The 45973-nt window shown below is 69.7% G+C and carries 39 protein-coding genes and 2 pseudogenes (1 of these 41 cut by a window edge); 21 read left to right on the forward strand and 20 right to left on the reverse strand.

Features of this window, described 5'->3' with window-relative positions; genetic code table 11:
• A protein-coding gene (locus ABWI04_RS02770; RefSeq protein ID WP_353831285.1) for an amino acid adenylation domain-containing protein crosses the window boundary here: on the reverse strand, positions 1-2430 show its 5' portion. Its footprint begins 267 nt before the window's first position; only the first 2430 of its 2697 coding nucleotides appear in the window; it begins with the start codon at positions 2428-2430; its stop codon lies off the left edge, out of view.
• Between the two features lie 840 nt (positions 2431-3270).
• Here ABWI04_RS02770 and ABWI04_RS02775 point away from each other — a divergent pair.
• Both ABWI04_RS02775 and ABWI04_RS02780 read left to right on the forward strand, forming a co-directional pair.
• Positions 3271-3813, forward strand: a complete 543-nt coding sequence (locus tag ABWI04_RS02775) for an SRPBCC family protein (RefSeq protein WP_353831286.1) — start codon at positions 3271-3273, stop codon at positions 3811-3813.
• Positions 3810-4985, forward strand: a complete 1176-nt coding sequence (locus ABWI04_RS02780; RefSeq protein ID WP_353831287.1) for a zinc-dependent alcohol dehydrogenase — start codon at positions 3810-3812, stop codon at positions 4983-4985. Before ABWI04_RS02775 ends, ABWI04_RS02780 begins: the two co-directional genes overlap by 4 nt.
• Positions 4986-5102: 117 nt before the next feature.
• Here ABWI04_RS02780 and ABWI04_RS02785 read toward each other — a convergent pair whose 3' ends face one another.
• The 8 genes from ABWI04_RS02785 to dnaK form a co-directional block, all read right to left on the reverse strand.
• Positions 5103-6212, reverse strand: coding sequence for a hypothetical protein (locus tag ABWI04_RS02785; RefSeq protein ID WP_353831288.1), 1110 nt, complete (start codon positions 6210-6212; stop codon positions 5103-5105).
• A 193-nt stretch (positions 6213-6405) separates the two neighbouring features.
• A complete protein-coding gene (locus ABWI04_RS02790) occupies positions 6406-6954 on the reverse strand; it encodes a type 1 glutamine amidotransferase domain-containing protein (protein WP_353831289.1) in 549 nt (182 codons plus the stop codon).
• A 1-nt stretch (position 6955) separates the two neighbouring features.
• Positions 6956-8116 (reverse strand): glutathione-independent formaldehyde dehydrogenase, encoded by a 1161-nt coding sequence (locus ABWI04_RS02795; protein WP_353831290.1) that lies wholly within the window; start codon positions 8114-8116, stop codon positions 6956-6958.
• Between the two features lie 40 nt (positions 8117-8156).
• A complete protein-coding gene (gene clpB / locus ABWI04_RS02800; protein ID WP_353831291.1) occupies positions 8157-10772 on the reverse strand; it encodes an ATP-dependent chaperone ClpB in 2616 nt (871 codons plus the stop codon).
• On the reverse strand, positions 10754-11098 hold the full coding sequence (locus tag ABWI04_RS02805; RefSeq protein ID WP_345172316.1) for a chaperone modulator CbpM: 345 nt from the start codon (positions 11096-11098) through the stop codon (positions 10754-10756). The genes clpB and ABWI04_RS02805 overlap by 19 nt, the downstream gene beginning before the upstream one ends.
• Positions 11098-12057 (reverse strand): DnaJ C-terminal domain-containing protein, encoded by a 960-nt coding sequence (locus ABWI04_RS02810; RefSeq protein ID WP_345172318.1) that lies wholly within the window; start codon positions 12055-12057, stop codon positions 11098-11100. The genes ABWI04_RS02805 and ABWI04_RS02810 overlap by 1 nt, the downstream gene beginning before the upstream one ends.
• 3 nt (positions 12058-12060) lie before the next feature.
• A complete protein-coding gene (locus tag ABWI04_RS02815) occupies positions 12061-12654 on the reverse strand; it encodes a nucleotide exchange factor GrpE (RefSeq protein WP_353831292.1) in 594 nt (197 codons plus the stop codon).
• Complete coding sequence (gene dnaK, locus ABWI04_RS02820; protein WP_345172322.1) at positions 12617-14494, reverse strand: molecular chaperone DnaK; 1878 nt, start codon at positions 14492-14494, stop codon at positions 12617-12619. Before dnaK ends, ABWI04_RS02815 begins: the two co-directional genes overlap by 38 nt.
• Before the next feature lie 351 nt (positions 14495-14845).
• Between dnaK and ABWI04_RS02825 the strand changes: the two genes are divergently transcribed.
• The 7 genes and pseudogenes from ABWI04_RS02825 to ABWI04_RS02855 all read left to right on the forward strand — a co-directional run.
• Positions 14846-15295: a DUF1931 family protein gene (locus ABWI04_RS02825; protein WP_353831293.1), complete on the forward strand. Its 450-nt coding sequence runs from the start codon at positions 14846-14848 to the stop codon at positions 15293-15295.
• A gap of 146 nt (positions 15296-15441) precedes the next feature.
• Positions 15442-18261 (forward strand): ATP-binding protein, encoded by a 2820-nt coding sequence (locus tag ABWI04_RS02830; protein ID WP_353831294.1) that lies wholly within the window; start codon positions 15442-15444, stop codon positions 18259-18261.
• Positions 18262-18431: 170 nt separating this feature from the next.
• Positions 18432-20006: a Na+/H+ antiporter gene (locus ABWI04_RS02835; protein WP_353831295.1), complete on the forward strand. Its 1575-nt coding sequence runs from the start codon at positions 18432-18434 to the stop codon at positions 20004-20006.
• Between the two features lie 34 nt (positions 20007-20040).
• On the forward strand, positions 20041-20772 hold the full coding sequence (gene trxA / locus ABWI04_RS02840) for a thioredoxin (RefSeq protein WP_353831296.1): 732 nt from the start codon (positions 20041-20043) through the stop codon (positions 20770-20772).
• Positions 20756-22348, forward strand: a complete 1593-nt coding sequence (locus ABWI04_RS02845) for an FAD-dependent oxidoreductase (RefSeq protein WP_353831297.1) — start codon at positions 20756-20758, stop codon at positions 22346-22348. The genes trxA and ABWI04_RS02845 overlap by 17 nt, the downstream gene beginning before the upstream one ends.
• A gap of 18 nt (positions 22349-22366) precedes the next feature.
• Entirely contained in the window at positions 22367-23593 is a 1227-nt protein-coding gene (locus ABWI04_RS02850) for an FUSC family protein (RefSeq protein WP_353831298.1), read from the forward strand.
• Positions 23594-24058: 465 nt separating this feature from the next.
• Positions 24059-24232, forward strand: a pseudogene (locus tag ABWI04_RS02855) (IS630 family transposase); the annotation flags it as partial.
• A gap of 72 nt (positions 24233-24304) precedes the next feature.
• Here ABWI04_RS02855 and ABWI04_RS02860 read toward each other — a convergent pair.
• Entirely contained in the window at positions 24305-24682 is a 378-nt protein-coding gene (locus ABWI04_RS02860; protein WP_353831299.1) for a nuclear transport factor 2 family protein, read from the reverse strand.
• Between the two features lie 262 nt (positions 24683-24944).
• Entirely contained in the window at positions 24945-25118 is a 174-nt protein-coding gene (locus tag ABWI04_RS02865; RefSeq protein WP_353831300.1) for a hypothetical protein, read from the reverse strand.
• A 53-nt stretch (positions 25119-25171) separates the two neighbouring features.
• Here ABWI04_RS02865 and ABWI04_RS02870 point away from each other — a divergent pair, with 53 nt between their 5' ends.
• On the forward strand, positions 25172-25735 hold the full coding sequence (locus tag ABWI04_RS02870) for an SEC-C metal-binding domain-containing protein (protein ID WP_353831301.1): 564 nt from the start codon (positions 25172-25174) through the stop codon (positions 25733-25735).
• Between the two features lie 445 nt (positions 25736-26180).
• Here ABWI04_RS02870 and ABWI04_RS02875 read toward each other — a convergent pair whose 3' ends face one another.
• The 3 genes from ABWI04_RS02875 to ABWI04_RS02885 form a co-directional block, all read right to left on the reverse strand.
• Positions 26181-26960: a polysaccharide deacetylase family protein gene (locus ABWI04_RS02875; protein WP_353831302.1), complete on the reverse strand. Its 780-nt coding sequence runs from the start codon at positions 26958-26960 to the stop codon at positions 26181-26183.
• Positions 26957-28111 carry an MGDG synthase family glycosyltransferase gene (locus tag ABWI04_RS02880; RefSeq protein ID WP_353831303.1) on the reverse strand — a complete coding sequence of 385 codons (1155 nt, stop codon included), beginning with the start codon at positions 28109-28111 and terminating at the stop codon, positions 26957-26959. Before ABWI04_RS02880 ends, ABWI04_RS02875 begins: the two co-directional genes overlap by 4 nt.
• Positions 28112-28219: 108 nt before the next feature.
• Positions 28220-28633: a hypothetical protein gene (locus ABWI04_RS02885; RefSeq protein WP_345172346.1), complete on the reverse strand. Its 414-nt coding sequence runs from the start codon at positions 28631-28633 to the stop codon at positions 28220-28222.
• A gap of 152 nt (positions 28634-28785) precedes the next feature.
• Here ABWI04_RS02885 and ABWI04_RS02890 point away from each other — a divergent pair, with 152 nt between their 5' ends.
• Positions 28786-28929, forward strand: coding sequence for a hypothetical protein (locus tag ABWI04_RS02890; protein WP_353831304.1), 144 nt, complete (start codon positions 28786-28788; stop codon positions 28927-28929).
• A gap of 297 nt (positions 28930-29226) precedes the next feature.
• On the opposite strand, the gene ABWI04_RS02895 is transcribed toward ABWI04_RS02890, so the two are convergent.
• Positions 29227-30543, reverse strand: coding sequence for an MFS transporter (locus ABWI04_RS02895; protein WP_353831305.1), 1317 nt, complete (start codon positions 30541-30543; stop codon positions 29227-29229).
• A gap of 220 nt (positions 30544-30763) precedes the next feature.
• Here ABWI04_RS02895 and ABWI04_RS02900 point away from each other — a divergent pair.
• Positions 30764-31156, forward strand: a pseudogene (locus tag ABWI04_RS02900) (DUF6461 domain-containing protein); the annotation flags it as partial.
• A gap of 388 nt (positions 31157-31544) precedes the next feature.
• On the opposite strand, the gene ABWI04_RS02905 reads toward ABWI04_RS02900, so the two are convergent.
• The 5 genes from ABWI04_RS02905 to ABWI04_RS02925 all read right to left on the reverse strand — a co-directional run bounded on the left by ABWI04_RS02905 (position 31545) and on the right by ABWI04_RS02925 (position 38219).
• Entirely contained in the window at positions 31545-33092 is a 1548-nt protein-coding gene (locus ABWI04_RS02905; RefSeq protein WP_353831306.1) for a M4 family metallopeptidase, read from the reverse strand.
• A 427-nt stretch (positions 33093-33519) separates the two neighbouring features.
• Positions 33520-34500, reverse strand: coding sequence for an AraC-like ligand-binding domain-containing protein (locus tag ABWI04_RS02910; RefSeq protein ID WP_353831307.1), 981 nt, complete (start codon positions 34498-34500; stop codon positions 33520-33522).
• 275 nt (positions 34501-34775) lie between these two features.
• A complete protein-coding gene (locus ABWI04_RS02915; RefSeq protein WP_345172356.1) occupies positions 34776-34901 on the reverse strand; it encodes a zinc-ribbon domain-containing protein in 126 nt (41 codons plus the stop codon).
• Positions 34902-35860: 959 nt separating this feature from the next.
• Positions 35861-37462 (reverse strand): class I adenylate-forming enzyme family protein, encoded by a 1602-nt coding sequence (locus tag ABWI04_RS02920; protein WP_353831308.1) that lies wholly within the window; start codon positions 37460-37462, stop codon positions 35861-35863.
• Positions 37463-37568: 106 nt separating this feature from the next.
• Positions 37569-38219 (reverse strand): TetR/AcrR family transcriptional regulator, encoded by a 651-nt coding sequence (locus ABWI04_RS02925; protein ID WP_345172359.1) that lies wholly within the window; start codon positions 38217-38219, stop codon positions 37569-37571.
• 118 nt (positions 38220-38337) lie between these two features.
• Between ABWI04_RS02925 and ABWI04_RS02930 the strand changes: the two genes are divergently transcribed.
• The 9 genes from ABWI04_RS02930 to ABWI04_RS02970 are packed head-to-tail and all read left to right on the forward strand — an operon-like array spanning position 38338 to position 45449.
• The gene (locus tag ABWI04_RS02930) at positions 38338-39177 is read left to right on the forward strand and encodes an alpha/beta fold hydrolase (protein ID WP_353831309.1); all 840 of its coding nucleotides are present in this window, start codon (positions 38338-38340) and stop codon (positions 39175-39177) included.
• Positions 39174-39485 (forward strand): hypothetical protein, encoded by a 312-nt coding sequence (locus ABWI04_RS02935; RefSeq protein WP_345172363.1) that lies wholly within the window; start codon positions 39174-39176, stop codon positions 39483-39485. The genes ABWI04_RS02930 and ABWI04_RS02935 overlap by 4 nt, the downstream gene beginning before the upstream one ends.
• Positions 39486-39487: 2 nt before the next feature.
• Positions 39488-40330 carry a DODA-type extradiol aromatic ring-opening family dioxygenase gene (locus ABWI04_RS02940; RefSeq protein ID WP_353831310.1) on the forward strand — a complete coding sequence of 281 codons (843 nt, stop codon included), beginning with the start codon at positions 39488-39490 and terminating at the stop codon, positions 40328-40330.
• A complete protein-coding gene (locus ABWI04_RS02945; RefSeq protein WP_345172367.1) occupies positions 40320-40667 on the forward strand; it encodes a non-heme iron oxygenase ferredoxin subunit in 348 nt (115 codons plus the stop codon). The genes ABWI04_RS02940 and ABWI04_RS02945 overlap by 11 nt, the downstream gene beginning before the upstream one ends.
• Positions 40664-41962, forward strand: coding sequence for an aromatic ring-hydroxylating oxygenase subunit alpha (locus ABWI04_RS02950; RefSeq protein ID WP_353831311.1), 1299 nt, complete (start codon positions 40664-40666; stop codon positions 41960-41962). Before ABWI04_RS02945 ends, ABWI04_RS02950 begins: the two co-directional genes overlap by 4 nt.
• Complete coding sequence (locus ABWI04_RS02955) at positions 41959-42465, forward strand: 3-phenylpropionate/cinnamic acid dioxygenase subunit beta (protein WP_353831312.1); 507 nt, start codon at positions 41959-41961, stop codon at positions 42463-42465. Before ABWI04_RS02950 ends, ABWI04_RS02955 begins: the two co-directional genes overlap by 4 nt.
• A gap of 13 nt (positions 42466-42478) precedes the next feature.
• Positions 42479-43297 (forward strand): 3-(cis-5,6-dihydroxycyclohexa-1,3-dien-1-yl)propanoate dehydrogenase, encoded by an 819-nt coding sequence (gene hcaB / locus ABWI04_RS02960; protein WP_353831313.1) that lies wholly within the window; start codon positions 42479-42481, stop codon positions 43295-43297.
• On the forward strand, positions 43294-44265 hold the full coding sequence (locus ABWI04_RS02965) for an LLM class F420-dependent oxidoreductase (RefSeq protein WP_353831314.1): 972 nt from the start codon (positions 43294-43296) through the stop codon (positions 44263-44265). Before hcaB ends, ABWI04_RS02965 begins: the two co-directional genes overlap by 4 nt.
• A complete protein-coding gene (locus ABWI04_RS02970; RefSeq protein ID WP_353831315.1) occupies positions 44262-45449 on the forward strand; it encodes an NAD(P)/FAD-dependent oxidoreductase in 1188 nt (395 codons plus the stop codon). Before ABWI04_RS02965 ends, ABWI04_RS02970 begins: the two co-directional genes overlap by 4 nt.
• Positions 45450-45973: the final 524 nt, after the last annotated feature.

Genomic DNA, 45973 nt, shown 5'->3' on the forward strand with positions numbered 1-45973 from the left:
CTCCACCGAGACCGAGACCAGCCCCAGCACGTCCAGGGCGCCGCCGATCCGCAGGTAGCCGCTGACCTCCAGCTCGCCGGAGTCCCAGACGAACCGCACCCCGCCGAGGATGTGGGCCTCGCCGCGCGCGACGTAGAACTCGACGGCCACCAGCGCCCCGAACTCCAGCGCCGCCTCCAGCCGCCGCAGCCCGTTCTGGTCCGCGGCGAGCTCCAGGTAGCCGCCACCGCCGAACGCCATCACGGTCAGCACGAACGGGTTCGTCCGGCCGGAGAAACCGAGCACGACCACGGGTGACGCGCCGGTGAAGGACACGTCGACGCCGGCCCGGAACAGCATGTTGCGCATCACGAAGACGCCGCATGTCACGGCGGGCAGCGGCAGCGTGTAATCGACCGCGACCCCGTCGGTGGACGGTGTGATCTTCGGCCCGGCGGCGCCGATCGCGACGTTGTCGCCCAGCTCCTGGAGCAGCTTCAGGCCGCCCAGCAGCTTCGCCCCGAGGCCCTCGACGGTGAGCCCGTTGGGAGGCGCGCCCTGGTCCGGCGGCTCGGGCCCGGTCCGCCGGACGTACGTCATCTTCGCGAACGACAGCTCGAGCAGCGGGTTGGACGTGGGCAGCCGCAGCCCGAAGTCATGCAGTGTGCAGGTCACGCTCGTGCCGGTGTCGGACGCGACCACGTTCAGTTCGAGACGGGTGGTGTCCTTGGCGACGAATCCCGGAAGGTTCTTCCGGAACGTGACGGCGCCCGGCTGCGACCAGCTCATCGTGACGACCGGACCGCGGCCCGGCCGCATCTCCGAGGTGATCATCGGAGGCACGTCGATCCGTTCGACGATCTCGCGCAGCGGGTAGCCGAGCAGGCCGGCCCCGGCGTCGAACAGGCCGGCCGGGGAGGACACCAGGGCGCCCGCGGCGGCCTTGACGGGGCCGTAGTCCCGGGAGATCGCGTTGACCCGGTACGCCAGCGCCGCCAGCCCGCCGGAACGCTCCGCCCGCCCCGCGAAGTCGATCGGTATCGCCTCGCCTGCGGCGAGCTCGAGCATCGCGAACGCCGACTCGCCCTGCTCGGCGAAGGCGTCGGTGTACCGGAACGGGTGGTAGGCGTCGGCCTGGTCCAGCAGCCGTCCCAGCGCCGGCAGCGTCATCTCCAGCTCCTCGAGGACGGCCCCCGGATCGGCGTGGTCGAACCGGCCGCCGAGCGTGAAGCCGCGGACCAGGTGGACGTCCGCCGGTGCGGCCTCGGGCGCCCGGACGAGGTCGAGCGGGGTTGGCGGGATCGTGACCGTGACCCGGCCGTAGAACCTCCCGAGTTCCTCGGCGAGCCGCGAGGCCGCCGCGGTGTCCAGCGACCGGTCCGCGACGAACACGAGCGGGACTTCGAGCCGGACGGGTCCGTTCGGCGCGTGGCACTCCACCGGGAAGAGGAGGGGCTGCCCGGCCGAGGCCATGGGCCGGAAGTACGTGTCCCTGCGCTGTCCGTCCCCGGAATCGAAGCTCTGCCAGTCGGGGTGCTCGAGCTCGGTGAAGACGGTTCGGGAGACCTCCACCTCGTCGAAGGGGAACCGGCGGCTGATGGCCGGGTCCCGAGACCGGCCGCGTACCGGCTCGACGACCGTGAGCTGGTACGCGTGGCGAAGCACCGCGACCTGCTCGGCCGCATCGAAGGCGCGCACCACCGACTTCTCGTAGACGGCCCGGTGCCCGAACGGGTAGAGGTAGCCGCGGGCGAGGAAGCGGACGGACATGTCCCGGCCGAGTACGGCGCTGTGGTCCCATTCCGTCTCCGGCCAGCGTCCGGAGGCCACGAGGGAGCCCCCGAGCGCGCTCAGCTCGAACAGGCGTGACCGCGCCGGCGCATTGCCCGTCAGCTCGGCAAGGGACTGCCGGGCGAACCGGTCGAGCGCCGGCACGAAGTCCGGAGGGTCGCCGATGCCTGCCGCCGTCCCGTCCACCACCACGAGCTCCACCCCCGAGCCGGGCTCGGAAGCGTGCAACCGGGTACGCCACAGCGGGTTGGTCTCATCCGGGACCGTGCCGACAGGGTGGCCGGCCCGCAGCGGGCGTCCGCCCTGGCCCTGGGGGCGGACCTTCAGCCGCCACGGCAGCTCAACCACGCTACCGGCGTCGACGGCGAGCTCGCCGGCGGCCCGGACCAGGCCTTCCACGGTGAGTTCGACCCTGTTCCCGGCCGGCACGACGAACCGCAGCGCGCTCGACCCGGACAGCCGCGCCCGCCGCCGCCCGGCGGCCCCGGCGGTCTCGGCGATCGTCTCCTCGGCCAGGTGCTGTGGCGGAAACCAGAGCGTGAGAACCCCGCCGCCCGGGCCGGCCACCAGCGCCGCCCCTCCGCCGGTGACGGTCATGCCGGACCACTCCACCCCCAGCAGCAGGTGGTCCGCCGGTCGCGCCACCAACGCCCTGATCATCGCCTCGTCCCCGTCACATCACCCTCATCTCCCAAGGTGACTCCGAGCGCGGCCGCCACCGCCGGGAAGCCACATGCACCCGCTCACAGAGCCGGGCCGATGCGAATCCGGCGGCCCTGCGGGCGGCTCCTCGGGATGCGACACCAGGATTCGTACGGCCAAGACACCGGTCGGCATCGACGTCGGCAAGCGCGCGCAGCATCTCGGTGGACAACTCCATGGGCCACCTCCTGAGGAGCTGGCCACTCAGCCACATGGACGGCGCATCGCGGGCGACATACTGCGCGTGGCGGGAAACCCAACTCGTACAGGCCAGACTCCGGAGTGGCGATCCTGGAGTCAAGACGCGCAAAGCGCGTAATGGCGTTCAGGCCACACATGGCCTCACGCCGGGCGCTCCACGGTCCGGGCGCACGATAAAGGCGTGCGAAGGAAGTCAGCCTTGCTGGTCGTGCTGTGTCATCCCTCGGATGTGTCGGGTTGCGGTGGCGCAGATGGTCTGCGCTCGGGTGGGCTGCGTCAGCTGGGCTGCCCTGTGAATCGACGCCATGGTGCGGCGGCCTGGGTAAACGGTGCGTCACAGACAGTGATCGATAGGTGGGTTGGGGGCATTTCGAGGGGTAGGCAGAGCGTGATCAGCCGCGCCCCGGATCGTGGGTGACGCGGTAAACCTGATCTCGCTCGGCTGGCCAGCGTCCACCGGGCGGCGCATTCGGCGGCGGCTCGTCGGTGCCGCCGTCGTCGGATCAGGGTGGCGGACCTGCTGACCGGCGCGCCGGCCAGGCAGGCGAAGGACATCGCCTGCTGCTGGGGGTGCGGGGCATATGCAGAGGAAGGTCCATGGAACTGACGGCCACGACGACCATTCGCAAACCCGTACCGGAGGTCTACGCGTTCTGGCGCGATCTGGAGAACCTGCCGACGTTCATGGCACATCTCGCGGAGGTGCGCGGCACCGGTGACCGCAGGAGCCATTGGGTCGCCAGCGCCCCGTTCGGCGACGACGTCGAGTGGGACGCGGAGATCACCGACGAGGCTCCCGGCGAAAAGATCGGGTGGCGGTCGACGGGCGACGCCGACGTGCCGAACTCCGGCACGGTCCGGTTCATGCCGGCCCCGGACGGTGCGAGCACCGAGGTGCATGTCGGCTTGGTGTACGACATTCCGGGCGGCACGGTCGGCAAGACGGTCGCCAAGTACTTCGGCGAGGAACCGCACCAGCAGCTCGACGACGACCTGCGCCGGCTCAAGCAGGTGCTGGAGACCGGCGAGGTGGTCCGGTCCGACGGCGCCCCGTGGGGCAAGCGGGCCCGCAAGGAGTTCCCGCAGCGTCCAGCGCAACCGCTCTCGGAATCCGAGCTCGCGAAGGGAGCGGACGAGTGAGAGCGAACACCTGGGCGGGCCGCAACAAGGTCGAGGTCCGCGACGTGCCGGACCCGACGATCCTGAACAGGCGCGATGCCATCGTGCGGATCACCTCTACCGCGATCTGCGGCTCTGACCTGCACCTGGTCGACGGGTATGTGCCGACGATGCAGGACGGCGACGTCATGGGCCACGAGTTCATGGGCGAGGTGGTCGAGGTCGGCGCGGGCGTCGATCCGGACCGGCTGCGCGTCGGAGACCGGATCGTGGTGCCGTTCCCGATCGCCTGCGGCGCGTGCGCCGCCTGCGCCGCCGAGCTGTACTCCTGCTGCGAGAACTCCAACCCCAACGCCGGGGTCGCGGAGAAGATGTTCGGTCACCCGGTCGCCGGAATCTTCGGCTATTCGCATCTGACCGGCGGCTTCGCGGGCGGACAGGCGCAGTACGCGCGGGTGCCGTTCGCCGATGTCGGTCCGCTGAAGATCGAGTCCGACCTGACCGACGAGCAGGTGCTGTTCCTCTCCGACATCCTGCCCACCGGCTACATGGGCGCCGAGATGTGCGACATCCAGCCCAGTGACGTGGTGGCGGTGTGGGGTGCCGGCCCGGTCGGCCAGTTCGCCATGGACAGCGCCCGGGCGCTCGGAGCCGCCAAGGTCATCGCCATCGACAAGGAGCCCTACCGGCTGCGGATGGCCGAACGGGCGGGCCACACGCCGGTGAACTTCGAGGAGGTCGACGTACGGTCCCGGCTGCTCGAACTGACCGGTGGCCGGGGACCGGACAAGTGCATCGACGCGGTCGGCCTGGAGGCCTCCCACGGCAGCGCGCACATCGCCGCCTACGACCGGGTCAAGCAGGCCGTACGGTCGGAGACCGAGCGCCCGCACGCGCTGCGCCAAGCGATCCTGTCGTGCCGCAGCGGCGGCGTGGTCTCGGTGATCGGCGTCTACGGGGGCCTGCTGGACAAGTTTCCCGCCGGCGCGTGGATGAACCGGTCGCTGACCCTGCGTACGGGTCAGTGCCACGTACAGCGCTACATGAAGCCGCTGCTGCGGCGCATCGAGCGCGGAGAGTTCGATCCGACCCGGATCATCACCCACACGCTGCCGCTCGACGAGGCGGAACGCGGCTTCGAGCTCTTCAAGAACAAGCAGGACGACTGCGAGAAGGTCGTCCTCAAACCCTGACGGCCCTCCCCGGCCGGCCGCCGCGACGAGCGCGGTGGCCGGCTGCGGGTCTGTCCGGCGGCGCCGGTTTGCGGTGCCGCCCGGCATTGCGGACGGGTGCTGCTGTGAAGGCGGGAGCTACCCGTCCTTCTCGTCCCGCCAGCCGCCGGGGTCGGGATGGTAGCCGTAGGCGGCGGCCCGGACCGTGTCCTCGTCCTCCAGCCCGGAGCCGATCGCGCCGCCGACGGTGGCCATCGAGCTGATGATCCAGGCCAGCATCAGGTAGTCGGTGGAATCGACCGGCCGCTGCAGGGTCTGCTCCAGCACCGGTGCGTCGATCAGCAGCGCCGCGGCGAGAATCGTTCCGGCGAACAACACCAGATAGGACACCGCGGTGGCCAGGGTGAGGGTGAGGATCGTGCCCACGTTGAACAGCCGGGCCAGCTCGGCCGGTGTCTCCCGGTCCGGTTTCTCCCACAGGTCGTGCGCGATGATCAGCCAGGCCACCAGTGCGGTCAGCCCGAGGATCATGATCGCGGTGAGGCGGAGTGGGCCGAGCGCATCGCCCATCTCCCAGATGGTGCTGGTGGTGAGCGCGAACGCGGCCGTGCCGAAGACACCGACCAGTAGCTTGGACAGGCCCAGCAGGGCGCGCCCCGGGCGGTTCGCCCGGACCATCCCGGTCACCAGCCGCACCCGGCCGATCAACTGTGAGGCGACGTAACCCAGTTCCCCGGCATCGGTCTCGCCGACCACCCGGTGAATGGCGCCGACCTGGCTGGCCAGCTCGCCCGGTGCCTGGCCGGCCGGCGGTACCCGGTCCTGGCGAGCGTCAGTGAGCAGCCGGCCCACGAGCTCCGGAACGGCGGCGCGGACCGCTCGCAGATGGCGCAGCCCCAGCGCGGGCAAGGACACCAGCGCGACTCCGCGCCGGGCGGACGTCCGCGCGACCAGCGGCACCCCGTCGGTGTGCAGCGGCAGGTCGGTCAGGCAGATCGCGACGTCCCACCGGGCGTCGGCGCGCCGGCGGGCGAGATCGTCCAGTAGCGCCTCAACGCCGCCGTCGCGGCGGGGGGCCACCTCACCCCAGCCTTCCCGGACGGTCCACCGCACGTCCGCGTCCACCCGTTCGCCGAGCAGGCCGGCCAGCTCAGCGGTGAGTCGCGCCACCACCTTGGCCGGATAGTCCGGCGGGGTCGCCACGAGCCCGACGACGATCTCCGGCCGTTGCTGATCACTGGCGGCCATGGACGCTCCCCACCGGTAGCCGTATGAAATTCCACGTCTGGCTACCCGCGGTCGCGCGACACATGTGCCGGGGACCGGATCCGCTCTGAGGGGAAGCAATCTGCTGATCGGCTATCCAGAGCCGGAGGCAAACGCTGGGACGGACGCACGTTCGTGGTCGACGAACGTGCGTCCGACGTGCAGTGGCGGTGGCCTACGGGGCTTTGGCGAACTCCTGCACGATGCGCTCGCAGAAGTCCGGCAAGTCGTCGGGCGACCGGCTCGTGGTGATGTTGCCGTCGGTGACGACCGGCTCGTCGACCACCTCGGCCCCGGCGTTGCGCAGGTCGGTGCGCACGCTCGGCCACGAGGTCAGCCGACGATCCCGCGCGACGTCGGCCTCGACGAAGTTCCACGGGCCGTGGCAGATCGAAGCGACCGGCTTGCCCGACTGGACGAAGTCCCGGACGAACCGCACCGCGGCGGGTTCCATCCGCAGTTTGTCCGGGTTCACCGTTCCGCCCGGCAGGAGCAGCGCCTCGTAGTCGTCGACCGACACATCGCCGACCAGCTGGTCTACCGGGAAGGTTCCGGCGTTTTCGAGGTCGTGGTCGCGCGCCTGGATCTCGCCGCTGGTGATGGAGACCACGACGGTGCGGGCGCCGGCGTCGTCCAGCGCTTGCCGCGGCCGCTCCAGCTCGACTCGCTCCACCCCGTCGGCCGCGAGGATGGCGATCCGGCGCCCGTTCAGCTCTCCAGTCATGTCAGGCACCCGCCCCCGCCATCTCCGGGTGCAGGACGACCTTCGTCCAGCCGTCGTCTCGCTTGTCGAAGTGCTCGTAGGCCTCCGGCGCGCGGTCGAGGGGCAGCTCGTGGCTGACGATGAAGGACGGTTCGGCCTTGCCCGCGGCGATCAGGTCGCGCAGTTGCCGGTTGTACCTCTTGACCGGGGCCTGGCCGGTGCCGATGTGCTGGCCCTTGAACCAGAACATGCCGTAGTCGAAGGCGAGTTTGCCCTGTCTGGCCAGCTCGTCGGCGGCCCCGGGGTCCTGGGGCACGAAGACGCCGACATTGCCGATGTTCCCGGTGAAGCGCACCGAGGCGACCAGCCGGTTCATCGTCAGGTTGGCCTGCTCCTGCCCGTCGGGCTCGTGCGCCTGGTAGCCGACGCACTCGCAGCCGTTGTCCGCGCCCAGGCCCATCGTCTCGTCCAGAACGGCCTGCACCGGGTCGACCTTCGAGTCGTCGATGGCGATCGCGCCGATCGACTCGGCCAGTCGCAGCCGGTCGGGATGCCGGTCGACGACCATCACCTTGCTCGCCCCTCGGATGGTCGCCGAGAGGGCGGCCATCAGCCCGACCGGACCCGCGCCGTAGACGACCGTCTGGTCGCCGGGCCGCACGCCGGCCATCTCGGTGGCGTGGTAGCCGGTGGGGAAGATGTCGGCGAGCATCACGTAGTCGGTCTGGCGCTGCTCGGCGTCCTCGCCCAGCCGCAGGCAGTTGAAGTCACCCCAGGGCACGCGCAACAGCTCGGCCTGTCCGCCGCTGTAGGGGCCCATGTCGGCGAAGCCGTACGCGGCGCCGGCCATTTTCGGCTCAGGCTGAGCGGTCAGGCAGTAGTTCGTGAGCTGACGCTCGCAGTTCTTGCAATGTCCGCACGCGATGTTGAAAGGCAGGACGACCCAGTCGTCCACCCGGACCTTGTCGACCCCGTCACCTACCTCCACCACCCGGCCCAGGTTCTCGTGTCCGAACGAGCGGCCGGTTTCGAAGTCCGTCCGGCCCTCGTACATGTGCAGGTCCGAGCCGCAGATGTTCGCCGACGTGATCCGCACCAGTACGTCGGTGGGCCGCTCGATCCGCGCGTCCGGCACGTTCTTGACGCTGACCTGCCGCGGTCCCTCGTACACCACTGCCTTCATGATTACCCCCTTGTCGCAGTTACCTCACTCACCCGGTCCGTCACACCGGATTCTCGTAGCGGACGTTCAGTTCGCCGTTCGCGACGGTGATGTGGATGGTCGCGCCGTCCCGGACATCCCCCGCGATGAGCGCGCGGCCGAGCCGGGTCTCGACCTCGCGGGCGATGAAGCGGCGGAGCGGGCGGGCGCCGTACACCGGGTCGAAGCCCTGCTCGGCGATCAGCCGCCGGGCGTCCTCGTCGATCGCCAGGCGCATCTGCCGGTCGGCCAGCCGGGCGCGGAGGTCGTTGAACATCAGGTCGACGACCTGCTCGATCTGCGGCAGCGTGAGCGGCTTGAACAGGACGATGTCGTCGACCCGGTTGAGGAACTCCGGACGGAAGTGGCGGCGCAACTCGCCCATCACCCGGTCGCGGGCGCCCGGCTCGATGTCACCCTCTGAGGTGACGCCCTGCAGCAGATGCTCCGACCCGATGTTGGACGTCATGATGATGACGGTGTTGCGGAAGTCGACGGTGCGGCCCTGCGCGTCGGTGAGGCGGCCGTCGTCGAGCACCTGGAGCAGCGTGTTGAAGACGTCGCCGTGCGCCTTCTCGATCTCGTCGAACAGCACGACGGAGTAGGGCTTGCGCCGGACGGCCTCGGTGAGCTGGCCGCCCTCCTCGAATCCCACGTAGCCGGGAGGTGCGCCGACCAGCCGGCTGACGGTGTGGCGCTCCTGGTATTCGCTCATGTCGATGCGGACCATGTTCTCCTCGGTGTCGAACAGGGCCGCGGCGAGGGTGCGGGCCAGTTCGGTCTTGCCGACGCCGGTGGGGCCGAGGAAGACGAACGAGCCGATGGGGCGGCGCGGGTCCTTGATGCCGGAGCGGGCGCGGATGATGGCGTCGGACACCAGCTGGACGGCCTCTTCCTGTCCGACCACGCGCTCGTGCAGAACCTTGTCGAGCTTGAGCAGCTTGTCCCGCTCGCCCTCCTGCAGGCGGCTCACCGGGATGCCCGTCCAGCGCGACACGATCGCCGCGATCTCCTCCTCGGTCACGACCTCGCGCAGCAGCCGTCCGCCGCCCTGCTTGCCGGCCAATCGCTCTTCCTCAGCGCGCAGCCGCCGCTCCAGGTCGGGCAGCTTGCCGTGCCGCAGCTCGGCTGCACGGTTCAGGTCGTAGTCGCGCTCGGCGCGAGCGGCCTCCTGCCGAAGCTGTTCGATCTCCTGGCGCAGCGCCTGCACCTTGCGGAGCGCCTGGCGCTCGGCCTCCCACTGGGCACGCATGGAGTCGGCCTCGGCGCGCAGCCCGGTCAGTTCCTTCCGTAGTTTCTCCAGGCGGTCCTTGCTCGCCGCGTCCTCCTCCTTGGACAGTGCGGCCTCTTCGATCTCCAGCCGCATGACGCGGCGGGTGAGTTCGTCCAGCGGCGCCGGCAGGGAGTCGATCTCGGTGCGCAGCATGGCGCATGCCTCGTCGACCAGGTCGATGGCCTTGTCCGGCAGGAACCGGTCGGAGATGTAGCGGTGGCTGAGCGTCACGGCGGCGACGAGGGCGGCGTCCTGGATCTTCACACCGTGGAAGACCTCAAGGCGTTCGCGCAGGCCGCGCAGGATGGAGACGGTGTCCTCCACGGTGGGCTCGTCGACCAGCACGGGCTGGAAGCGCCGCTCCAGGGCCGCGTCCTTCTCGATGTGCTTGCGGTACTCCTCCACGGTCGTGGCGCCGATCATGTGAAGTTCGCCGCGGGCGAGCATGGGCTTGAGCATGTTGCCGGCGTCCATGGCCCCTTCGGTGGCGCCCGCGCCGACGACGTTGTGCAGCTCGTCGACGAACAGCAGGATCTGGCCCTCGGCGGCCTTGACCTCGTTGAGCACGGCGGTGAGGCGTTCCTCGAACTCGCCCCGGTACTTGGCGCCGGCGACGAGCGAGCCCATGTCCAGATTGAAGATCGTCTTGTCGCGGAGGCCCTCGGGGACGTCGCCGTTGGTGATGCGCAGGGCGAGCCCTTCGACGATGGCGGTCTTGCCGACGCCGGGGTCGCCGATCAGCACGGGGTTGTTCTTGGACTTGCGGGACAGGATCTGGACGACACGGCGGATCTCGGTGTCCCGGCCGATGACGGGGTCGAGTTTGCCTGCCGCGGCATCCGCCACCAGGTCACGGCCGTACTTCTCCAGCGCCTCGTAGGCGACCTCGGGCATCGCGGACGTCACCCTCTGGTTCCCGCGGATCCGGGTGAGGGCCTCCAGGAAGGAGTCCCTGGTGATGCCCTGACGGCCCAGCAGCCGTCCCGCCGCCGTCGCCGAGCCCTCCTCCAGCAGTGCCATGACCAGGTGTTCCACGGAGACGTAGTCGTCCTTCAGCCGTTCGGCCTCCTGCTGGGCGGTGTCGAGGAGGCGGGAGAGCCTCTGGGTCACCAGGACCTTGCCGGGCTCGGTGCCGGGACCGCTCACGCTGGGGCGGTGTCCCAGCTCAGCCTCCAGCGCCTCGCGCAACCGCGCCGGATCGGCCTTCGCCTCGGTGAGCAGCCGCGGGACCAGTCCGTCGGGCTGGTCGAGCAGGGCGAGTAGGAGGTGCTCGCCGTCCACCTCGACATGGCCGAAGCGCAAGGCCTTGGTCTGGGCGTCGTGCAAGGCCTCCTGGGATTTCTGGGTCAGGCGGTTGGGGTCCACGGTCGGCCTCCGGTGTGGTGGTGGATGCGCAGTTCCCGCTCGAGCTCGGCGACGCGGTCGAGCAGTTCGACCACGAGTCCCAGCGCGGCGTAGTTGAGGCAGAGCCCCGTCCGCAGGCGTTCGAGGCGTGCGTATGCGGCGACTTGCCCGGGCGGGAACCAGAGCCGGCCGGAGCGGTCGCGTTCGGGATCGAGCAGCCCGAGACGCACCAGCCGGCGTGCCAGCTCGGGATGGATTCCAGCGGCCTCGGCGAAGGCGTCGAGGTCCATCCGCCGGGAACGGGTCGGGACGATGGCGTAGACCGTGCCGGGCAGCAGCTGGACCATCACGATCTCCTCGGGTCGAACGGTGACGCCGAGGCGAGCTCTTCGAGCAGCCGGCGTTCCGTCTCGGATGGCTCGGGCGGCACCACGATCCGGACTTCGGCGAACAGGTCGCCCGGGGTGCCGCGGGGGTTGGGCAGCCCGCGGCCGCGCAGCCGGAGCCGCCGTCCACTGGACGTGCCGGGGGGCACCTTCACCTTGGCCTCGCCGCCGGGCGTCTGCAGTGCCACGGTCGTGCCGAGGGCGGCCTCCCACGGAGCGAGCGGCAGGTCGGTGTATATGTCGCGACCTTCGACGCGGTAGCGGGGATGGGGGGCGATCCGCACCACCAGGAAAAGGTCGCCGGCGGTGTCGCCGCTCCCGCCCTGCCCGGCCAGCCGGATGCGCTGGCCGTCGGTCACACCGGCGGGAACGGTGACGTCGAGGGTCTGCCGGCCTCCTGGACGTTCGAGGGTGATGGTGCGTCTGGTCCCTCGGTATGCCTCCTCGACGCTGACCTCGATCTCGGCCTCCTGGTCTGCGCCCTGCGACGGGGACCAGGCCGACCAGCCGCCGCCGCCACGCCCGCGGCCACCGAAGATCCCACCGAACAGATCCTCCAGGTCGATGTCCTCGCCGAACCCGCCGGTGCGGCCGCCGCCCGTGGTGGCGTAGGGCCCGGCGCGTCCGGCGCGTCCGGCGCCGGCGGCGGCGCCCGCACGAGAGCGTGCCCACATGTCCGGGTCGACGTCTTCGGGAACCCTCCGGAAGTCGGGCCCGAAGGCGTCATAGCGGCGGCGCTGCTCGGGGTCGGACAGGATGGCGTAGGCCTCGGAGACGTCCTTGAACCTCTCCTCGGCTCCGGGGTCCTTGTTGATGTCGGGGTGGTGGGCCCGGGCGAGCTTGCGGTAGACCCGCTGGATCTCGTCCTGGTCGGCGTCCCGGGAGATCCCGAGCACCTCGTACGGATCTTGGACGGCCATCAGTCACCGGCCTTTGCCCGACACCGACACCAGCGCCGGACGCAGCTGGTTCTCGTCGTCGCCGTAGCCCGGCTGGTGCACCTCGACCACCGTGCCGGGCGGAACATCGGGGTCGGTGCGCACGGCGACCGCCGAGTGCCGGGCCGGATCGAACGGGACCCCCAGGTCATCGCGACGCGGATAACCGAGGTCGCGCAAGGTCGCCACGGCCCGGTCCCGGACGCTGCGAATGCCCTCGACGACGCTCGCCGGGTCGGACTCGGCGTGCTGGAGTGCGCGTTCGAGGTCGTCGAGAACCGGCAGCCACGCCGCGGTGGCCTCCGCCCGCTGGGCACGGCGCTGCGTCTCCAGTTCGCGTGCCATGCGCTTGCGGAGGTTGTCGAGGTCGGCGAGCGCGCGCCGCCACAGGTCCTCGAGTTCCTCGACCCGTGCCCTGAGCCGTTCGACCTCGCCGGGATCCCGGCCCGTCGGCTCGGCGGCCTTCTCCTGCTCGGGCCCCTGCCCGGCGCTCTCTGGCCGCTCGACTGACCGGTCGCGGTCGGCCGGCTGTCCGGTCTGCTCAGTCCGTCGTGAATTCGGCGTCGATGACATCGTCATCCGAGCCTTCCGTCGTCGCCCCGGCGGGACGCTCGCCCGCGCCCGCTCCGGTGGTCGTTCCCAAACCGTGCAGGATCTGCTGGAGTTCGGAGGTGAGCGTGCGCAGCCGGTCCAGCGGCGCCTCCTCCTTGATGGCCTGCCGGGCGTCCTCGATCAGCGCCTCGGCCCGCGACTTCTCATGCACGGGCACCGTGTCGCCGAGTTCACCGAGCCGGTGTTCGACCTGGTAGACGGCCGAGTCCAGCTCGTTGCGCGCGTCGACCTGCGCGCGCAGCCGGGCGTCCTCCTGCCGGTTCTGCTCCGCATCGGCGATCATGCGCTCGACCTCGCTCTCGTCGAGGTTCGAGCTCTGGCTGATGGTGATGTGCTGCTCGGCGCCGGTGTCCTGGTCGCGCGCGGAGACGTTGAGGATGCCGTTGGCGTCGATGTCGAACGTCACTTCGATCTGCGGTTCGCCGCGCGGCGCGGGGCGGATGTTCTCCAGCCGGAAGCGACCGAGCACCCGGTTGTCGGCGGCCCGTTCCCGTTCACCCTGCAGGACCACGATGTCGACCGCGTTCTGGTTGTCCTCGGCGGTGCTGAACGTCTCGGTGCGGCGGGCGGGGATGGTCGTGTTGCGCTCGATGATCTTGGTCATCACCCCGCCCATGGTCTCCACGCCGAGCGACAGGGGCGTGACGTCGAGCAGCAGGACGTCCTTGACCTCGCCCTTGAGGACGCCGGCCTGGATCGCGGCGCCCAGTGCCACGACCTCGTCGGGGTTGACCGACATGTTGGGGTCCTGGCCGCCGGTCAGCCTGCGGACGAGGCTCTGCACGGCGGGGATCCGGGTGGACCCGCCGACCATGATGACCTCGTCGATGTCGTCGGCGGTGACCTTGGCATCGCTCATCGCCCGTTCCACCGGGCCGACGCAGCGCTCGATCAGGTCCGCTGTGATCTGCTCGAACGCGGAGCGCATCAGCGAGGTGTTGAGGTGTTTCGGGCCGCTGGCGTCGGCCGTGATGAACGGAAGGCTGATCTGCGTCTGGGTCACCGTGGACAGTTCGACCTTGGCCTTCTCGGCGGCCTCGAACAGCCGCTGCAGGGCCTGGGGGTCCGCTCGGAGGTCGATCCCGTTCTCGCGCTGGAACTCGTCGGCGAGGTGGTCGACGATCCGGCGGTCGAAGTCGTCGCCGCCGAGGTGGCCGTCACCGGAGGTGGCGCGGACCTCCACCACGTCGTCGCCGATGTTCAGCAGGCTGACGTCGAACGTACCGCCGCCCAGGTCGAACACCAGCACGGTCTCGTTGGCCTTCTTGTCGAGGCCGTAGGCCAGTGCCGCCGCCGTGGGCTCGTTGATGATGCGCAGGACTTCCAGCCCGGCGATCTTCCCTGCGTCGCTCGTCGCCTGCCGCTGGGCGTCGTTGAAGTAGGCGGGCACGGTGATGACCGCCTCGGTGACCTTCTCCCCGAGCGACTTGCCGGCGTCGTCCGCCAGCTTGCGCAGCACCAGCGCCGAGATCTCCTCCGGCGCGTACTGCTTGCCGCGCACTTCGAAGCGTGCCGTCCCGTCGGACCCTTCGACCACGTCGAACGAGACCGCGTCCTTCTCGGTCTCGATCTCGTCGTAGCGCCGTCCGATGAAGCGCTTCGCCGAGGTGATGGTGCCCTTCGGGTTCATGATCGCCTGACGCCGGGCCAACTGCCCGACCAGCCTCTCTCCCTGTTCGGTGAAGGCCACCACGGACGGGGTCGTCCGCGCCCCTTCCGCGTTGGGGAGGACCCTGGGCTCACCGCCTTCCGTCGCCGCGATGACCGAGTTGGTGGTGCCGAGGTCTATGCCGACTGCTCTACCCATCAGGTTCCCTCCGATGGTCCTCACCGCGCTCTCCGGCGAGATGGCGTACGTCGTTGCCGGAGACGGCGATGCCTTCGTCCCCACGTTGCGGCATCAGGGGGCCCGGCACATCCACTGACCGTGTAGGTCTGAGTTCGGCGCCCACTACGGGGGGCGTTGGTGAACCCGTCGCGGGGGGATGGCGGCAGGGCAGGCGGCGCGCGGGTCGGACCATCGGCCCGGCGTGGTCGGGCAGCCTGTTCGCGGGCGAGCCAGGCCTACAAGATCTGACGATGTGACGGCCCCCCGGGGCGGGGATGCTGCAAGCAGTTCTTCTTCTCCTCCGTCAGGAGATGACAGGGAGGCGGGATCATGGCCGTGATGGGAATCAGCAGGTTCGAGCGCTTCTTCAGGTCTGCCTCCGGGGTGGACGTCGACAAGAACGATCTGCGGCGCTACCACGAGTTCCTTGACGCCAAGCTGTACGACCTGCTCCTCATCGGGCAGGCCAGGGCGAAGGCGAACGGGCGCGACATCATCGAGCCGTTCGACCTCCCGATCACGAAGGGCCTGCAGGAGTGCATCCACCGGTTCCGCCGGCTGGACGAGGAGATCGAGGTCGAGCCGATCCTGGAGCTGCTGGCGAGGCGGCCGCCGCTGGACATCGCGGTCCGCGATGTCACCGATGAGAAGCTTCCCGAAATCGCGGGCGGCCTTTCCTACGCGCTGTCGCAGGCCTTCCGGATCGTGTTCCCGGACCGGCGCAACCCGCAGACCACGCAGTGGGAGCGTGTCCAGCGCCTGTTTGACCTGCTCTTGTGAGCGGGACCGCTGCTTTGACCGGTTCGTGATAGATGTGATCTGCGCAGGGTTATGCCTTAACGTCAGTTTTATTTAATTTGCCCGCAAATGAGACAGTCGTGCGTTGGCGGTCGCGTAATCGCCGCAATCACGGGCACGTTGCCCGCATGGAGGGCAGACCGCCGACGCGGGGCGCGACGTTCGGTCGCCAGCGGGAACAAGCGAGCATCGACGAGCTGCTGACGCGCGTCGACGGTCCGAGGGTCATGCTCGTCGAGGGGGAGCCGGGCATCGGGCGAACCCGCCTGCTCAAGGAGGCCGCGCGGATCGCCGCCGACGAGGGTTTCTCGGTGGTGGACCCGGATACGGCCCCCGAACTGCGCCGGCCCGCGGACCTGGAATCGTTGCTGTCGGTACTAGACGAGCCTGGCCAGTTTTCGCCGTCGGCAGGCGGACAGGACCATTCGGCCGAGCGGCTGCGGGTCGCACTGGAACGGCGGGCCCGTTCCACCTCGCTGCTGGTCGTGCTGGACGATCTCGACTGGGCCGATCCCGAGACGCTCCTCGCGTTGCGAACGCTGCCGAGCCGGCTCGCATCGTCTCCCGTGTGGTGGATTCTCGCACGCCGGACCGGTTCCGGCGGCGCCGAGCCCGATCGGCTGTTCTCCCGGTTGAAGGCGCGCGGCGCCGTCCTGTTCCAGCTCCGTCCGCTGCCGGATGAGGCCGTCTTCGAGCTGGTCACCGCCACTCTGGGCGCGTGCCCTGATGCCGATCTTCGCGTGCTCGCGGACAAGGCCGGCGGCAATCCGCTGCTGCTTCTCGAGCTGATGAACGGACTGCTCGACGAGGGCTGTGTGGTGACCGCCCGGGGCCACGCTCACCTCAGCGCCTCGCGGTTGCCGGAGCGGGCCCGTCTCGTCGTCCAGGGCCGTCTGGAAGATCTGGATCCGGCGGCCCGGCGGCTTCTCGAGGTGGCTGCGCTGCTGGGGCCCGCGTTCCACCCCCTGGTCGCCGCAGACCTGCTCGGCATCACCCCCTCCGAACTACTGCCGTCACTGGAGGCGATACTGGCGACCGAGTTGCTGGCAGCGCATGAGGACGCTCTGGTGTTCCGGCACGACCTGGTGCGCGAATCGCTGATCACGGATATCCCCGGTCCCGTCCGGCAGGCTCTGCATGTGCAGATCGGCAGGACCCTGCTGGAGCACGGCGGGAGGGTGAAGGCCGCGGCGGCCCACCTCATGGCGGGGGCGGTCTCAGGCGTCCCGGAGGTCCTCCAGAGCCTGGACCGGGCGAGCGCGCAGATGGTCGACACCGACCCGGCGGTCGCCGCCGAGCTGACCCAACGGGCGCTCGAGCTCACCGAGCCCGCCGATCCGCTGTGGTTCGCGCGCACGATGACGGCGATGCGGACGCTGGTCACCGCCGGTGACCTGATGGGGGCCGCGGAGTTCGCGGAGGCCGCGCTCGACCAATGCGCCTCCGGCCCGTCGACCGCCGAACTGCTGACCGCGCTGTCCTTCGTCCTGGTGCCGATGGGGCAGGCCGCCAAGGCGTCGGACACGGCCAAGGCCGTGCTGGACATGCCTGATCTGACCGACGAGGTGCGCGACCGCGCCGAACTCGCTCTCCTGCAGGCCGAGGTCGGGCTCCAGGAGGGCGGAAGCGCGCTGGAACGGGCCAGAGAGATCCTCAAGGCGGCCGACGTGCCCGGCCGTGGCCTGCTGACCGGGGCGCTCATCGTCCTCGCCGTGAACGACTGGGACAAGGGCGATCTGGTCGGCGCGCTCGACCTTACGCGAACCGGTGTGCGGCAGGTGTCCAACGACGGCGTGCATGAGTGCCGGCTTCACCCAGGTCTGATACTGGCCTCGTTCCTGGTGGACGTCAGGCTCATGGACGAGGCGCGGCGGACGATGGTGCTGGAGACCGGCGGAGCCGAGGGGATCGGACGGGACGGCTGGGCGGCCGGATCGGCGATCGTGCGATCTCGCATCGACCTCGCTGAGGGGCGTCCAGAGGAGGCGATCCGCGGGGCGAGGGCGGCTCTGGAAGCCGCCGACGCGGTCGGGGCGCGCCTGCTGGGCGCCTGCGCCAGGTCCACGCTGTCCATCGCGGCGCTGCGCTCCGGCGATCTCGAGACGGCCGCCGAGCACAGCCTCGGAGGCAAGGACGCGGGCGGCCCGGCGTCCCCTCCCTTCGACCTGACCCGAAGCGAGTTGATCCGGGCGCAGGTGACCGAGGCGCGTGACGGGCCGCGAGCCGCCCTGCCCGGAGTGAGCCGACTCCTCGACGGCCTGGCGACGCACAACAGGGTGCTGATCTGCGATCCGACCGCGGCGGCCTGGCTGGTCCGGACGGCGGTCGCGGTGGGTGAGCCCGGGCATGCCGAGAAGGCCGTTGCCGCGGCCGACCGGCTCGCCGACATGAACCCGACGCTGCCCAGTCTGTCCGCCGCCGCCGAGCACGCCCGCGGGCTGCTCCACGGCGATCCGGACCTCCTGCGACACGCCGGGGCGGAGCACGCCGACCACTGGTCATCCGCGTCCGCCTACGAGGACCTCGGCATGCTGCTGAGCGGACTGGGCGGCGCGCGCGGTCGTACGATCCAGTGGTTCGACGAGGCTCTCTCCCGCTACGCGGCGGCCGGCGCCGAGCGGGACGCGGCCCGCATCCGCGGGCGCCTGCGGCGGATGGGGGAACGCCGCAGGCACTGGGAACGCCGCGATCGGCCCGTGACCGGCTGGGGCAGCCTCACCGGGACCGAGCAGCGGATCTCCGGGCTCGTCTCCCAAGGGCTCACCAACCAGCGCATCGCCGATCAGCTGTTCGTCAGCGTCCACACCGTCGCGTTCCACCTGCGGCAGGTCTTCCGCAAACTCGACATCCGCTCGCGCGTCGAACTGGCGCGGCAGGTCCTCGAACACTCCGACGACCCTCCCGACGCGCATACCAAGAAGAGCTCCGACGGCCCGGAGGCCGAGTAGCCCGCCGCCCACAGACGCCCTAGACCGGAAACGCAACGGACCGGCAAGGGCAGCCGGGTAGCAGCTTGCCGGAGCGTCGACGGCAGTGATCGTCCGCAGATCAGTGCCTCTTGGACATTTCCCTACCTGCGTCTTCGGCTGGCCGTGCCCTGACAGGGAAGGCCGCGATCATGGGCCCGGAATCCGTGTTCATCGTCGTCCTGGCCACCGCGGCCGTCGTCCTGCTCTCCCGGGCCCTGTCGGCGCGCATAGGGATGCCCGAAGCGATCCTGCTCGTCGTGCTCGGCGCGGCGATCGCGTTCCTGCCCGGCATGCCCGAGATCGAACTGCCGCCGGAAGTGGTGCTGCTCGGCTTCCTGCCCCCGCTGGTCTACTACGCGGCGTTCTTCAGCGCCCCGCGCGAGGCGAAGGCGGAGGCCGTGCCGATCACGACACTCGCGATCGGCCTGACAACGGTGACCACCTTCGCCGTCGCCGCCGTCCTGCGGTGGGTTCTGCCCGACCTGGGCTGGGCGGCGGCCCTGGCCCTCGGTGCCGCCGTCGCCCCCACCGACCCCGTCGCCGCAATCTCGATCATGAAGCGGCTGAACGCGCCGGTTCGGATCGTGACCATCATCGAAGGGGAGAACCTCATCAACGACGCCGTCGCGCTCACCGCCTTCGTGCTGGCCGTCGAGGCGCTGACAACGCCCTTCAGCGTCGGCCACGGCATAGCGCGGCTGGCCGGAGTAGTCGCCGGCGGCGTGGCGTACGGCCTGGCAGTGGGGTTCGTCGCGTCCCGCCTGCGCCGCCGGATCCGCGATCCCGGCAGCCAGATCGTCGTGTCCCTCCTGACGCCGTACCTCGCGTTCGTCCCGGCCGACGAGCTCGGCTTCTCCGGGGTGCTCGCCACCGTCTGCGCGGGCTTCTACCTCGGCACGCGCGGAGAGGGCGTGCTCCAACCGGCGTCCCGGCTGCCCGGTCACCTGTTCTGGCAGGTGCTGGTCTTCCTCCTGGAGTCGGCACTGTTCGTCTTGCTCGGCCTTGAGATACGCGTCATCGTGCGCCAGTTGACCGGCGCGGCATGGCCGTCGGCGATTCTCGGCGCGGCAGCGGTCGCGGCTGTCATCCTGGCCCTGCGGCTGGCCTGGACGCAGTTCGTCTTCCCGCTCTCCCGGTACCTGCCCGGCCGGCACATCGCCTTCGATCATCTGCCCTGGCGCGGCAGGCTCGCCATCGGCTGGAGCGGCATGCGAGGCGCGATCTCACTGGCGATCGTGCTGTCCCTGCCGGTCTCCGCGCCGGGCCTGCCGCCGGAACGGCGCGGCGAGCGGCTCTTCGTGACCGGCGCCGTCGTGTTCATCACCCTGATCGGATGTGCGACCACGATGCCCGGCCTGCTGAGACGGCTGGGCCTGGCCGAGTCCGACCGCGTCCGGATCGAGTACCGGGAGGCGAAGATGGCCGTGGTGGAAGCCGCCCTGGCCCGGCTCGACGAACTCATCGAGAACGGCGAGGTCGATGGTCGCACCGGCAGGACCTTCCGCCAGCTGTACGAGGACCTCCTGGAACAGATCGGCACTGAGTTCGGCGAGGACCTCGACGAGGAGGTGACCGACTCCCTGAGCCTCCGCCGCGAACTGGTGCGGACGCAGCGAGAGAAGCTGCGCCGGCTCTACTCCATGGGCAAGATCAGCGTCGAGGGCCTGCGGGCCGTGGACCGATGGCTCGATCTAGAGGACCCCGACATCCGGGAAGTCGGCTGACCGGGGGCGCTGCCCACACCTGTCAACTCTGAGGATGTGCCGGACCGGACGGACGGGCAACGCTTCTTCTAGAGAACGTGCACGACCGGGAACCGACCATCACGGGGGAGGTCAAGGAGCGGGAGAGCCGCGGACTGCGGCATCGCAAGCAGCGGCGTACCGGCCGGTTGAGTACCGGGTGTTCCCGCCCGGCGACATCGACGCCGACCGGGTCGACGCGAACCTCGCCGACGGCGTGCTGACCGTGACGGTCCCCGAGTCCACGACCGAGAAGGCCGCCACGTCGAGGTCAGGGACTGACCCTTCCAGGGCGCTTCGACCACATCCGCTGGAGGAGCCGGTGATCGTCCGTTGTGAGCACTGCGGAAAGAAGAACCGTGTGCCGGCGGCCGCTGACGGCGGTCCGGTCTGCGGGAACTGCCACCGGCCGCTCCCATGGATCGCAGAAGCCGGAGACGAAGACTTCGCCGAGGTCGCCGAGCGCTCCTCGGTGCCGGTCATCGTCGACCTGTGGGCGACCTGGTGCGCGCCATGCCGGACGGTCAGCCCGGTACTGGAGCACCTCGCCCGCGAACTGGCCGGACGGCTGAAGCTCGTGAAGATCGACATCGACCGGGCGCCGAAGATACAGGAGCGCTTCGCCGTTCGTGCCGTCCCCACGCTGCTGCTGATGCGTGACGGGAAGGTGATCGACCAGCGAGCGGGCGCCATGCCCGCTGGGCCGCTCCGGACGTGGGTGGAGGGAACCCTTGGAAGAGACACCTGATCTGAACGGCGCCTACCCCCGGCTCGACCGCGAGCAGATCGGGCTGGTCGCGGCATACGGCGAACAACGCCCGACCCACCGCGGCGATGTCCTCTTCTCGGAAGGGGACCGGGACTACGCCTTCTTCCTGATCCTGGCCGGGACGGTGGAGATATTGGACAAGGGCGAAGTCATTCGCGTGCACGGTCCGGGACGCTTCCTCGGCGAACTGGGCCTGCTGACGGGTCAGCCCACGTTCCTCACGGCCCGCGTCGCCGAGCCGGGCGAGGTGATCGCGATGCCGCCCGGGCGGCTGCGCGAGCTGGCCGCCCAGGAACCCTGGTTCGGCGATCTCGTCCTGCGCGCGTTCCTCATCCGCCGTTCGCTGCTCATCGCGCAGGGCGCCGGGCTGCGGATCATCGGCTCGCGGTTCTCCGCTCGCTGCCGTCGACTGCGCGACTTCGTCGTGCGCAACCGACTGCCCCATCGATGGATCGACGTCGAGGACGACGAGGACGCGGAGACGCTGCTCAGGGGGCTCAGCATCCCGGTGTCGGAGACACCCGTCGTGATCCTGGACGGGAAGCGGGTGCTGCGCAATCCGGGGGACGACGAACTCCCCCGGCTTCTCGGGCTGCCGCCACCGGCACCGGCCTCCTCGGCACACGATCTTCTCATCATCGGAGCGGGTCCGGCCGGGTTGGCCGCGGCCGTGTACGGCTCCTCAGAGGGGCTGGACACGATGGTCGTCGACGCCATCGCCACCGGAGGGCAGGCCGGGACGTCATCCAAGATCGAGAATTACCTCGGTTTCCCCGCCGGCATCTCGGGCGCGGATCTGGCCGATCGGGCGGTCATCCAGGCCGGGAGATTCGGGGCGAAGCTCCAGGTGCCCGGCGAGGCCACGGGACTACGGGTACGCAGCGACCGGTACACCGTCGACCTCGGAGGAGGCGGCGAACTCTCCGGCCGGACGGTCGTCATCGCGACCGGCGCCCGCTATCGCCGGCTTGACGTCCCGCACCTGGAAGACTTCGACGGCGCCGGGGTCTACTACGCGGCGACCCAGGTTGAGGCGCTGCAATGTCGGGACATGCCGGTGGCCATCGTCGGCGGCGGCAACTCGGCCGGCCAGGCGGCCGTGTTCCTGGCTCGGCACGCCACCCGTGTCCTGCTCTTCGTCCGGGGTGCGGAGCTCGGCGAGAACATGTCGCGCTACCTCGTCGATCGGATCGAGCACTGTCCCGAAATAGAGGTGTTCCTCCACACAGAGATCCGTGAAGTGCACGGACACGATTTTCTGGAGGAGGCAGTCGCGGTGAACAACCGGACCAGTGAAGCCCGCCGATTCGAGATTCGGGCGTTGTTCGTCTTCATCGGAGCCGCGCCCTGTGTCGACTGGTTGGCGGACACGGTCGAACTCGACGACAAGGGATACGTGCGCACCGGCGGACCTCAAGCCCTGCCGTTGGAGACCAGCCTGCCCGGCGTGTTGGCCGTCGGTGACGTGCGAAGCGGTTCGATCAAGCGTGTCGCTTCGGCGGTGGGGGAGGGGGCGATGGCCGTCCGCATGGCATTCGTGCGCCTGAACCGATAAACGGCTGTGGGGCGTGAGATGAGCAGTGACCAGCGAATACGCGCAGCCGTCACGCCGGCGCGCGTGGGCCTGAGGCGGCTGCGGACGCAGCCCACGGCCTTCGAGATCGCTCGCCTCGCCGTGACAGCGGTTCTCGCGTTCGCGTTCGCGTCGTGGTTGCCCGACACCAGTCCAAGGCCCGTACTCGCCCCTCTGACCGCGATCCTCGTCCTCCAGATCACGCTGTTCCAGACCATTCGCCATGTCTGGCAGCGCGTCGTCAGCGTCGTGGTCGGTGTGATAGTCGCGGCACTGCTGTCGAGCCTGGTGGGATTCAGTTGGTGGAGCCTGGGCCTGACCATCACCGCCGCGCTGATCTGCGGTGTCTTGATGCGGCTCGGCAACTATGTCCTCGAGGTGCCGATCAGCGCCATGCTCATCCTGTCTCTCGGAACCGGCGCCGCGGCCACGGGACGGATCGTGGAGACCCTTGCCGGCGCTCTCACCGGCCTGATCGCCGGACTCCTGACCTCACCCGTCAGGATCCAGGCAGCGGAGGAGGCTTTGGAGGGTCTGAGCGACATCATGGCCCACCACCTCCATGACATCGCCGAAGCAGTTGAAAAGGGCACCGAGCCGCGCACGTACGGCGAGTTGCTCGCCCAGGCCCGCTCCCTCAGCCGGGACGTCCAACGCGTGGACGGCGAACTCGCACAAGCCGAGGAGAGCATCCGACTCAATCCGCAGGGGGTCGGAATGTTGCGGGCAATGGTGGCGCTACGGGAGACCCTGGCCGCTCTGGAACACTGCGGGATCACCATCCGCGGCCTGGCCCGCTGTCTCGCCGACCACGCCAACGAGTCCGAGTCAGAGCGAGAGGACCCTCTGTCCCAGAGCGACGCTCGCAGCCGCTTGGCCACGGCGCTAGGACATCTGGCCTCGGCGCTGAGCACCTACGGGCGAATGCGCCGCCAGCAGTTCACCATAGGAACGACCGACCTCGAGGACCCTCTCGCCTATCACCTGACCGCCGCGCACGAAGAGCGCGTGAGACTGGGCGAGTTGTTGTGGGCCGACAGCCCCGATTGGCCGCTCCATGGCGAGGTCCTCGTTCATCTCGACCGCTTGAGAAACGAACTGAAGTCCGAGCGGCGGATGCTGACCAAAGGACGCCCAAACCGCCGACTCGGCATCCCCAAGCCTTCGCCGCCCGCCACACTCAGCCCGATCCGACGGCGAACAGACCTACGCCGAACACGCTCCTGACCACCTCCCCGTCGACAAGGCCCGAGCGCCTTCAACCTGGAACGTCGTTCAGTCCACCGAGGACCCCAATGCCTCGGCGCCGTCCGGGCAGATGAAGAAGAACGGCGTCTACGACGACGCGGCCCGTGCCGCGGCCTTCGCCACCGCCCAGATCCGGCGGCACCTCGTCACCAACCTGCATTCCGCGCAGGACGCCTGCTGGGCGGCCTCCGATGCCCTCCACGTCGCAGCCCGAGTCACCGGCCACCGTCACCTCCACCGCGCCGCCGATGCCTGCTCGACACCATTGCTCAGCTGCGCAGCCTCCAGGAGCGTCACGTCCAGGCCGACGCTGCTCGAAGAGCCGCCGTCCATACGCGAGAAGCACGACCAGCGGGCGGCGCACCCTCACCTTCGCTGGCCGACCCGAACGCGCAAGCGCGCCTGGCCATGGCCGCCTTCCCGAACGCGTGGCCTATCAATGTTGCCCACCACCGCAGCCACCCCACACAAACCCAGGCACTGCACCGCTACCTGCGCTGGCGCAGCGCCAACGCTCGCCACCCCGACGTACTCGCCGCCCAACGAAAGGAACGCGCCCGCATCCGCAGCGAGAAGGTCAACGGCTGGGGCAGACGCTCACTCAACGTCGCAGCCTGAGCGACCGCGAACCGCAGCCCCGGAGCGCCGAAAGGGACAAGTTCACGAAGAGGACAGCGACAGAAGGACGACTCAGGAGGCGGACGGCTCGATCTCCCCCGCAAAGACGATGACCTGGTCGATGAGGCTCCGCCGCAGATGGACGACATCGGTTCCCACCAGGCGGGGGCCTCCGTCCGGCGTTGTGAAGACCCACTGGTACCGGGCCCACTCGTCAGGCATGTCCACCGCTGAGCAGCGCGTCATCGTGCCGGTCCCCGCCGGGTGGCGCCGGATGTCCAGCACGAACCGCTCGACCGCCGCGATTCCTTCGCTGCGGCCCAACGGCCCCCAGAAGACCACGTCTGTGGTCAGGGCCTGGGAGAGCAGGGCGGTCACATAGCTGTCGGCCGAGGCGTTGAACGCGGCGATGAACGTGTCGATCGCGGAGCGCGCCGTCTCTTCCTGCATGCCCCAGTAATACCAGGCGTTGCGCGTGTGCTCGTCCCGCGAGCCGCCTTCCGATCACGGTGGACCATCCCGGTCACAGCACCAGATGCGCCGCTGAGGCTGGTGGCGGACGTGGCTAACAAACGATCAAGAGGCCGGTTTGCGAGAGCCCTCTCCCTCCTTGCCTCCTTCGCCGTGATGTGCGGAGAAAGGCGTGGATTCTGCTGGCGAGAATTGCTGTACGCCTCTGACGGACGACGATGAAAGGGCGGAAGCGCTGCTTTCAGGTACGGGTGAGGAGGACGCTCCGGACCTGTGAGCGGACGAGAGCGCGGTCGAAGACGCGGACGTCGTCGATTCCGCCTCGCCAGTGGTCGATGGGGAGGACTGGTGCCGCCGCCATGAGGGAAGTGCGTCCGGTCTGCTGCTGGGCCGCGTCCTCACCGAACGCTGCCACCTGCTCAGACATTGCGGCCGGAGCGAGGCGCCGCCGCCTGCGGCGGCGAAGCGGTGGCGGTGCTCGGCCGAACGGAGGCGCCGCGCCTCGTCATCGCCCGCGCCTACGCCGCCCTGGCCGTCGCCAGGGCCGAGAACGGCGAGCTCGACGATGCCTGTGCGGCGGCCTTCCGTGCGATCAAGGGCGACCTGATGAAGCCCCTTCTCACCGCGAAGCGCACACCCGACGCCGAGTGGGTCGCCCGCCGCACGGTCGAAATGCTTCGCAGCGTTGCGGTCCGCAACCTCGCCAGCCGTGAGGACCTGGCGCGGGCGCTATTCCGGCACGGTGTCTGCCTCAAGGGTCTCGGGCAGTTGGAGTGGCTTCCCCCGGTACAAGAGGCCATCCAGTTGCCGCGCGACCAGCAGGCCGACGGACTCGGAACCAGCCAAACTCGGGAGAACCTCAATCTCTACATGCGGTTCCGAGCGCAATTCCTACCGCGGAACGTGGCGGCGCTGCAGTCGGGCACCGGAGTGGAGCGCATCGACCGTCACGGCCGCAACGATCCATGCCCCTGCGGTTCCGGCCGCAAATACAAGCGCTGCTGTCGGCAGCCGGGCGCGAACCGACCATAAGCCTTGGTCGGCCCGCCGCAGCAGAGACGAGGCCCCGATCGGGTCCGCAGCTGCAACGCACGCTCCCGCCCTGCGTCCGTGCTGCGGCCCAGCGCGTCCAGGAACGCGCGCTTCCGCGACATCGATTGAAGTACTTCATCAGCTCCTCTCTCCGATGCCGGATCCACACCTCCCTCGGAAGTTCTCCAGTGTTCCCTTGTCCGCTATATCTGGGTCAGTGTCGCGATGATGAGTTGTTATTCCATGTTTTTCTATCCGCGTGAGACGACCCCATTTCGGGGCTATATCACCCCCCGTCGGGTGCCGATCCGTTCAGAATCGCCGAGCCGACAACGAGCCGATATGGGCCGTTGACGGTCTGCTGGCCGGGCACGGGGAGACGAGACCGCCTGTGCCGTCGCGGGGCTCCTCAGGGCAGCGCTGGAAGCCGCTCCGTGAGAGGAGCTCAATGACCACCCCGTCCTGGGCCTGCGCCGGGCGGGGCGGTAGGCCGAGGGCCTTGTCGCGGCGCGTCCAGCCCGTGGTCGCGTAGGGGACCGATCGACAGGCCGCGGTCGCGTATCCACTCCAAGAGCGGCGGCAGCGCGTCGAGCGTCTTCCTCCACGAGTCGGGTGCCGATGTGCAGTCGGAGTCGTGGAGGAGCACGGTTCCTCCACCGTCGAGGTCGCGCGTGAGGGTCGCGAGGATGGAGGCGGGGGTCGCCGCGTGCGTCCAGTCCCTTCCCCAGTTCGTCCAGAGAACCGGTGTGAGGCTTAGGCGGCGGGCCGCCCGCAAGGCCGAGAGGCTCAGCACACCGTAGGGGGGCCGGTACCATCGCGGCACCGTCCCGGTGACGTTGACGATCGACTCCATCGCCCGGGCCAGGTCGTCGTAGGTCGCGGCGGGCCCACGCAGCAGCATGCAGCGGTGCTCCCATCCGTGGACGGCGATCTCGTGTCCTGACTCGGCGAGGCTCCGGCCCAGGTCCGGGGCGGCCTTGAGCATCCGGCCGAGCAGGAAGTAAGTGGCCTTCACCCCGTGCTCCCGCAAGACGGTCAGGAACGCCGGCGTCGAGCGCGGGTCTGGACCGTCGTCGAACGTGAGCGCCACATGGCCGGGTTCGCCGACGCCGGCCAGCCCGGGGAACAGCTGCCGGCGCAGCGGCCCGATCGACGTGACGGCCGGCGAGGCATGTGCGGTGGCGAGGACACCTGCCGCCGTCACGGCGAGACGCGTGGCGCTCATCGGGACGCCTCCACCATCTCGGAAACCTCCATGGACGCGGGTCGGCCGGTGGCCGCGGGGTCTCGTCCGGTCGCCAGGGCGGCGACGATCGCCGCCGGGTCGGCGGCTCCGGTGGACTCGATGGCGCGGGGTGCCGTCAGCGCCGCGAACAACGCCTCGGGCAGCTCGTCGGGTCTGCGTGCCCACGGCGCCCATCCGGACTCCTCCAAAGCGGCGGCGTTGGTCCTGCCGTGTCCCGGAAGGCAGCGGTAGCTGATGACGGGCAGGCCGGACGCCAGCGCCTCGAGGGAGCTGAGGCCGCCGGCGTTCTGAACCACGAGGTCACAGGCGCGCATCAACGTCGGCATGTCCTCGACCCAGCCGAGCGTGACGCCGACACCGGAGCGGGCGAGCGCCTCCCGCAGCGCGGTGTTGCGCCCGCACACGACGACCGGCGTGACCAGCCGGGACGCGGCCACGTCCCGTACGGTGGCCGCCACGTCCCCGGATCCCCAGGCGCCTGCGACCACCAGGGCCAGGCGGTCGTCGTCCGGCAGGCCGAAGTGCAGTCGTGCCAGCTGCCGTTCGAGGACGGACGAGGCGGGCCGAAAACCGGGTCGTACGGCGGGCGCGCACACCTGGACGTTGGCCGCGCCGAGCCGTCGCGCCTGCGCCGCCGCCGTCGGGTGCAGCGCCAGGTGGGCGTCGGCCCTTTCGGCGATCCACAGAGGGTGCACGGACATGTCGGTGAGGTAGGTGACGACCGGGACTCGGAGCGCGCCGCGCCGCCGCAGCCGGCCCAACGCTTGGCTCGCGAGGGGGTAGGTCGACACGACGACGTCGGAGCCCGCCGCCGTATGGGCGAGGCGACGGGCGGCCAGCCCGCTCAGGGCACGTGCCGCCGCCGCGAGTTTCCTGCGCTGGTCCAGCGCGGTGAACAACCGTTCCCAGCTTTCCGGGGCGGCTCGCAGTTGCAGCGCGTACGTCTGCCGCAGGAGGCGGCCGAGGGAGGCTGGGAGGAGGTCGAGATAGTCGTGGCGGTCGACGGTGATTCCGGCTTCGCCGAGCCGGCGGGCCAGCTCGCTCGCCGCACCGTCGTGCCCGGCGCCGACGCTCGCCGACACGATCGTGACGTGCCGTCTCGTGCCGGGGTGGATCAAGGAGGGGGTCACGACCTGGTGCCTTCTGTCTCGACGCGACGGAACTCGGCCGTCGCCGGCCGGAGGGGGAGTCAGGGAAGGGATCGCTCGTCGCCGCGCGTTCCGCGTCGGCGGCGACCGTCACGACCGGCGGGCGCGCCGGATGCGCAGGCGTCCGCACAAGGTGCCGCGGTGCTCGACGCCGACGGTGGTGAACCGCCCGTACACGATGGCCAGCCAGCAGAACCCGCCGACCGCGATCACTTCGGCGCGCTGCTTCCGGCCGGCCAATCGGCCGCCGGTGAACAGCACTGCCGGGAGTGTCGAATCGGCCGGCAGCCGGCCCCAGGCGATGGCGCACGGGCGTCCGCAGGAGACGGCGCGCCGGGCGCCCCGCAGCATCTCCGGCGCCACCGATGACCGCACGAGGACGTCGACCAGCGTCTCTGCCTCGTACATCTCCAGCGCGGGCCGCTCCTTAGCTGCCCGGACGAGCCGAATCGCCCACGGGGTGCCGGTCAGGCACTGCTCGACGGGCGCCGCGCTGGTGGCCATGGGGTGATCTCCTTCCGTGCCCAGCTCATGGGGCACGGGATCAGCGTCGTCGTTTCGAGAGCGAAGAACAGTAACGCGGCTATCCGACTCGGGGTGGCACTAGGTTCACCTTTGACCATCCCGCCTGCTCCAGGAGCGCCGCCTGCCCCGGAGTGCCCATCGAGGCGATCGCCGACCTGTGCGGGCACTCCTCTCCGGCGGTCACCGGGGAGGCCTACCGGTACCGGCTCAGGCCGGTGATCACTCGGGGCGCCGAGGTGGCCGACGCGGTGTTCCGTTCGGGCAAGTCGGCGTAGGCCGTATGGCGGTGGCTCCCCGGTTGGCTTCGAACCAGGGGTGTCCTACTGCGAACAAGGACGGTGTCCAAGCCTCCGACCTTGATCGAGTGCGGGTGCTTGTCGGTGCGTGTCGATGGAGTCTGTGATGCGGTGCGCTCATCTCTCAGAGGCGCTGAACGAATCATCCCCGCATGCGCGGGCTGGCGGTCGGGAGCAGGCTGTCCATACAAAGCGGGGCCCGGCTGGTGCCGGGCCCCGCGATGGAGCACTCGTTGAGTGTTAGTTGCGCCGGCGCTGTGTGCCGGCGAAGGGTGTTCAGGTCCGCGGTGCTGTTCCGCGTGCGAGCAGTTTTGCGGCCACCGGCGCCATGAAGGCGACGGTGCCCACAACTGAGGCCAGCGAAGCCAGGCCGGCGACGACCAGCGTCGAACGTGGCCCGAAGGTCTCGGCCAGCCAGCCGATCAGGGGATAGCCAACAAGCGAGCTCCCGGTGATCACCAGCAGGTACAGGCCCATCACCCTGCCGCGCAACTCCTCCGGGGCGCCCAGATGCGTGAGCGAGTAGGCCGTCGTGGTGAAGGTCATCAACGCCATGCCCGTCGGTAGCTGCATGGCAGCGAAGGCCCAGTAGTGCGGCATCAGTCCGGTCGCGGTCACCAGGATCCCGAAGACCGCCGCCGCGGCCAGCATGTCCCGCATACTCGGCTGCTTCCGACGGGCGGTGAGCAGTGAGCCGACCAGCCCGCCGACTGCCGCCATCGCCGTGACGAGGCCGAATGACGAGGCTCCGGTATGGAAGACCTCTCGGCTCATCAGGGCATCGGTCACCGCGAAGTTCATGCCGAACGCGGAGACCAGCAGCATGATGGTCATCAGCATGAGCAGGTCGCGGCGCTGCCGGACGTAGCGCAGGCCCTCGCGCAGCTGGCCTTTTGCCCGCGGCATCGGAGCCTTGACGTACAGCTCGTCCTCACGCATGAGGTAGAGCCCGAGTTCCATGGCGGCGAACGACGCGGCGTTGATGAGGAAGACCGGTCCGGTGCCGACGGCGGCGATCAGCACGCCGGCGACGGCCGGGCCGAGGATCATCGTTGTGTTGAACAGCGCGTTGTTCAGGCCGATGGCGTTGGACACGTCGCGTGGCCCCACGACCTCGAAGGTGAACGCCATCCGGGCCGGGCTGTCCACTGTCACGGCCAGGCCGAGGCCGAACGCCAGGGCGTACACATTCCACACGCTGACGGAGCCGGTGACGGTGAGCAGGCCGAGCACGAGCGCGAGCGTGCCCATCACCGCCTGGCTGATCATGAGAATGCGCCGCTTGGGGTACCGGTCGGCCAGGACACTGCCGTACAGGCCGAACAGCAGCGCCGGCAGCAGTTGCAGACCGGCCGTGATGCCGACCGCGGTGCCGCTGCCGTGCGTCAGTTCCAGCACCAACCAGTCCTGTGCGGTCATCTGCATCCAACCGCCGATGCTGGAGATGCCCTGACTCGGCATGAGCAGCCGGTAGTTGCGATGGTTCCGCATCGAGCGGAACAGCCTGAGGTCCTGCTGAGCCGCTTGAGGAGCGCTGCTCGGCGGGCCCTCCCTGGCGGAGTCGGCTCCACCTGCACCCGAGATGTCGGACATTGTCGGTCCTTTCGTTTGTGTGGTCTTGCCGTGGCGCCTCTGCACGCCACCGCAGGGACCGTCCTGCCAGCGCACGGCAAAGCAAGAGGTCGGCTGGGAAGGGTGAGAATCGCGACACTGGATGTGTCGGGCGACTCCGACCTCACAGCGCCCAATCGTCCGCGCGCAGAACGCCCTCGCCCACTCCTTGGGGTAGCCGTCTTCGTGACGCGGCCTCACCGCGAGGCAGCTTTTGGACCGGATGGGTGCCGAATCGGCCACTTTGGCCCTGCGCGGCCAGGACGTCTTCCTCGATGAGTTCGGTGACGTCCTCTACGACGACGACGCCTACGTGGTGTCCGCCGGACGGTATGCGTCGTGGGCATGGGCGTGGGAGCACGGCAGTTGGTTGTGCGTCGAAGACGACGAACTGGTGCGCAGGGTCTCGGCCGACACGACAGCCGTGGTGCTGCACGCCAACGAAAAGCCCATGGTCGAGTTCCGCTACGCCGAAGACGGGCGCCTGGTCACCGGCATCAACACCCTTGCTCAGCCTCCGTCCCGAAGACCGCACCGGGAGCGACCCCCACCGCTTCGATGCCACACTGCGCGCACTGGAGGCCGACCCGGATAGCAACGACTACGGGCCCCTGGGGCTCCGCGGACTCTTCTATCGGGTCGCCGAAGACCTCGGCATCGGACTCCCGCCCGAAGACTTGATCAAGACGCCCGTCTTCAGCGGACAGCTCCATCCTCGAACTCCGTGACCAAAACCGGCGAGGCTTTCACAACCGTCCTCACCGGCCCACACCGACTGATTCCTCACGAACAGTGACTCTTCACAAATTTGATCCAGAACCGCTTTTTGGCCGACGCACTTACGGTGATCGCCAGCTCGCACGTCACGCGCTCAAGGGCGGCAACCGCGATGACGGTGAACGATGAGTACGCCCGGTGCGGGCCCCCGCACCGGGCGTACCGGGAGGTCGTCAGTGACGTCCCACGTGCTGTGTCGGGACGGATCAGCAGGTCGGCTCGCCGCTCTGCGCGGGAACGTTGATGGCGCTCCACGCGGCCTTCACCGCGTTGCACTCGGTGGTCGAGCCGGGGAACAGCTCCTTGGCCGCCTGGAGGGTCGCGACGCGGGCGCGGGCGTGGCTCCAGCTCGTCACCTTGCGGTTCAGGCCGCCCATGAAGATCTGGCCGGCCTTCTGGATGCCGATGCCCGTGACACGGGAGTTGTTGCAGGTGGGGCTGGTCGGGTTGCCGTTGGTCGGGTTCGAGCCCTCGGCGAGCAGGTAGAACCAGTGGTTCTGCGGGCCGGCCGCCGCGTGCACCTCGGTGCTGGGGATCGAGGACGAGTAGCAGTTCGGGTCGCCCAGCGCGGACGGGTTGTACATGTTGCGGATCGGGCCCTGGCCGACCAGGTCGACCTCCTCGCCGACCAGGTAGTCCGGCGGGTCGTAGGTGGCGGGCTCGTTCATGTAGTGCTCGGTCAGCGCGCCGAAGATGTCGCCGGCCGACTCGTTCATGCCGCCCTTCTCGTTGCCGCTGCCGCCGCTGGCACCGCCGGGCGTGGTCTGGAAGATCGCGTGCCCGTTCTCGTGGCCGACGACGTCGACGGAGGTGGCCAGCTTGGTGTTCGACTGGTTGTGTCCGAAGTTGGTGTAGCTGCCGTTCCAGTAGGCGTTGACGTCGTTCAGACCCACGCGCGAGGGGAAGCCGCGGCCGTTGCCGTTGGTCCCGTTGCGGCCGAGCCATGCCTTGAGCATGTCCCATTCCTTCTGGACCGCGTACAACACGTCCACGCAGCCGGTCTCCAGGTTCGTCCCGCTGCCGTTGCCCCAGGCGCTGTCGGTGCCGGTGTAGGCCGAGCCGCCCTGGCCGCCGCACTGGTGGCCGGGACGCGAGGGGTCGGTCATGGACGTCGCCGCGGTGCTCAGGTCCACGGTGCCGTGGTAGAAGCTTCTGTCATCGGCGGCGTCGCGGACGTCGTCGAACGTCCCGACGACCTTGCCGGTCTTGGCGTCGACGAACACGTGCAGTTTCGTCTCGCCCTTCTTCTGGCGACCGGTGACGACCGTTTCGTAGACCAGGCGTCCCTTGCCCTCCGCCAGCACGGTGAGGCGGGGGGTGGAGACCGTGTCGACCTTCGCGACCTTGGCACGCGACACCGCGGCGGCCTGCGACGCCTTGATCGACGCCTTGACGCCGACGTTGAGCGTCGCGGTCTGGTTGACCGAGGTGCTCAACACACCGCCGTCGGCGTTCGTCGTGACGACGATGTCGCCGCCGTAGACGGGCAGGCCGTCGTAGGTGCGCTGGTACTCCACGTACTGGAGGCCGCGCAGGCCCGAGGTGACGTTCGTACGGAAGATCTTGTCCTTCGGGGCCTTCTTGACCTCCGCAGGCTTGGCGGCCACGAAGGTGTCGGCCGAGACCGCCGCGAGCGTGCGAGGGTTCGGCTTGGCCGGGGTGGTGCGGGCGGTCGCTCCTGTGGCGGGGACGGACATCGCCACGGCGAGGCCGGCCGCCAGCGCCGCCGCCCCGATCGCGGTCTGGTGTCTCACAGGGGTGCTCCTTCCACGGACCCGACGGCACAGGGCGTCCGAAGCCTCACGTGGGAGCGGCCTGAGACGCCCTTGCCGCTGGGGGGATTGGGGACGAGTCGCTCATCCGGGATGAGCTGCCCCGAAGTGCACCTTGCCGGACTTGAACGTGTCAATACATTCAAAGCAGCATGAAATTTCACAAACCAAGAACTGAGGCACTGTATGCGAGGCAAATTCCCTGGTGAACATCATCCGGCCCGGCCCACCGGAGTTACGGGCGGCACCGAACCCCGGTGATCAGAGGTTGGCCCCGAGTATCCGCGCAGCGGCCTCGCCCCTCACCCGACGAAGCTTGCGCAGGCCGGGAAGACCGTGGATGGCGGGCGTGGACCGCCAAAGCCGTCTTTTCGGAGGCCGAGTCTGGCCTCTGCAAAGGCTGGTGGCCCTACTTACGTGCGCGCCAATACTGCTCCTCCCTGTATTGGCGCGGAGACAAGCCGTAGGCGTCGCGGAACGCCTGGGTGAAGTGTTGCGGCCTGGAGAACCCCCATCGCGCCGCGATCTCGCTGATCCGACGGGTGGCGAGCAGCGGTTCGGCCAGGTCGCGGCGGCAGTGTTCCAGACGGCGTTCGCGGATCCAACCGGCGACCGTGCGGCCCTGCTCGTTGAACAGGTTGTGGAGGTGGCGCAGGGAGATGTGGTGGGCGGCGGCGATCGAGGCCGGCGACAGGTCCGGATCGCTGAGGTTCTGCTGGATGAAGGTGTGAATCTGGGCCAGGAGCGCCCGCCGGCGGGTGTGCAGCGGCACCGCGTCGCCGGCCTCCAACTCGTGGGCGAGGGCGGCGGTCAGAGCCTCCAGTGCGAGGGTGGACAACCTTGCCAGGTCAGTGGGGCTGTACTCGCCGATGTGCCGGGCGAGTTGAAGGAGGAAGGTCGAGGTGAGGGCCCCGACCCCCTGGGAGCCGGGAATCCGCACGGCGGTCAGGCGGTCGAGGTCCCGGGCCGGCAGCGGCAGCAGGTCGCGCGAGAATCGCAGCACCAGCAGACGAGCGACGGGGGAGTCCGTGGAGAGTGTCGCCGAATACGGCCGCGAGGTGTCGTAGAGAACCAGGTCGCCGACGCCGAAAGCCGTCTCCCGGCCGTTCTGCGTGGCGTTCCCCGCACCGTCCACGGCGATTCCGAGTTTGCACAGCCCGGGGTCGTCCTGGCGGATGAGCTTCGCCGTCCGGCGTATCACGTAGGGCGTCGTCGTCATCAGCGCGACCTGGAGAGAGCCCAAGTCCCAGATATCCATACGGGCTTGGAAACTCGTCTCCAGGTCCGGGTCGCAGCTGAGCTCGTAGGGAACCCAGGTTCGGGAACTGACCTCATGCCAGAAGGCGAACCGCTCGCCGGCCGCCAACCCGTTCGTGCTCACGGTGTGCATGGATGCTTTCAATCTTGGACGATTCACGTCCAGGAGCGGTCCTTTGCGTACGGACTCGCGACCTGCCCCTCAGGAGGAGCCCCTCGTCGCGATGAGGGTGCCAGGTTCCGCTGGTCAGAACTCCGGCAGGTCTCGGTGTGCAGATGCTTGTCCCTGATTGGCTTGCCGGCAGAGCCGCACACCAAGAAATGAGCTCCGGCGTTCGTTGCAAGCAACGAACGCCGGAGCCGACTTAAAGGTAAAAGTAAAACGAGATGGCCCGGTGTGCCGCTACCTCAGCCGATCCGGGTGCCGCAGCTCTGGCAGACCTTGGCGTTCTCGCTGTTGTAAGTGCCGCAGGTGGGGCACGGGTACTGGTCGACGCCCATCGCCCGGCGGACGATCATCGCGATCTTGCGCATCGCTTCTCTCCTTTGATGATTCGCAGACGGCCTTTACCGCCAGCAATCCGAACTGTACACATCTGCGACTGTCGTCGGCGACGAGAAAGCGCTTCTTCGGTCATATTAGTGCAGAATGTGCACTCATCCGTAAGAGTCGTGCACGCATACTGAAGAGTGGCAATGGAATCGCTCTGCGGCGGGGGCGCAAGCCTGGCTCGTTGATGGCCCGATAGGGCGGGGGGCTGGAACCAGTTCACCGCCGGGCCGGTGTGCCAGGGTGGTGCGGCGCGCGCCTCGATGCGCAGCGAACAAAGCTTCTGAGCGACCTGGGGGAGGCGGTCCAGGACGTGTCAGGGGGCGCAAGGAGCAGAGGGTGTTCGGTGTGATCGCCGGTCGAGGCGTTCTTGGGCAAAGCGACGGCGAGGGCACCCGCTGGAAAACCGGATGCCCTCGCCGTGGGGCTCTGGGGGCCGAAGCCGCCGCTATGAGGATGGGCAGAAGACGTGCTCCATGGCCTTGCCCATGGCTTGGCCCGATCTGGAGTTGCCCTTGCTGCTCAGGGCGGCCGAAATCGAGAGCTGGCGGTGGCCGTCCTCTGAGTAAAAGGTCATGGCGATGAGGCAGGGGCCCGCCCATGATGTAGTGGTCGAGTTTGCTCCATGAGCGCGAGAAGCTCCCCGTCGGATGGTATTCCTGGGGTCCGTCCCATGGTCGGGGTTGATCAGGTCGAGCAGATGTTGCAGGTCGGCGATGGCCCGCCTACGGCGTCGACAGCGACCACGACGGCCGCAAAGACCGCTACAACCCCGCCGACGCCATCCACTACCTGACACGCGGCGTGTCGTCGAAGAGGGCCGCCCGCCATAGATGATCAGTTCCGCCAGTGTGTCCGGCCGGCCGAACGTTCCGACGCGCTGCGGGATCTCGCTGGCGGACCAGCCGAGGCGTGCGCTGGCTTGTTCGTCCGTGGAGATTTCTCAACCGGGTTCGGTGACCTTGGCGGCGCCTTCCGGTGTGTTCTCCGGCTCGGAGGACGTGAGCACGGGGTGTTTGCGCAGGGCGATCCGGTCGATCTTGTTGGCGGGCGTCCGCGGCAGTTCGGGCAGGATGAGGATCCGGGACGGCCGCTTGTACGCGGTGAGACGCTCGGCGCAGTGGCGTTCGAGTTCCTGGAGGTCGGGTGGCGTGTCCGGTGCGGCGGACACGAACGTGACGGGCCGCTCGCCCTTGCGCTCGTCCGGTACGCCGATGGTCGCGGACTCGACCACCGTGGGATGGGCGAGCAGCGTGTCGTCGATCTCGCGGGGGTAGACGTTGAAACCGCCCACAATGATCATGTCTTTCGCGCGGTCGACGATGCGCAGGTAGCCGTCATCGTCGAAGCGTCCGACGTCACCGGTGTGGAACCAGCCGTCCCGGTGCGCGGGGATGATCCCTCCGTCCAGGCCGCGGTAATGGCGCAGCATGTGAGGCGCCCTGACCCTGATCTCGCCCACCTCCCCGGCGGCGACGGGCGTGCCGGTTCGGAGGTCGGCGACCTCTACCTCGACGAGGGGGGAGGGAATCCCGACCGAGCCTGGGCGCGGTGGTCGCCCGACCGGGTTGTAGGTGATCGGTGCCAGTTCCGTCATCCCGTACGCCTCGTAGATCGGTAGCCCGGTGACCGCCTGCCAGCGTTCCTGCAGGTCGGCGGGGATGGCCGAGCCGCCGCCCTGGCAGAGGCGCAGCGCCGCCAGATCGGCGCGGGCGAGTTCGGGGGCCGCGAGGACGCCGCCGTAGATGGCCGCCGGTCCGCCGCTGAAGACCGTCGCGCGATGCCGCTCCAGTTCCGCGACGACCGCCGCGGGGACGAAGCGCGGCACCATCACGAGCCCGCCGCGGCGGTAGACGGCGTGCAGGAAACCGATCGCCAGGCCCCAGATGTGGAACATCGGCGCCACGTTGAGCCAGATCTCCTCGTCCGGGCGCGTCGGCCAGCACAGCTCGGCGCCCTCGACCGTCGTCAGCAGCGTTTCGTGGGTGTACTCAACGCCCTTCGGCAGACCGGTTGTGCCGCCGGTGAACAGAAGAGCGGCCAGGTCGTCGGGGGCCGGGCCCTCCACCGGGGCCGCCGAGTCCGCGGGTCTGGCCGGCCGGAGATCGGCGTCGGTGACCGGCAGGACGTCCAGGCCCAGTTCGGCGGCGGACGCGAGCGGACCGGGTGCGGCCGTCTCCGCGTCGGTGAGGACGAACGCGGGTGAGGCCCCCTTCAGCAGCGGGACCAGCTCCGCCGGGGTGTAGCCGGGGTTGAGGCAGGCGATGCTCCCGCCCGCCGTCCACACCGCGAAGATCGCCACCGCCATGCGAGGGCTGTTGGGCATGGCGATCGCGATCGTCGCACCCCGCGCACCCGCCTCGGCGAGACGCGCGGCCAGACCATCGACCGCCCTGCCGTACTCGGCGTAGGTCAGCGTCTCGGCGCCGCACATCACGGCCACGCGGGCGGGGGCCAGGGCGACCGCTTCGCGCAGCGCCGCGACCATCGTCGCCGGCCGGCGCCCGCACGTGCTCGAGGGGACGGATCCATCCAAGGCAGGCATGGCTGCACTCCTCTCACCAGAGTGCGTTTTTTCTATCGGTCTATCGATAGAACGTCAATAGCCCAGCTCGGACCGGCCGGGCGTGGATGAGAGGAGGAGCCGCCGCTCAGTCCTCGGGCGGCAGGCCGATCAGGTCGCAGAACGCGGCGGAGACCTGTCCGGCGTTGAACTCGTCCGGCTTGTACCACCAGTGCATCCAGCTCATCATTCCGAGGATCCCCTCGCTGACGATGCGGGTCGGGTGCCCGGCCGGCAGGACGCCCTGCTCCTGCGCGCGGGAGACGACCTCCTCGACCCGGACGACGAAGTCCCGCTCGTGGCCGCTGACCTCACGGCCGACGTCCGCCGGCAGCGAGCGGAACTCCTTCCAGTACACGGCGAACGTTCGCTGGTTGAGGGCGAGGGAGCGGACGAAGGCGTCGATGACGCGACGCAGTTGCGTCGCCGGGTCGGCGGGAGCGGCGAGGGCGTCGTCCAGCGCTCTCGTGAAGTCGCGGTCGACCTGGCGGGCGATCTCCGACATGAGGACTTCCTTGGAGCCGACGTAGTGGTAGATCGTCGGCTGGCTCATCCCCGCGCGCTCGGCGATCTCCTTCGTGGTGCCCCGGTCGTAGCCGCGGACGAAGAAGACGTCGGCGGCGACGTCCAGGATCCGGCGCCGCTTGTCCTCCCAGTCGTCGTTCCGGCTGCCGGGCTTGCGCCCCGGACGCCTGCGCGTCGTGGCCTCGTCTCGTCGTGCGGTGTCCTCTGGAATCACGCTCCGATGCTAGCCGAATGATCGATCGGCCGATCGATCGCTTTGCGGCCCGGTGGTCCGGCTGCTACAGTCCCCAAAATAAATCGATTGACCGATCGAATGAATGGGAGGTGTCGTGGTGGGAGACCGACTCTTCGACCAGGGCGCCCAGGTGCGCCGGGTCCTCGCGGCCGGCCACGAGACCGCGTACCACGAGGCCGGGAGCGGGCGGCCCATCGTGCTGCTCCACGGATCCGGCCCAGGCGTCTCGGCCTGGTCGAACTGGTCCGGAGTGCTGCCCGCACTCGCTGCCGGGCACCGGGTGCTGGCGCCCGACATCGCCGGATTCGGCAGGACCCTGTTCCAGGAGGGGACCGAGTACGGGATCAAGCTCTGGACGCGGCAGCTCTTCGCGTTTCTCGACGCCCTGGACATCCCGTCCGCCGTGCTGGTGGGGAACAGCTTCGGCGGCGGCCTGGCGCTGGCCGCAACGCTGCGGGACCCGTCCCGCGTGGACGGCCTCGTACTGCTCGGCACGCCCGCCGGGACGTTCACGATGACCGAGGGGCTCCGGGCGGGCTGGCACTACGAACCCGATCCGGACGAGATGCGGCGCATCCTGCGGCTCTTCCCGTATGACAAGAGCCTCGTCACCGAGGAGATGGTGCGGGCGAGGTACGAGGCCAGCGCCGCCCCGGGCGCCCAGGCGGCCTTCCGGAAGCTGATTCCGGAACCCGGCCCCGGGGACACGCCGGTCAGAGGCGTCCCCGAGGACAGGCTCCGCACGATCGCCAAGCCCGCGCTCATCGTCCACGGGCGCGAGGACGAGGTCATCCCCGTGGAGCTCGGCTGGCGCCTGGCCCGCTCGATCCCGGACTCCGAGCTTCACGTGTTCGGGCAATGTGGCCACTGGGTGCAACTCGAACGGCCCGCCGCGTTCACCGCCCTCGTCCGCGACTTCGCCGGGAGGCGGGCATGAGCCTGCACGGCGTCGAGAAGGCGCTCTACGACCTCAACGTCGACCGGCGCGCCCGGGAGACCTTCAAGGAATCTCCCGCCCGTTTCGCCGATCGTTACCGGCTGACCGGGGAGGAGGCGGCGATGCTGACCGACCGGGACGTTCGCGGCCTCGCCTCGCTGGCCGCCAACCCGATGCTCGTGTGGGGGTTCTGGCTGATGCTGGCGCCCGAGGGGGAGCGCGGTGCACCTGGCTATCTGGCCAGGCTGCGCGCCGAAACACCCGCTCGGCGACCCGTCCCCGCGTCCGGCGATTCAGAGGGAGACTGACCATGGGCAGCATCGTCGGCGGCTTCCTGCTGCCCCACGACCCGATGATGTTCACGCATCCGGACGCGCCGGACGCGCCGGTGCGCGAGCGCGTGCACGAGGCGTACCGGGAGATCTCCCGGCGGCTCGCCGCGCTGGACCCGACCACATTGGTGATCATCGGCACCGACCACTACATCCTGTTCGGCCCCGGCTGCCTGCCCCAGTTGCTCATCGCGACCGGAGACCTGGACGGTCCGGTCGAGCGGCTGCCCGGCCTGGCACGCGGCCCGCTGCCGGACAACGCGCCGCTGGCCCGGCACATCGCCGGGCACGGGCACCGGCACGGCGTCGACTGGGCGGTCGCACCGACGTTCACCGCGGACCACTCCGTGGTCATCCCCTACCATCTGGTCGCCGAGCCACTCGGGCTGCCGGTGATCCCCGTCTATCTCGCCTGCGGCGTCGAGCCACTGCTGCCGCTAGCCCGCGCCGTCCGCGCCGGAGAGGCGATCCGGGAGGCCGTCGAGGCCGCCGGAGAGGACGAGCGCGTCGCCGTCATCGGCAGCGGCGGTATCAGCCACTGGGTCGGAACCGCCGAGATGGGCCGGATCGACTCCGGTTTCGACCGGATGGTGCTCGACCGCGTCGCCGCCGGCGACACCGCCGCACTGGCCGGCCTGGATGACGCCGAGATGCTTGCGGAAGCGGGCAACGGCGCACTCGAAGTGCGCACGTTCGTCGCGGCGATGTCGGCCGTGGGGCCCTGCCGGGGGGACGTCATCGCCTACGAGGCCGTCCCGGAGTGGATCACCGGCCTGGGCTTCGCCGAGCTGGTCCCGCTGGAGGCCGCCGATGTCCGCTGACCTCAAGAGCACCGGAGGCCGTACGGTCCTGTGCGCGGCAGACGATGTGCCTCCTGGGCGGATGCTGCGCGTCGTCACCGGCGACGCCGGGCCGCTGCTGGTCTCGAATGTGAACGGGACGATCCATGTCACCGACGACACCTGCACCCATGCCGAGGCGTCGCTGAGCGAAGGCGATCTGGAGGGAGGCCGGGTCGTCTGCCCGGTGCACTGGGCGGAGTTCGACCTGGCGACGGGCGAGGCCCTGTGCTTCCCCGCGTCCAGACCCCTCACCGTGTACAGGGCGGTCGTCGAGGACGGCATGGTCGTCGCGTTCCTCGCGCGGAGGTCGGCATGAGCGGCATGAACGACGAACTGCTCGCACTGTCCGGGCTGGACGACGGCTGGCTCGATCGCCGCGTCTTCTGGGACCGGGACGTCTACGAACTGGAGCTGGAGCGGATCTTCGCCCGGTGCTGGCTGTTCGTCGCCCACGAGTCCCAGCTGCCGAAGCCCGGGGCGTTCCTCACCACCTGGATGGGCGAGGACAACGTGCTCGTCGTCCGGCGGCGGGACGGCTCCATCGGCGCCTACCTCAACAGCTGTCCCCACAGGGGCAATCGCGTGTGCACCGCCGAAGTGGGGACGGCCCGCGGGTTCGTGTGCAACTACCACGGCTGGTCGTTCGGCCTCGACGGAGGGCTCACCGGCGTGCACGAGTCCGCGGCCTTCGGCCGGGAACCGGGCTTCGACCGCTCCCGGCTCGGGCTCACCCCCGTGGCTCAACTCGACACCTACAAGGGATTGGTGTTCGCCACGTTCGACCCCGGCGCGCCGCCGCTGTCGGACTACCTCGGCGACTTCGCCTTCTATCTCGACGTGATCCTCGACAACGACGAGGGCGGCACGGAGTTCGCGGGCGGCTCGATCAAGTCCGTCCTCGGCTGCAACTGGAAGATCGCGGCGGAGAACTTCGCCGGTGACGCGCTGCACGCCGGCTGGACGCACGCGTCCGGCGCGGAGGCCATGCTCGGCCGCGGCGTCCCCGACCTGGGCGCGGAGGACGCCGAGAGCTACCACGTCAACGCGAACGGCCACTGCTGGGAGTTCAACCTGGACGGCGTCGGGAACGCCGCCACCCTCGGTGACCCACGGGTCGTGGCCTACCTGCGCGACCATGAGAAGCGCGTCGCCGAGCGGCTCGGCGACCTGCGGGCGCGGATGGTCGGCTCGATCAGCTCGGTGAACGTCTTCCCGAACTTCTCGTTCCTGCCCGGCCAGAACACCTTCCGGACATGGCAGCCGAAGGGGCCGCACCGCACCGAGCTGCACACCTGGGTCCTGGTGAACCGGAACGCCCCCCAGGATGTGAAGGACGCCTGGCGCAAGGGAGCGATGATGACCTTCTCTCCCTCCGGCGTCTTCGAGATGGACGACGGCGAGAACTGGGAGCTGGCCACCCGGTCCAACGCGGGCGTGGTGACGCGGAAGCAGCGGCTCTACTACGGCCTCGGGTCCGGTACGGCGATCGAGCACCCCGAACTGCCCGGCAACGTGCACCGCGGCCAGATCAACGACGCCAACCAGCGGGCGTTCTACCGGCGCTGGTCGCAACTCCTTCGCGCCCGCACATGGGAGGAGGCGGCGTCATGACCGCGATGGAGACGTACTGGGAGGTCCAGACCTTCCTCGCCTACGAGGCGCGGTTGCTCGACGAAGAGCGGTACACCGAATGGCTCGGGCTCTTCACCGGGGACGCGCACTACTGGGTCCCCGGCGTGGAGAACCGCGGCCGGTCCGATCCGGACGGCCCCTACGCGCCGTCCCGTATGGCCTACTTCGACGACACCCTCGAGGACCTGCGCCGTCGTGTCGTCCGCTTCACCGCGCCCACCGCGTGGGCGGAGGACCCGGCGACCCGGCACCTCCACGTCGTGTCCAACATCGAGGTGGAGCCGGCGGAGACGCCCGGCGAGCTGCTCGTCCGCTCGGTGATCGTCAACTACCGGGGCCAGGGCGACATCGACGCCGCGACCCTGTACGGGCGGCGCGAGGACGTCCTGCGCCGGGTCTCGGGCGAGCTGCGGATCGCCCGCCGGCTCGTCCTCCTGCGGCACGCGGTTCTCCCCGCCAAGAACATCAACACCTTCTTCTAGGAACCGGCACGACATGACGGCAACAGGTACAGGACGGCTCGACGGCCTGGTCGCGCTGGTGACCGGCGGCGGAAGCGGCATCGGCCGGGCCATCGTCGACCGCTACGTCGCCGAGGGAGCGCGTGTGGGCGTTCTCGAACGCGACCCCGGGCGGGCCGCGGCGCTCGCCCGCGATCACGGTGACCGGGTCACGGTCGAGATCGGAGACGTCAGGGAGCCCGAAGCCCACGGGGCGTCGGTGACCCGAACACTCGACGTCCACGGCCGCCTGGACGCCTACGTCGCCAACGCGGGCGTGTACGACTACTCGACCCGCTTCGAGGACCTCGGCGAGGACCGCGTCGCGGCGGGTTTCGCCGAGCTGTTCGAGACGAACGTTCTCGGCTACATGCTCGGCGCAAGTGCGGCACTTCCGGCACTGCGCGACAGCGGCGGATGCCTCATCTTCACGGTCTCCTCCAGCGGCTTGTACGCGGGCGGCGGTGGGGCACTGTACGTCGCGTCCAAGCACGCGGTGGTCGGGCTGGTCCGGCAGCTCGCCCACGAACTGGCCCCGGACGTCCGGGTGAACGGCGTCGCCCCAGGTGCGACGCTGACGGCACTCGGCGGGCTGGCCGCCCTCGGCACCGCCGACCGGCGCCTGGACGCGGAACTGGACGGGCTCGACCGGCACATCCCGCTCGGCTTCGTCAGCGACCCCGCCGACCACGCCGGCCTGTACGTCCTTCTCGCCGACCCGCGTGACTCCCGCTTCATGACGGGAGCCATCCTGCCGAGCGACGGCGGGCTCGAAGTCCGCGGTGCGGCACGTCGACCGAAAGGCGCCCGATGAACCCGAAGCTGACGGTATCGCTCGGGCTGTGGCAGGACAGGCCCGCACGCGAAGCCCTGGAAACGGCCGCCCTCGCCGACGAGCTCCGCTTTCCGGAACTGTGGATCGGCGAGATGGCCACGTACGACGCGTTCGCCCTCGCGGTCGCGGTGGCCGCCCGGACGTCCTCGATCATGCTGACGCCCGGGCCGCTGCCGGTCGCCGTCCGCGACCCGATGATGATCGCGATGGCGGTGGCGTCACTCGCCGATCTGACCGGTCGCGTCGCCGGCGTCGCGATCGGCACCTCCAGCCCGCACGTCGTGGAGCGCTGGCACGGCCGCGAACGGCGGGATCCTCCCACCGCGCTCGCCGAGTCCGCCGAGGTCCTGCGGCACCTGCTCGCCGGAGAGCGGGCCGGCTTCGAAGGCAGAACCGTTCGCGTCCAGGACTACCGGCTTCGGCTGCCGGCACCCCGCAGTCCCATCACGATCGCGGCGTTCGGGGCGGCGGCGGTCCGCGCGGCCGCCCGGCACGCCGACCGCATGGTGGTCAGCCTGGTCACGGCGGACTCGGCGGGACGGCTCGCGGCGCGGCTCCGATCCGAGTCCGATGCGGCCGGCACCAGCGCACCACCGGTGGCGGCGTGGGTGCCGGTGGCCGTGGACGGTGGCGCGCAGGCACGTGAGCAGGTCCGCCGGGCCGTCGTCGGCTATCTCGCCGCGCCCGGATACGCGCAGATGTTCGAGGAGGCCGGCTTCGGCGACGTGGTCGCCTTGGCGCGCAGCCGCCCCCATCCGTCCGAGTTGCTCGCCGCCGTCCCGGACGAATTGGTCCACGCGGTGGCGGCGCTCGGCGGGCCGGAGGAGGTCGCGGCACGGCTCGCGTCCTACGCCGTCGACGAGATCGCCGTCCTGCCGTGCTGCACCGATGAGGACCCGGCAGGCGAGCACACCCTGCGCACTCTGGCCGCCTGGACCGGACCGTGAACCGGCACGTCCCCCGCCGGATCGTGATCGTGGGCGGCGGCCTCGCCGGGCACACCGCCGCGACCACTCTTCGAGCCGAAGGCTACGACGGTGAGCTGATCCTGCTCACCGACGAGCCGTGCCCGCCCTACGACCGGCCACCGCTGTCGAAGGAACTGCTCGCTGGGACGGTCGACGACACCACGCTGCCCACAGCACACGACATCGAGGTGCGCACCGGCTCCCGTGCCCTTCGGCTCTTCCCTGACGCCGTCGAAAGCACGACCGGCACCGACCCCTACGACGGGCTCATCATCGCGACGGGCAGTTCCCCCATCAGGCTCGCCGATCCGTCACCCCACGTCCACGAATTGCGCACCGCCCTCGACGCGCTGCGTCTTCGCGAAGCTCTGCGCACCGCCTCCTCGGTCGCGGTCGTCGGCGCGGGCTGGATCGGCAACGAGGTCGCCACCCGCGCCGCCGCGCTGAACCTCAAGGTCACCGTGATCGACGCCGCGTCCGCCCCGCTCGCGCGGGCGATGCCCGCCCCACTCGCGGAACACTTCGTCCCCTGGTACGCCGACCGGGGGATCGACCTGCGCTTGGACACCCCGGTTGACGGGGCGGACGAACGCGGCGTGCGTCTGGCGGACGGCGGGCGCGTCGACGCCGATCTCGTCGTCATGGGTATCGGCGCACGCCCGGCCACCGGCTGGCTCCACGGCAGCGGTGTTCCGTTGGCTCCTGACGGCGCCGTCGAAGCCGACGCGACACTGCGTGCCGGCCCGGGCTCCGTCTTCGCCGCGGGGGACGCCGTCCGCTGGCCCTCCAGCTTGTTCGGTGACCGGCTCCGCGTCGAGCACTGGGACCACGCCGCAGCATCCGGCCGGACCGCCGCCCGAAATCTCCTCGGTCTCGGTGAGCCCTACGACCCGGTGCCCTACTTCTGGTCGGAGCAGCTTGGGCACCGGATCCAGTATGTGGGCCATCACCGTCCGGCGGACACGTTCGTCCTGCGTGGGAACCCCGCCGGTCGGGGCCCTTGGGCGGCCCTGTGGTTCCAGGGGCCGCGGCTGCGTGCCGCGCTCTCCATCGACGACCCGCGTACCGCGAGGGACGCGCGGCGCCTCATCGCCAGCCGAGTCCCCCTGTCCGCCGACCGGGCCGCCGACCCGGACGTCCGGCTGAACGAAACCGCCTTGTAATCACAGAAGACCAGTCGATCAAGGCCGAGGGCAGTCGATCGGGGAGCCACTCACCTGCGGAAACGTCAGGGGAGTCGTGCCGGGTCCGGGGGCCGACCACGGTGGCTCCCCGATCGGCTCCCATGCCTCCTCCCGTCCAGGAGGGTCCTACGGCGAGCAAGATCGGGTTCGAAGCCTCTGGCTTCGATGGTGTAGGTGCTTGTCAGCGCGTGTCGATGGAGTCTGTGATGTGGCGCGCCTCCTGTCATGTCCACCGTGAAGACGCCCTCGGCAAGGGGATCCCGGCGGTTCGACACCCCTACAGACAGGCGGGTGACCACGGCCAGATCAGCGAGCTCCTGTCAGCGCATGCGCACGCCCGAGCCACCTTCGTGCCTTCATGCTGGGACGCGGAGGGCGAGGAGAGCGACGTCGTCCTCGCCGCTGAGCTCCATGCGCTCCAGGAGTTGGTCGCACAGGTCGGACACGGGGAGCCGGGCCAGGTGGGCGCTGTGGCGGCGAAGGCCGGTGAGGCTGTCGGTCAG

Source organism: Actinomadura sp. NPDC000929 (assembly GCF_040492065.1).
GTDB lineage: Bacteria > Actinomycetota > Actinomycetes > Streptosporangiales > Streptosporangiaceae > Spirillospora > Spirillospora verrucosospora.

Coding starts and splice junctions, on each gene's coding strand:
- ABWI04_RS02775 (WP_353831286.1), top strand. CDS start 3,271: ATGGAACTGACGGCCACGACGACCATTCGCAAACCCGTACCGGAGGTC.
- ABWI04_RS02785 (WP_353831288.1), bottom strand. CDS start 6,212: ATGGCCGCCAGTGATCAGCAACGGCCGGAGATCGTCGTCGGGCTCGTG.
- ABWI04_RS02790 (WP_353831289.1), bottom strand. CDS start 6,954: ATGACTGGAGAGCTGAACGGGCGCCGGATCGCCATCCTCGCGGCCGAC.
- ABWI04_RS02795 (WP_353831290.1), bottom strand. CDS start 8,116: ATGAAGGCAGTGGTGTACGAGGGACCGCGGCAGGTCAGCGTCAAGAAC.
- ABWI04_RS02805 (WP_345172316.1), bottom strand. CDS start 11,098: ATGGTCCAGCTGCTGCCCGGCACGGTCTACGCCATCGTCCCGACCCGT.
- ABWI04_RS02810 (WP_345172318.1), bottom strand. CDS start 12,057: ATGGCCGTCCAAGATCCGTACGAGGTGCTCGGGATCTCCCGGGACGCC.
- ABWI04_RS02815 (WP_353831292.1), bottom strand. CDS start 12,654: ATGACGATGTCATCGACGCCGAATTCACGACGGACTGAGCAGACCGGA.
- dnaK (WP_345172322.1), bottom strand. CDS start 14,494: ATGGGTAGAGCAGTCGGCATAGACCTCGGCACCACCAACTCGGTCATC.
- ABWI04_RS02825 (WP_353831293.1), top strand. CDS start 14,846: ATGGCCGTGATGGGAATCAGCAGGTTCGAGCGCTTCTTCAGGTCTGCC.
- ABWI04_RS02830 (WP_353831294.1), top strand. CDS start 15,442: ATGGAGGGCAGACCGCCGACGCGGGGCGCGACGTTCGGTCGCCAGCGG.
- ABWI04_RS02835 (WP_353831295.1), top strand. CDS start 18,432: ATGGGCCCGGAATCCGTGTTCATCGTCGTCCTGGCCACCGCGGCCGTC.
- trxA (WP_353831296.1), top strand. CDS start 20,041: ATGTGCCGGACCGGACGGACGGGCAACGCTTCTTCTAGAGAACGTGCA.
- ABWI04_RS02850 (WP_353831298.1), top strand. CDS start 22,367: ATGAGCAGTGACCAGCGAATACGCGCAGCCGTCACGCCGGCGCGCGTG.
- ABWI04_RS02860 (WP_353831299.1), bottom strand. CDS start 24,682: ATGCAGGAAGAGACGGCGCGCTCCGCGATCGACACGTTCATCGCCGCG.
- ABWI04_RS02875 (WP_353831302.1), bottom strand. CDS start 26,960: ATGAGCGCCACGCGTCTCGCCGTGACGGCGGCAGGTGTCCTCGCCACC.
- ABWI04_RS02885 (WP_345172346.1), bottom strand. CDS start 28,633: ATGGCCACCAGCGCGGCGCCCGTCGAGCAGTGCCTGACCGGCACCCCG.
- ABWI04_RS02895 (WP_353831305.1), bottom strand. CDS start 30,543: ATGTCCGACATCTCGGGTGCAGGTGGAGCCGACTCCGCCAGGGAGGGC.
- ABWI04_RS02910 (WP_353831307.1), bottom strand. CDS start 34,500: ATGCACACCGTGAGCACGAACGGGTTGGCGGCCGGCGAGCGGTTCGCC.
- ABWI04_RS02915 (WP_345172356.1), bottom strand. CDS start 34,901: ATGCGCAAGATCGCGATGATCGTCCGCCGGGCGATGGGCGTCGACCAG.
- ABWI04_RS02920 (WP_353831308.1), bottom strand. CDS start 37,462: ATGCCTGCCTTGGATGGATCCGTCCCCTCGAGCACGTGCGGGCGCCGG.
- ABWI04_RS02935 (WP_345172363.1), top strand. CDS start 39,174: ATGAGCCTGCACGGCGTCGAGAAGGCGCTCTACGACCTCAACGTCGAC.
- ABWI04_RS02940 (WP_353831310.1), top strand. CDS start 39,488: ATGGGCAGCATCGTCGGCGGCTTCCTGCTGCCCCACGACCCGATGATG.
- ABWI04_RS02945 (WP_345172367.1), top strand. CDS start 40,320: ATGTCCGCTGACCTCAAGAGCACCGGAGGCCGTACGGTCCTGTGCGCG.
- ABWI04_RS02950 (WP_353831311.1), top strand. CDS start 40,664: ATGAGCGGCATGAACGACGAACTGCTCGCACTGTCCGGGCTGGACGAC.
- ABWI04_RS02955 (WP_353831312.1), top strand. CDS start 41,959: ATGACCGCGATGGAGACGTACTGGGAGGTCCAGACCTTCCTCGCCTAC.
- hcaB (WP_353831313.1), top strand. CDS start 42,479: ATGACGGCAACAGGTACAGGACGGCTCGACGGCCTGGTCGCGCTGGTG.
- ABWI04_RS02965 (WP_353831314.1), top strand. CDS start 43,294: ATGAACCCGAAGCTGACGGTATCGCTCGGGCTGTGGCAGGACAGGCCC.